Raw genomic sequence first — 57,671 nt, 5'->3', positions numbered from 1 at the left:
ATTCTAATAACAATGAAACTTACACACAATGTAAATATAGAAAATAGTAAGTATGCCCCTACGAAACTAAAACCAAATAGTTTTTCCCACATCTTCATAATATAAGTGTGTACTATGAAAACCCCCATAGTTTGATTAGAAAGAGAAACAATCCATTTACTCTTATCACCATTCAAATCAAGTGTGAATACTGTCAAGAAGATACCTAAAGTTACAATCTTTACAAATAAAATATCATAAAAATATTCAGCAAAAAGATTATGATAAATTGTTTTCGCTAGAAAAAACATTATTATTGGTGAAATCAATAACAAAAGTAGGCTAATTATTTTCATCCAATTCTTAAACCTTGATTTGAGACTACACACATTAAATTGCGCTACAAAACCACCTAAAATATAATAGAAAAACCAGGTCCATAATCTGAAAGTTTGTACAACATATGTTTGTATCGGCATTTGAAGTAGAATATTTGATAACTCAAAAATCACCCCAATAGCGACCAATAAAGAAATAAGGTATAAATAGTTTCTTTTGGAATTTAGAAATTTTTTCAAAATCGGCAAACATAGATAGATAAGTATTAGTGCACCGAAAAACCAAAACTGAAAGAAATAACCTTTTTGTAGCAAAGAACCTACAATTTTTTTGATTGGATTAGTTGTAAAATCTCGTTTAAAAAGCCATACGATAAATGTCCATGATGACACTGTTATTAGAATCCATTTTACTTTCTGGAGTATGTAGGGATAAGTTATCTCTCTCTTTCCTAACAATAAATAACCATTGACCATAAAAAATAGGGGAATAGAGTAGGTACCTAAATAATATAAATATGCCAAAAAATTCCATGAGCCTGTCTCTTTAAATCCGCCCATTGTTGTATGAAGTAAAACAACTCCAACACAGGCAAGCACTTTTATTAAATCTAGGTTGATATTTCTAATTTTTCTCATTCTAGTTTTTCCTAATAAGTTGTTTTAGTTCTTTCACATTTATCACTTTCAGAGATAAAATTGCAAAAAGATAGATGATTCCACCAAGAACTGCAAATATTATAACATTTAAGGTTGGTGAAAAATGTATAACTGTTTTTGAACCTAACAAAAGGCCATACATGATAGCCGATGCGAGTACAATTTTTGCCATTGATCCGATAATAGGAACTTCTTTTAGATGTCTGCGGGTAAAGTACAATTGAATTGCCCACACAAGTGCTTCTGTCAATACAGAGACAATCGCTGCTCCGATATAACCAAGTTTAGGAAGAAATAGCAAGTTCAAGCCTACACTGATTATTGCAGGAGCCGTTGTTGAAATCATGAATTCTTTATTTTGGTTATGAGGTATCAGTATCTGAATTCCCATTATATTAGTCCAACCGATGAAGAACATACGGAAGATCATAATAGCAATGGCATAACGTGCATCTTGAAAATCTTGACCAAGGAAAAATTGAACAAAATCATCATTTACAATTAACATCCCCGCCATAATTGGGAAAATGACTAAATTATAAATGAGGAAGGACATTTCATGCATCTTATTGACCGCTTTGCTTTCACCTGTCGCTAATAGATGCGAAACACGTGGCAACATAACACTTCCCAGAGATGTTACTAAGGTCAGAAGAATATTTACTAATTTTAAAGCCTGATCATAGATTCCTACATCTTTTGTAGATGCCAATGCTCCAAGCATGGTACGGTCTAGAGTAACATACAAAGAAATAGCTACTTGAGGAAGGAATAATAAAATAATTGGCTTCAAATGATGACTAGCATAATCTATATCAAAATGAGGTCTACCGATAAACTCTCGAGCTGGTAACCACATACTGAGTTGCCCCAATAGTTCAAAAATGGTTAGCAAAAAGACATAGAGATAAAGATCATTTGCCGACTTGACAAAGAGGAAGATGGAGGCGACTCCAACGAGTTTAACCGTGATATTTCGAACTGTAATCTTTCGAAAATCCTCTAAACCTTGAAAAAGCCAAGAAATGTCTAAGCCTTTAGAAACCAAACTCAATCCTAGAATATAGGCAACTGGATTTTGCATAAAGGGAAGTGTCAAACAAAGAACAACATACAATGACAAAGAAAGAAATGTTGCACCTAATTGCAGAGAATAAATTCCCCAAAAGTTTTTTCCAATTTCCTTGCGATTCCCCGAAATGACCTTGGTCCCATAGTTGGCAACCCCTAAAGTCGCTAAGAGGATAAAATAAGTAACAATGGAGTTAAAATAGCCATAAGTCCCTAGATCATCCGATGAAAAAACCCGTGTTACATAGGGAGTCGTAATAATCGGGAGAATAATCACCAACAATTGATAAGAAAGATTGTAGGCGTAGTTTTTTAAGATTTTCATTTCAAAGAGAGACTCCTACTTCGTTTTTATTAAATATATTCTATTTTACAAAATAAAAATAGATCATTAGAAATTTCAAACTACATATTTTAAAGTAGTCTCTAAAAATTCTTTTTTCTAAAGAAAAAAGAATTTTTTGGCTTTTAAATTTTTACATTTTGAGGTGTTTAGAAAAATCATCATGTTCCAAATTCTTGATGCAAAAACAGGTACACTTAAAAATGAAAATCTCTTATAATTTTTGCGATAATCAACGAAAAATCAACTTAAGTATCCTCAATAATATCTAATAATACAACCTCTGCCAAGAATAGAGATTCTTTGATCCCTTATAAGTGAATATAGAAAAAACATATATTGTTTTTAAAGCTGTTGATATACATAATTTTTTTCAATTATAATCCATAGGAATGACTTTTTTTATCTCATCTTCACTATATATAACATATCCTAAAAACAAAATCGCTGGATTATACATTATATCTATTAATTGAGGGTCAAACATAGAATGTAGTGACAAAAATACAATCATCATTGTATAATATGTATTTCTACTGAGATTCTTTGATCCAACAATATAATATCCAACCAATATTAAAAGTAAAATTATTATTCCAAATCTAAATAAAATATTTAGATATGAAGAATCTACATAATTATATGTTAATTCCGAAAACATATTTTGTTCAAAAATCCATCTTATTTTTTGTCCAAAAAACGTTATGTCAAAGTTATTGAAAGCAGCACTTCCAAGTCGTAATCTACCTGTTAATATTAAATTCATATGATCCAAAAGTGGTAGTCTATACCTATAACTCCATGACAAAACTCCAGCTATAATTGCTGAAAATAGCATACTGTACTTATTCAAAAAAAGACTATATGTTTTTATCTTCAATACCTTTAAAAACAAACAAACAATAATAGCAGCTGTAGAGTAATAGAATACTGCTCTCGTATCAGTTAAAGAATATAGATATAAATTTATGAGAAATAAAGCTATTAGTTCTACATATTTAATCATATGTTTTCTTAAATATAAATAGAAGATTGTCACATGGAAAAAGTAATTCGAGCTAAATGTTGAATATGTATACCCTAGAGCATATCGTATTTTCCCACCTGTTCTAACTCCTGAATTTATAACTTCCCCTACTATATTCAGTCTATAGCATATTGCTAGAAAAATCATCAATGCTATAATCTCTATAAGCCAAACTTTTATAACCTTATTTATATCTATATTATTCATGTTTAACATTAGTGCTACTATAGGCATTAAAATGAAAAAACTATCTGAATTATACGATACTACTACTACTATCGTCGAAATAACTATCGAAAAGATAATAAACTTTTTAATATGTGGTTCTAAAATATATTTTAATAATAAAAGGATACACGCTATAATTATTAAAATTTTTATCAATTCACTAAATAGAGGGTATTCATTTACAAAGGCCGTTTGCCCTAGATATTTTGAACCAACTATAATAATAAAAGATATGTAAAAAAGTAACTGATATATATTTACTTTTATACTCATGCTGGATGCTCCTATATCCCGTACTTGCTTAACCTATTTAATTTAAAACTAACTATTGGATATATTATAAATGAATATCTTCTATTATGTATTTCATTAAAATATAATAAGTAGCTTGTCTTCATACGAGAATCATAGGTGTATTCTAGTTTATATTTTCTAATATAATCTGTAGTTTCCTTTAATAATCGCTCTCTATCATCTGACAAGAACGCCAATAGATATCTCGTGTTCAGTAAACCTTTTAGAAGAGAGTGAACTAGATCTTTAAAATATACATCTCCCAATGTGCTATAGAATTCCAATATGCTTTCTGTAACTTTTCTACTATGTTCAATATTTTTCATTCTATTTTCTATGGCCATACTTTGATCAGGTCTACCTAAGAAATACTGATATACATCTAAATTCCAGTATTCCCAATCGTTAATATATTTCAAAGGAAAAACTATATACTGAATATCTACATAAAAGATTTTTTCTGTCAATTTGATATTATTTTCTTTTAGGATACATGTTTTATATGTAACACTATGCATTGGAAAAATTTTGGGAATTTTATTATTTTTATAATAATCTTCAACATTGATTACCTTTTCTAATTCCACTCTATTTTCATACGTAAATTGCTTGCTAAAATTCGTAACAACCATATCTACATCAGTTTTTTCTAATCTTTTTAAGTACTCTTCAAAATCTGATTTTTTTACCCAATCATCTCCATCTACTATCTTAAAATACTTTCCTTTAGCTTCCTCTATGCCTTTATTTACTGCTGAACCATGTCCACCATTACTCTTGTTTATTACTCTTATATTTAAACAGTCTATTTTTTCTATTAATTCTGTCACTACTTGTAGAGTATTATCTGTGCTTCCATCATTAATAATCAATACTTCAAACAAATTCTTCAACTTATCCTCTACATTGAGGAAAGACTCTATATTTCTCTCTATATATTTTTCTATATTATATGTTGGAACAACAATACTTAAAATCATTACTACCCTCCTTATTTTTTAATTATTTATTTGTTGGTTAGATATTTTTTTAAAACAAAAGCATATAATTTAGGGCTGATACTGAATAGTATATGCTTTATTTTATGGTTTTTTGTGATCTTACTATTAAAAATTACCATGAGTAAATCTCTTCTATATTCTAAAGATTTAGCTTTTACTTCTGTTGACATTGCAGATTCAATCATAGAGTTTACTACTTGAAAACCTCCAGTAAACATTCTTGTTCTCAAAGCAATAGATAATTCTCTATTATCTGGAAAATCTTCTTCCAAATATCTATAATTTTTTTCTATAGCTCTGTAAAAATCTTCTAATTTTGATGTGTATTTACTCTTCGTTGTACTTCCAATACGTTGATAATAATTATAATAATATTGATTTGACACAACTACCTTCTTAGCGTCCATTAAATGCTTATAAGCTATAGCTAGATCTTCAAAAAGTTGATCTGGGAAAGGCCACTTTTCTAATATTTCCCTTCGATATAATTTTCCACATGGTGTAGCCCCCAAGAGTCTTCCGTAATACATTTCTTCTATCAATCTCTCTTTATTCAAGATAACTATTTTTTCATCCTTGTTTGAATAGACATTTCTATCCTGAGTGTGATCTCTTACCACTCTTAATGGAGTTACTACTAAATCTGAATCATATCGTTCAGCTAATTCTACAAGATATTCTACCGCATTATTATCATAATAATCATCTGCATCTAAAAATAAAATCCAGTCAGAGGTTGAATGTTTTAATCCAATATTCCTAGCTCTTCCTTGTCCGCCATTCTCAACTGAAATTATTTTAATTCTATTATCTTTCTTAGAATATTCTTCACATATAGCAAGAGAATTATCTTCGGAGCCATCATTTACTAGAATAATTTCTAAATTTTTATAGCTTTGTTTTAGAATACCTCCTATACTATATTTTAAATATTTTTCAACATTATATACTGGAACTATTACTGAAACTTTTTCCATTATTCCTCCTGCTAATATTTCTACTAAAGTGATTGGGTAGCAATCTATATTGCATATATTCTATGATGTTCTTTTAATTTTACTTCTATCTAAAATTTTATATGTACTCTCTAATCCTTCCTTAGCTTCAAACATACCTACCCATCCTAACTTTTCCAATTTTGTACTATCTAAGCTAGAATTATCCATAGGATTTTTTTGTTTTTCTTCTAATTCATTTGGTAATTCAAATAGCAATTTTACTCCAGCTACTTCAGCTATTATAGATGCCATCTCTCTTATTGATATAATGGATTTTTTATTTGAAATATTGTATGCATCACCAGACTGACCTTGCAAAAGAACTGTCAATATTGCACTTGCACAGTCCAAACTATGACAATATGATCGTAGTTGTTCTCCTTTGCTTTTCATTACTAAGTTTTGTCCTCTGATTGCATCATACATAAAAGCAGATGAAATCCTTTTATCTGTTATTTTTAATCTAGGACCATAAATATGACCTGGACGAACAATTTTTATAGCTATGCCATATTGTTCAGAATAACTTTTACATAATGTCTCTGTTGCTCGTTTTGAACTTGAATAGGAAGATCTCACATCTAAAATATTTACATATCCATACTCATCTTCTTGATATGGGGTATGATTTTCTTTTTTTCCATACACTTCACTAGATGAAACATAAACTACAGACTTTACTGATTTTTTCAAGGCATAATCTAGTAAATTTTTCATACCTAGAAAATTACTAAGCATTGTATCTACAGGATTACTGATATATAAATCTGGGCTTGCATTACTGGCTCCGTGAATTATATAGTCAACAGAGAAATTAAAATCAATATCTTTATTAGCATCATAAGGAACATAAACAATATTTTCATTATCTACATAAGTTCCAAATCGTTTTTTTAGTCCTTCTTCATTCCTTGCACAAGCATAAATTTTAACTCCGAATTGGTGATTCTTATTCAGTATAATCAATTGATCAATAATAGTCGAACAAATAAGGCCTGTTGATCCCGTGATAAGAATTGATTTATCCTTTAAAGTCTCAACACCAACTATATTTTTTATAGATTTGTCTACATAATCCTTATATAGACTTATGTCAAATAAGTTCACAGTTTAATCCTTAATCCAATTTTCTTTTTTAGATTTGAGAAGGGCTTTAAAAATTTCTAGATCATCTAACGTGGTTATTTTTAAATTTTTTTCAGACCCCATAGAAAAATACGTCTCTTTTCCGAACATCTTCATTAATTCACAGGAAGCTGCAACCTCAGTTATTCCATTTTCTATAGCTCTGTTATGAAGTTCCAATATATCATCTAAATTATAAATATGAGGTGTCTGCGTTCTCCTCAATAACTCTCTTTTTAAAGAGCTAATAGAATGATTTTCAGACTCGTTATCTAATACAAAAGTAACCTCAACACAAGGAATTGCAGCCACTGCATTTCCATATCGACTATAGGTTGAAAACGCATCATCAATAATTTCGTTGCTTACCATCGGTCGATTACCATCATGAATTAAAACAGTCACTTGCCTATCTACATTTTTTTTCTTTATTTCATTAAGACCATTATAGATAGATAACTGACCGGTTTCTCCACCATTTACTATATATTTTAATTTCGTAATATTAAACTGTCTAGCATATGTTTTCAACATTTCTTCCCAACCTTTTAATACTACTACACAAATTTCATCAATGTTTGGATGATTTTGAAATTTTTCTAGCGTATGAATAATGAGAGGCCTATTATCAACATGTATAAATTGTTTCGGTATATCTTGTTTTATTCGGCTTCCTATTCCTGACGCTGTCAATAGTGCGATTTTCATAACAGCCCTCCTTAGTTAATTCCAATTTTTTCTAACAATCTTTTACTATTATTTCCATCTCTATATTTATTTACTTTTTCATTAAATTCCCTTCGTTCTTCTTTAAATTTATCCACATCATGTGTAATTTCATTTATGAAATTACACATATCATCTAAGGATTTTATTTTATTTCCCTTTAGGTAGTCTATAGGATTCTCTACTATAAATCCTCTATTTTTATTGTAATCATCAAAATCTCTTATACAAAAAGCTATTGGTTTATCTAGCAAATAATAATCGTAAAAAACTGAAGAATAATCTGTTATTAATGCGATACTATCTCTTAATAATTCATATAATTTTATGTTCTTTTCCTTACTATTTTCTTCTGACAGTATCTGAATATTACTATAGCTAGGCATATTAGCAGGAAGTGTTTGAAGTGGGTGAAGCTTCACTATCATATTTAGATTGTCTTCTTTTAGGAGGTTATTCACTTTTTTTAATTCTTCGAACGAATAATCTCCTATCAAAATTTCTTCCGAATTTGTATCACTATATCCTAATTTCTCAGATTGCCTAAATGTTGGCAACCAGACAATGTATTTAGAAGTAACTTTTTTTTCTTCATTGAAAAAAACATCTGTTCTACTTTGACCACAGACTTTAACAACTTCGATATCACAAGAATGAACTTTTGTAGCTAGTTCTTTAAACATCTCACTTGTAACAATTACGTCTGTGTAGTATTTTTCCTTTTTTACAATTTTTTTCTGATATTTATCAATATCTTTAAAAAACATACCATGCCACATCTGGACTACACGTTGATTAAAAGGAATAATAGGAATTTTCCCAAAAGAGTAAAATACGAAGCTACTTGTAAAGTATTTTAATACCCCATTAATTCCATTTATAAAATATACATTTTTTAGATTCTTGTATTTCGAATTTAAATTATGATAGTCTGTACAAGAACAGTATATCTTATACTTTGTATAATATTCATTGTCTATCAAGTATTCAAATAGAGATAATGAATTATCAGAGAGTTCTTTTGGGGAATATATAAGTATTTGCTTTTCTTTTTTTATATATTTATTAATAACAGAAAATACTTTAAATATTGTTTTCTGAGCAAATAAACGGAATGATTTCTTTAAATTCATCACAAGCTACCTATTCTTTCTTCCAATTTCCTACAAAACTCCTTATTATTACTATTAATTGTTACTTCTGATTTATCGTTTCTTAAATTTGTAAGTAGTTTTTTTATATCATTAATTACAATAATTGGATAATACTGCTTTACTTTATTACAGAATTCTAACTGATGGTCATTCACATGCTCTCCAAAGTTTTTTTGTCTTGGAACAACTATCGGAACTTTACCTTTAGCAATAACCCCCATAAACGTCGCTGGCCCACCATGAGTAATGATAATATCCGATTCCTCAATCATTTGATTCATTTTTTCATAAGAAATTATCTTTTCCCACTCACAATATTTCGGAATATAATTGGAATATCCTGTCTGAATAAATACCTCATCTTGAATAAGATTTTCTTTTTTTAGACGATCAACTTCTTTGATCAAGCGATCAAATTGTTGTTCGTGTGTACCTACAGTCACAAAAATCATTAGAATATTCCTCCTAGGTTAATTGCTTTTGGGTATACTTTTTTCATTTCTTCCCATTGGACAATGAACCTGTCAGTTACTGGATAAACGAGTTTCCCTGTCATTGTCGGAGCATCAATTCTATCAAATACTTCTATATAGACTGTCTTTGACCCAAACAACTTTCCAATGTAAAAGAAAGGAACAGCGACAGCAGCACCAGAGGAAATAATTACATCTGGTCGCTCTTTTTTTATTATTTTAAAAGCAAGAAATGTATTTTTTATTAAATTTTTGATATTACGATTGGTTGGATAATAACAGGGGTATAAAACCTCCTCAGAGAGTACACTCCTAGCGTCCTCCTTATCAAAAGTAACCCAAAATCTTTCTTTATCCTTCCAGAAAGGTTTCAATAGATACAAATGTGTCAAATGACCTCCACTGGATCCAACTAAACATACTTTCATTTCCTACTTCGCTCCATCTCTCATCAACACAACTTTTACAGTTTTTAGTAATATTTCAAAATCTTTCCAGATGGTCCAACCATCGATATAAGCCACGTCCAACTTTACAACATCATCGAAGTTGGTGATTGCACTGCGACCACTAATTTGCCACAAGCCTGTAATTCCAGGTTTGAAGCTAAGGCGACGTTTTTGCTCAGGTGTGTACTTTTCGTACTCATCTACCGTTGGCGGGCGAGTCCCGACTAGACTCATATCCCCGATCAACACGTTCCAAAATTGTGGCAATTCATCCAAGCTTGTCTTTCGAATAAAGTGCCCAATCTTAGTAATTCGAGGATCGTTATCCACCTTAAACATCCCACCTTGCATCGTGTTTTGCTCCATCAACTGTTCCTTGATAGCTTCTGCATCAATACGCATTGAGCGGAATTTATAGAAGGTAAAGTGACGACCATTTTTTCCGATACGAGTCTGAGAAAAGATTGCTGGTCCCCCATCTTTACGAATCATGGGAACTAGAAATAAACTAGCAATTCCACAAAGGATCAACCCAACGATAGCACCACAAATGTCAAGGATGCGTTTAGCAATCACATGGCTCGGATTGTAAAAATTTGTAGAAAATGTCACTACGTTCAAGCCCGCCATCTCATGGATTTGTTTATCACGACCTAAGTTTTTGTCGAAAGCATTGAGATTGACTGTGACAGCGATTCCCATGGTTTCAAACTGAGAAATAATAGCTCCAATGTCATAGTCTTCACTTGGAAGATTGACAAAGACTTCATCCACTACCTCATGCGTTGCATAAGAGATCAACTGTTCCCTCGGAACAACCGTCACCTTTTCATGAGTAAAGTCTGGCATGTCTAAAACACTGACTGCAACCAGTTTCCCTTGAACATCGTTAGCGGTCAACAAACGGTCCAACACTTTTTCAGTACGTGATGTCGCTGTGATCAACAAAATATTACGACTGCTCTTCAAATTATGATTAATGGTTTTCCAATAACGCTTCACAAAGAAACTAAGTAGATAATTCAAAACACCATACAAGGAAAGCAAATAGAGCATTCCTCGTCTAGAAATCACAAATTTTTCTTTTAGGAAGAAACTTGAAAAACTAATCAACAAGGCATAAAAGAGGACGTATTTGATCGTTTCTACTAACTCAACATACTGGCCTCGTTTGAAAAAATCTTTACCATAATCACTAATGTAGAAGGCTGCAAAGTGAAGAAAAAATAAGACGAATACTGTATTTGGAACAATATCAGTTTCTGAAATTGCAATCAGTATATAAGCTAATACACTAACAAGTATACTCTGTAAGAATGCCAGAGTTACATTGTAGAAACCCCTTCCTTCCATACTGGACTCCCTAACTTCATTTTATTTTTTCCCCATAATTGCCATAGCCACCATAAGAACCATATTTTTCACGTTGAATGTCGAATTTATTCAAAATCACACCCAAAAATGGTTTCCCAGTGTGTTCTAACTGACTTTTGGCTTTTTGCACTTCTCTTCGTTTTGCCACACCAGCTTCAGTAACTAAAATGGATGCATCACATTTTTGTACAATAATGGCTGCATCAATTACAACCCCTATAGGTGCAGTATCAACTATGATATAATCAAAATATTTGCGTAAAGTCTCAATCATTTTTTCAAAGTTGGCGCTTTGTAAGAGAGCTGTTGGATTCGGTGAAACTGCTCCTGATTGAACTACAAATAAATTTTCAACGTCTGTTTCACAGAGACCATGTGACAAATCCTGAGTCCCAGCTAGATAATCTGTCAAACCAGTGATTTTTTCTCTTGACTTGAATACTCCAGACATGACTGAATTTCGGATGTCGGCATCAATCAATAGCGTTTTGTAGCCTGCACGCGCAAAAGCCCAAGCGATATTTGTAGAAGTTGTAGATTTTCCTTCACTCGGATCGACCGATGTAACTGCAATAACCTTTAAGTTATTCCCACTCAGTTGTATATTTGTACGTAAAGCATTGTAATACTCTTCCGCCTTTTTTAAAGAGTTCAGTTTTTGTTGTGCTAATTCTAACTTTGCCATAAGTTCTCCCTTACTTTAATTTATCCATATCTGGAATGACTCCAAGGAGTGAGATTTTCATAACGTCTTCGATATCTTCTGGACGTTTAACACGGTCGTCTAGAAGTTCAACCAATAGAACCACGACAATCACCAAGCCTGCACCAGCACCGATTCCCATTAAGGTATTGCGTCGGATATTTGGTGATGATGGTCCAGTAGCTGGACGTGCTTCTTCAAGAGTTGTTACATCCGAAACTCGAGTAACTGCGATAATTTTCTGTGCTGCAACTTCTCGCAGTGCATTTGCAATACGACTTGCTTCGTCAGGTTTATGATCACTAACTGAAATAGATACGATACGTGTATCTGCAGGGACCGTTACTTGAACCTTTTTAGCCAATGCTTTTGCATTAACGTTCAAGCCAAGATCAGCAACTACTTTCTCTAGGACATCTTGAGATAGAATGATTTCACGATAGTCCTTGACCAAGTAGGCCCCTGCTTGTAAGTCCTGATTTGTTAGTCCTGCTTTATCGTTTTGATTTCGATTGACCACATAGATTCGCGTTGTACTTCTATACTCAGGTTTGACTACAAAACTACTATATGCAAAGGAAACAGCTCCTGCTACGATAGCTACAAGGAGAATTAGTAGCTTCTTTGCCCATAGTGCCTTTAACAACTGAATAACGTTGATTTCAATAGTTTCTTGTTCTTTCATTTTAACTCCTATATTATTTGATCTTTAATGACTTTTTCAGGATTTTCCACAAAGAGTTCCCTAGCCTTTTCTTGGCCATATTTTTTGCTCACTATCTCATAAGCCTCTCGCATATAAGGTGGACGACCCTCTAGATTATGCATATCACTAGCAACTATATGAACCAAGTCCCTCTCTAAGAAATAGCGAGCACGCTTTTTCATGAATTTATAGGTATCACCAAACAGTTTTGGTTTGAGGATACTCGAACTGTTGACCTGTGTATAACATCCCATGTTGATGAGGTCGTGCACCCTTTTTTCATTATTTTCCAAAGCATCATAACGTTCTATATGGGCAATAACAGGGGTTATTCCCAACATCAAAACATTGGTCAATGCGCTATGGATTTCACGATAAGGGGTATTCATGCTAAATTCTATCAAGGCATAGCGAGTGCCATTTAGTTGCGGAATCTGTTGGTTCTCTAATTTTTTTAAAGCATCACTGCTGTAATAAATCTCTGCTCCATACAAAATGGTTAAGTCGGGAGCAATCTCTTTAGCCAACTCCTTGACAACTTTAAAATTTCTTGCAATATCCTCCTCTGGTGTTTCAAACATCCCTTTCCGACGATGAGAAGTCGAAACGATGGTGCGAACTCCTTGAGCATAAGCTTCCTTTAGAAGGGCTATACTCTCTGCCTTATCCTTTGGGCCATCGTCTACATCAAAAACTATGTGCGAATGGATATCAATCATCTTATTTTCCTTCCATGATATCTTTGATTTCTGTTTTGAGTGCCTCTAAGCTATTTGGATCGACCTCTAGCATATAAAGGCTGCTGTCAGGCATGGCATAGGAAGGAAGATCCATACGACCAGTTCCCTTTAGATCTCGAGTGATGACAGTATATTTCCCTCCACTTGCTAGTTGGGCATTTACTAAGCTAACCATGGTTTCAGGAGGCATATTGGTTTGTACAGAATCTTGCAGACTTTGCATAATACCATCAAAATTCTTCAAGGCTTCTGCCGAAGTTAGTTTTTGAATAATGGCAGCAATGACTTTTTGTTGATTACGTCCACGGTCACCGTCTCCATTAGTTAAGGAATAACGTTCACGAACAAAACCTAGAGCCTGCTCAGAGTTTAGGTGCACATTCCCAACAGGGAAGTGATAGTTCCCATGAAGTGATGTAAAGTCTTGATCATTATAAACATCGACACCACCTAAGAGATCAATCAATTTCAAGAAGGAAGTGAAGTTGAGTCGTGCATAGTAATTCAGATCAATTCCATAGAGATTTTCTAATGTATGAATGGAAGCATCCACGCCGTAAATACCTGCATGGGTCAATTTATCATTTTGGTTATTACCGCCATCAGCTATGGGCACATAGGCATCACGAGGCGTTGTTGTCAGAAGAATTTTCTTGGTTTCTTGATTGACAGTCATGATGATATTGACATCCGAACGAGAAACGGAGCTAATCGGTCCGTATGTATCAATCCCACTAATATAGATATTAAAAGCCTTGTTTTGAGAAACCTTAGGTGCCTCAACAGTCTTGGTTAGTTCTTTGGTATAAATCTTCTTGATCTTTTTGGCATGATCTGGGTACTCTTGCTCGATCAGATTTTCAAAGACACTGTTCAAAACGATTGACTTGGTCTCTCCAGCAAGCAAACTCTTATAAGCAGCAAGATAGGAAGCACTCTCTTCAACCGTTAAGTCTTTACTCTGACTTGTCTTAATATCATCGAGCAGTTTTTTAATATTTTCTGCATCTGTTTTGGTCGGAGCCGTCACACTGGATAATTCCGAGACATTTCCAATCTCGCTATCCGCCAAAACTGCAACACTGATAGAGTAACTAGAATAGTTAGATGTCGCATTGAGTTGATTTGCTAGGCTGATAAATTGATGAACTCCAATCAAAGAAATGGAACTGACAAATACCGACACCAAGAGTAAAATCATGGTGAAAATCTTAGCTTTTCTCTTTAGAATCAAAAATAAAGCTATTAGCGCAAGCAAGATCATCACGATTGCTATAAGAATATTGGCATAGCTAATTGCTAAAATATGATATTTGAATATTAAAAACAGCAAAAAACAAGCAAGCACGGTATATACAAACAACAAAATAATATTGATGCTTTGTTGAATCTTGCTCGTTTTTCTTTCTTTTGAATGTCTACTCAACTTACACCTCTACAAAGTATTTTTTATTTTAATTATATCACAAAGTGGTACTGGATACCATCGACATACACTTGGTAATCGTTTTTATTTACCTTAAAAACAAGAATAGTAAACTCCAATGATAAAATAGCTAAAACTTTACTTAAAAGAGGCTGCTATGTTAAAAAGGTCGGGGCAAAAATCCCGACCTTTATGTTTATTGATCATGAAACTTTATCACGGTAGCTAAAGATTTTTTGTTCATCTTTTAAACTATGAGATCAAGTTTGGGCTTACCGATTTCTGTTCTACTATCACTCTTTATACTTATTTCACGTGACTTTCAAAGTCTTTTTGACTCTTTTCGACAGAATTTTTACGTTCTTGTTCCCATTTAGCCTTGGCGTCAGCAAATTGAGAGCTTGTAACAACATCTGTCTGCAATCTCATGTACTTGTAGTTGCTTCCAGTTCCTTTGATACCAACTAGTGAGTATGCACGTGTAAATGGTGTTACACGAGTCACTGAAGCCCCACCACCGTTTGACACAACTGGGATTAGAAGGGAACTATCAATCAACCAAGCTTGTGCATCTGCATAGTTTTCATAGCGTTTAGCTACGTCTGTATTTTCTGCATCTGCTGTTTTTAATTTTTGAGTATATTGGTCCAATCCGATACTTGTGATCTTATCAGCATCCTTGCTTGGATCAAGTCCCAAAATCTTGAGATAGAATCCATCTTCAGCATTGAAAGGATTGAGATAAGTTGATGGATCTTGGTAGTCAGCTGACCATCCATCCAAGTTCAAATCATAGTCATGATCAGCTGGAGTTGGTGCTTGAACTGTTGCATTTGTATAATCATCTGTCGACAATTGGATAACATCAACCACTACATTTTCAGAACCGAGCGTTGATTCGATTGATTGTTTGATTGAGTTTGTTCCAGAAAGCAAGGTCTTGTTAACCTGGTCTACAGGCAAGTCCAAATGAATTGGGAAGCTCACACCTTGGGATTCTAATTCTTTTTTAGCTTCTGCAAACTTGGCTTGTGCTTTTTCTTTATTGAAATAACCGTCTTGAGCATCTTCAAGATTCATAGTTGACCATTGTGTACCATAGTTGACCAATTTGGAAGCAACTGTTTCACCAAAAGTCTTGTCTCCAACTTGTACGAAAGTTGGTGGTACAAGCGAGTTACGAAGAGTGTTTTTAGCTGCTTCTTCACCGTTTGATTGAGCTGAGTAAGCTGTACGATCAATGGCAATGTTAACTGCCTGACGGAAGTTTTTATTCAAAACTGCAGCTTGAGTTGCTTGTTTTTGCTCATCGCTTGTTTTTGCAGTGTGGTTATAAGCACCACGGTTGACGTTAAAGTTATAGTACCAAGATGTTGCATCTTGCAAGCTATAAACGATATTGTCCTTGTATTTTTCCTTGGTCTTAGCGAAGTTTGAGCTGTTTGGATAAACACCTGCAGATGAGTAAGCACCACTTTCAAAGTTACGGATTGTCAAGTCTTGGTCTGAACCATCAAAGTAGGCCAATTTTACCTTTTCAATCGTTACTTTTTCTTGGTCATAGTAATGTGGGTTTTTCACATATTCGATAGAAGACTTAGATGTAAAATCTTTTAACAAATATGGTCCGCTATAAAGAATGCTGTCAGGTTTCAAAGTTCCGAAGTCTTTACCTTTAGAAGCAAGGAATTCTTCGTTTACAGGGAACAAGATACTGTTGGTTGTTTTTGAGTTCCAGAATGGTTCTGGTCGTGTCAAGGTATATTGGACAGTATAGTCATCTAAGGCTTTGACACCAACATTTGAGAAGTCCGTATTTGCACCTGTTATATAATCATCTAAGCCCTTGATAGAGTTCTGAATCAAGTCCAAGGCTTGTCCCTTGTTGTCAGCAGCATACTTGATACCAGTTACAAAGTCTTGTGCTTTAAGGGGAGCGTATTCTTCACCGTCAGCTGTAAACCACTTGGCATCTTGGCGAAGTTTGTAGGTATAAGTTAAACCATCCTTAGAAACACTCCAATCTTCTGCAAGGGCAGGAATTAGGTTTCCATAGTTATCATTTTCAAGCAAACCATCAACCAAGTTGGTTATAATAGCAGTGTTATCACCAGCGTAGTCCAAGAGATAGTTGAAGGTTGTTGGATCTGCACCAAAGGTAGACGAGTATGTTTTGCCGTCTGATGCTGACCGGCCACATGCTGTCAATAGGACCGCAGCAGCAAGTGTCAACCCCGCTCCAATCAAACGTTTTTTAAGTTTCATGTTTTATTTCTCCTCATATGTTAGGTTTTGTAACATGGTTATATTTTAACAAATTTTGTCCAAAAAGTAAAGTTATATACTGATTTGACCTCTCATTGAAAATTAAAAAATAAAGAAATCCCGCTTCAAAACAGGATTTCTTTATTCATTACAAAAGACTATTTAACGTGATTTGCTAGTTCTTTTTGGTATTTGGCATTTGTTTCAATTTTCTCTTTTTGCCATTTCTTGAGAGCTTCTTCGTATTCTTTAGCTGTTACAATATCGTTTTGCAATTCTAAACCTTTAAATACAAATGGATCTCCCTTGATACCAACTTGAGAGTAAGCTTTTGTGAATGGCACTGTACGGCTAACTGTCGGAGAACCACCTGAAGAAGCTACAGGGATAAGAAGTGAGCTATCTGAAACCCAAGCTTGTGCTTTGGCATATTTTTCATAGCGTTTGTTAAGATCGCTTGTTTCTGATGCTGCATCATCCAAGAGTTTCTTGTACTCATCAAGTCCAACTTGAGCCATAACTTCTGGATCTTTACCTTTTGTGATACCCAAGTGTTTAAGTGCAGAACCCTTCTTAGCATCTAAGATATTGAGGTAGGTTGCTGGGTCTTGATAGTCTGGTCCCCATCCAGTTCCGTTCAAGTCATAGTCTTTTTGAGAAGGAACTTTAGCTTGAGATGTAATGCTCATTTTCTCATTGTCAGTCATTTGAAGTACATCGATGACAACATTTTCACTTCCAAGTGCTGCTTCGACAGACTGTTTGAGAGAGTTGGTTTGCTGTACAGCAATGACATCAGTCTGCTCAACTGGAATATCCAAATGGATTGGGAAGGTTACACCTTTAGCTTGCAATTCTGATTTTGCTTTTTCAAATGCAGCTTTTGCTTTTGTTGGATTGTAAAGGGTATCTTTACCATCTGTCAAAGCTACATCCTTCCACTGGTCTCCGTATGTTACCAGTTGTTCCTGAGCCAATTCACCGAAGGTCTTTTCACCAACTTGAACATAGTCATAAGGCACAAGGCTGGTACGGATAATCTTGTCTGCACCTTCTTCACCATTCATCTGTGCAGAGTAAGCATGACGGTCAAGAGCGAAGTTGATGGCTTGACGGAAGTTTTTATTGAGAAGTGCTTCTTTAGTTGAAGTTTTTTGGGCTTCATCTGTCTTAGCTGTTTTATTGTAAGACTGACGATTTACGTTGAAAGTAAAGTAATAGCTTGTCGCTTCTTGCGGACTATAAACGATCTTATCGCCGTATTCTTTCTTAGTTGAATCAAAGCTTGAGCTAGTTGGGAAGAGACGAGCTGTTGTATAGGCACCTGATGAGAAACTACGAATCAATGATTCTTGGTCAGATCCATCGTAGAAAGTAAGTTTGACGTGGTCAATTTTAACATTGTCTTTGTCCCAATAATTTGGGTTCTTTTCGTACTCGATCACGGATTTTGAAGTGAAGTTTTTCAAAATATACGGACCATTGTAGAGAATACCTGAAGGGGCTGCCGCACCGTAATCTTTTCCTTGAGAATTTAAGAATTCTTCATTAACAGGGAGCATAGTCGCTGTTGTCACCTTAGAATTCCAGAAGCTTTCTGGTTTGTTTAAGGTATACTCGACTGTATAATCGTCAACTGCTTTGACACCGACTGTTGAGAAGTCATTTGTTTCACCGCTAACATACTCTGCCAAACCTTTGATAGAATCTTGGATAAGAGTTAGGCCATCTGATTTACCATCTGCAGCATGCTTCAAACCTGTCACAAAGTCTTGGGCCTTGACTTCAGCATACTCTTCTCCTTCTGAAGTATACCATTTGACACCTTTACGTAGCTTGTAAGTGTAGGTCAAACCGTCCTGTGAAACAGACCAGTCTTCAGCAAGCGATGGAATCAAGTTTCCATATTTGTCATTTTCCAAGAGTCCGTCGACCAAGTTGGCAATGACGTCTGATGTTGAACTTTTACTAGTAACGCTATAGTCCAATGTTGTTGGATCAATAGCATATACATACGAAAATGTTGTTGGAGCATCTGCTTTTTTCTCAGTCTTGCCACAAGCTGCCAAAAGAAGAGCTGCGCTCATCGTTATCCCTGCTACTGCGAGCCACTTTTTCGATTTCATCGGTATTCTCCTTTAAAATACTATTTTTCACCATTATACCCTATTTTTATATAAAAGCAAGGGTTTTAAGGGTATTTTTTAGAAAATTCAAACTAATATTTATTAAAGAAATTTCTACACTTATTTTAGAAAAAAACTCAAGCATCTTTGGATACTTAAGTTTTTAGGTTTAATGAGCTAATTCGACACAGAAGGCATCCCATGGAGCCAAGGTCTGTGTAGTCAAAACTGCTTCTACTGAGGTATTTTCAATCAAGATAGACTTAACTGACTCTTCTACTGCAAACTCTTGCTGCTGGTTGGACAAATTGGCCACCACTAGGAAACGACGTTCTCCATCCTTACGGATATAAGCAAAAACTTTTTCAGCCGTTTCGAGAAGTTCAAAGTCAGCACGAATCAACCAGCTATTTTCCTTACGAAGTTTTACCAATTTTTGATAAGTATAGAAGATAGAATCTGGATTTGCTAAAGCTTCTTCTACATTTATCTTCACATAGTTTGGATTAACAGCCAACCAAGGTTGTCCGTCCGAGAAACCAGCATTTTTTGTCTCATCCCACTGCATTGGAGTACGCGCATTGTCACGTCCAATCACACGAATGCTGTCCATGATTGTTTCCATTGAAACACCTTTTTCAAGAGCTTCACGCGCATAGTTGAGGGATTCAATATCTTCTACTTGCTCCAAGTTTTCAAATGGGAAATTGGTCATCCCGATTTCTTCACCTTGATAGATATAAGGCGTCCCTCTCATGAGATGAAGCAAAATTGCAAAGGCTTTGGCAGATTTTTCGCGGTATTCTTGGTCATTTCCCCAGATAGAGACGATTCGAGGGAGGTCATGGTTGTTCCAGAAGAGGGAATTCCAGCCATCCTCAACTCCTAATTCTGTCTGCCATTTGTTGAAAATCTCTTTTAATTTCCCAACATTTAACTCTTTTTGGTACTGCCACTTAGGTTGTCCTTCCTGATACTGAAGACAGATATGTTCAAACTGAAAGACCATAGACAGTTCTTGTCCTTTTGGATCTGAATAGAGTTTTGCGATTTCTGGTGTCGCTCCCCATGTCTCCCCTACTGTCAAGAGCTCTTTGTCGCCGAAAGTAGCCTGATTCATTTCCTTGAGATAGGGATGGAGCATAGGACCATTGTTGACAATCTTCTGATCAGGAATTTTCCCAATCATGTCAATAACGTCCATACGAAATCCACCAATCCCTTTATCAATCCAGAAATTCATCATTTCATAGATTTTTTGGCGTAGTTCTTCATTTTCCCAGTTAAGGTCTGGTTGTTTCTTACTGAAAAAGTGCAGGTAATATTGACCAGCCTTTTCATCATATTCCCATGCAGAACCACTAAAAATTGACTCCAATTCGTTAGGTTCATCACGCCAGATATAGTAGTCTCGCTCAGGACTATCAGGATTTTCACAAGCTTCGATAAACCAAGCATGCTCATCTGATGTATGATTGACCACCAAATCCATAATGATTCGGATATCTCGTTTTTTAGCCTCAGCAATGAGCTCATCCATATCTTCCATGGTTCCAAAGATAGCCGCGATATCTTGATAATTGGCAATATCATAACCATTATCATCCATGGGGCTATCATAGACTGGAGAAAGCCAGATCGCTGTGATCCCTAACTTAGCTAGATAGTCTAGCTTACTGGTAATCCCAGGTAAATCACCAATCCCATCTCCATTGCTATCCTTAAAACTTTTTGGATAGACCTGATAAACAACGGCATTGTGCCACCATTTTTCTTGCATCTTTTTACCTCTATTTAAAATTGACTTTACTCCATCATAGACTTTTTTCATCATTTGTGCAAGCGTTTGCTTTTATCTTTTTCCTTATTTCGAACCTCCACGGTTTCTAATCTTCCATTTTTTTTATATAATAGAGCTCAGAGGTAAAAAAATGAAAAAACAAGCTTTTAGTTCTGAACAATATTTGAATCTACAACGCGACCATATCTTGGAGCGCATCAACCAATTTGACGGCAAACTCTATTTGGAGTTTGGGGGCAAGATGTTGGAAGACTTCCACGCTGCCCGTGTCCTTCCTGGATATGAACCAGATAACAAAATCAAACTCTTGCAAGAGTTGAAGGAGCAAGTTGAGGTTGTTATCGCTATTAACGCTAGCAATATCGAGCACTCAAAAGCTCGTGGAGACTTGGGCATTTCTTATGACCAAGAAGTGCTTCGTTTGATCGATAAATTCAATGAACTTGGTATCTTTGTTGGTTCAGTTGTCATTACTCAATATGCAGGCCAACCGGCAGCGGATGCCTTCCGTAATCAATTAGAGAAAAATGGTATTGACTCTTATCTTCACTACCCTATCAAGGGGTATCCGACAGATATGGATCACATCATTTCTCCTGAAGGTATGGGGAAAAACGACTATATCAAAACTAGCCGTAACTTGATTGTCGTGACTGCTCCTGGGCCTGGTTCAGGTAAGTTGGCAACTTGTATGTCTAACATGTACCACGACCAAATCAATGGTATCAAGTCTGGTTATGCCAAATTTGAAACCTTCCCAGTTTGGAATCTCCCACTTCATCATCCAGTAAACTTAGCTTATGAAGCTGCTACAGCAGACCTAGATGATGTCAACATGATTGACCCATTCCATCTCCAAACTTATGGAGAAACCACAGTCAACTACAACCGCGACATTGAAATTTTCCCTGTCCTTAAGCGTATGCTGGAACGTATTCTCGGTGAGTCTCCATATGCGTCTCCAACTGACATGGGTGTCAATATGGTTGGTTTTGCAATCACTGATAACGACGCTGCCATTGAAGCATCTAAACAGGAAATTATCCGTCGCTATTACCAGACAGTTCTTGACTTCAAAGCTGAGAAGGTTGGAGAAACTGCTGTGAAGAAGATTGAGCTTCTCATGAATGATCTGGGTATCACACCAGCTGACCGTAAGGTTGCTGTTGCCGCACGTCAAAAAGCAGAAGAAACAGGTGGACCTGCTCTAGCACTTGAATTACCTTCTGGTGAAATCGTTACTGGTAAGAACTCAGAACTCTTTGGTCCAACAGCCGCTGCTTTGATCAATGCAATCAAGAAATCAGCTAACATTGATGCTGAAACAAAATTAATTGAACCAGAAGTGGTGAAACCAATTCAAGGTTTGAAAATCAATCACTTGGGTAGCCGTAACCCTCGACTCCACTCAAATGAAATCCTCATCGCTCTTGCAATCACAGCAATGCAGAATCCTGATGCAGATCGTGCCATGAAAGAACTCGGAAATCTCAAAGGAAGCGAAGCTCACTCTACGATTATCCTAACAGACGAAGACAAAAATGTTCTTCGCAAACTAGGTATCAATGTAACCTTTGATCCTTACTACCAATACGATCGTTTGTATCGCAAGTAAAATATGACACTCACTCCTCTAAGAGTTGGATCCTTATCGTCCAGCTCTTAGAGTTTTTTTATAGCTTGCAAGTCTTCCACAAGCATATCTTTCAAAAATAATTCTCATTTTAATAGAAACTGGGATAACACTTAATTTTAGATTTATTTCTAATAAATCCTTAAAAGGAGTGATACTCAATGAAAATCAAAGAGCAAACTAGGAAACTAGCCGCAGGTTGCTCAAAGCACTGCTTTGAGGTTGTAGATGAAACTGACGAAGTCAGCTCAAAACACTGTTTTGAGGTTGTGGATAGAACTGACGAAGTCAGCTCAAAGCACTGTTTTGAAGTTGTGGATAGAACTGACGAAGTCAGTAACCATACCTACGGCAAGGCGACGTTGACGCGGTTTGAAGAGATTTTCGAAGAGTATGAATCAATCCTCTTCAATCTTGACTTGAACTACCTTGGCTGAGATCTTGATCCGTTTTCTCTACAATATCAAATTGGTGTAACGAGACTGACTGCGTCACTCTTATCTAAAACCTCAAAGCTATTCTGTGAGACATCTACCTAAGCACCTAAGTTTGGTCATTGATTTTCATTAAGTATACAAAAAAAAGTGAACAAGACAGCATTCTGTTTTTCAGAAAACTATCTAGTTCACTTTGAGTTTATTCTACTGTTACTGACTTGGCAAGGTTACGTGGTTTGTCCACATCGAGTCCACGGTGTAGGGTTGCAAAGTAAGCGACTAATTGCGTTGGTACGACCATTGAGATTGGTGAGAGGTAAGGGTGTACGGTCGTAAGAACGATATCATCTGTATCTTTGGCAACATTTTCTTCTGCGATAGTAAGAACCTTAGCGCCACGAGCTGCGACCTCTTGGATATTCCCACGAGTATGGTTTGCACGAACCGGATCTGACAAGAGGGCCAATACAGGTGTTCCTTCTTCAATCAAGGCAATCGTTCCGTGCTTGAGCTCTCCAGCCGCAAAACCTTCACATTGGATGTACGAAATCTCTTTGAGCTTGAGACTGGCTTCCATGGCTACATAGTAGTCTTGACCACGTCCGATGTAAAAGGCATTGCGTGTTGTTTCAAGAAGATCACGGACTTTTGCGTCGATCGTTTCTTTCTCTGAAAGAGTTGATTCGATAGACTGAGCCACGATAGACAATTCATGAACCAAGTCAAAGGCTTTGGCTTTTTCATTGCCATTTGCTTCACCAACCGCTTTTGCAAGGAAGGCAAGGGCTGCGATTTGGGCTGTATAGGCCTTAGTTGACGCTACGGCAATTTCAGGACCTGCATGAAGCAACATAGTATGGTTGGCTTCACGTGACAGAGTTGATCCTGGAACGTTTGTCACTGTCAAGCTTGGAATCCCCATTTCATTGGCCTTGACCAAAACCTGACGGCTGTCAGCTGTTTCACCAGATTGACTGATAAAGATGAAGAGTGGTTTCTTGCTGAGAAGCGGCATACCATACCCCCATTCAGAGGAGATACCAAGTTCAACTGGCGTATCTGTCAATTCTTCCAACATCTTCTTAGAAGCAAATCCTGCATGGTAAGAAGTCCCAGCTGCGAGAATGTAGATGCGGTCTGCGTCTTGAACAGCCTTGATGATAGCTGGATCTACGACAACTTGACCAGCCTCATCTGTGTAGGCTTGGATCAACTTACGCATCACCGTTGGTTGCTCATCAATTTCCTTGAGCATGTAGTAAGGATAAGTTCCCTTACCGATATCAGACAAGTCAAGCTCCGCAGTGTAGCTAGCACGCTCACGGCTGTTACCATCATAGTCTTGAACTTCAACGCTATCAGCTTTTACGATAACCAACTCTTGGTCATGGATTTCCATGTATTGATTGGTCTCACGAATCATAGCCATGGCATCTGAGCAAACCATATTGTAGCCATCTCCAAGACCGATCAAGAGAGGTGATTTGTTCTTGGCCACGTAGATAACATCTGGATTTTCAGAGTCGATTAAGGCAAAGGCATAAGAACCACGGATGATGTGAAGAGCTTTTTTGAAGGCTTCAAGTACTGACAATCCGTCTTCTTCCGCAAATTTACCAATCAAGTGAACGGCGATTTCAGTATCTGTTTGTCCCTTGAAGTGGTGACCTGCAAGGTATTCTTCCTTGATTTCAAGGTAGTTTTCAATCACCCCGTTGTGCACCAAGACAAAACGTCCTGTCTCAGAGCGGTGTGGGTGAGCATTGTCCTCTGTTGGTTTCCCGTGAGTCGCCCAACGAGTATGTCCGATACCAGTTGTTCCCTCAACGCCAGCAGTTTTAGCAGACAATTCTGCAATACGACCAACAGCCTTCACCAAATGGTTTTCAGCACCACCTAGGACAAAAATTCCCGCAGAATCATAACCACGGTATTCGAGCTTTTCAAGCCCTTGAATCAAAATATCAGTTGCATTTGTGTTTCCAACAACACCAACAATTCCACACATAGTATATACGACACAGACAAGCTGTGCTTTCCCCTTAAATTGGTATAGTCTAATTCTCGCTTTGCAGAATCAGCAAAAACAGTATATACTTGTTTCTTTTACTTGTCAAGAATAAAAATTGGTATAGCGTGATTCTGCCCATTCTATCTACTAAAAATCTATCATATTTCGCCTAATACTCAATGAAAATCAAAGAGCAAACTAGAAAGCTAGCCGCAGGTTGCTCAAAGCACTGCTTTGAGGTTGTAGATAAAACTGACGAAGTCAGTAACCACACATACGGCAAGGCGAAGCTGACGTGGTTTGAAGAGATTTTTGAAGAGTATAAAGCAAGTATTTAAAAAGGGCTCTACTGCCCTTAATAACTACTATTTTGTAGCAACCTTTTCTGCTTCCACTACTTCTTGAAAGGTTTTTTGATAATTTACTTTAATCGTCATTGTCATGTGAGAGTCCTCGTTTCTTTTTGATGAACCCAGTATAAAATCTCTTCCTAAAACATAGCTTACATTTTCCTTAGAAAAAACTAAAAGTAACTTCTGACTCAACGAAAACGAAAGAGCAAACTAGAAAGCTAGTCACAGGTTTCTCAAAGCACTGCTTTTAGATTGGCTGTTAAGACTAAGGTGTTGTTAGAAGTGATGTTGAAATTTATACATTCAGTAAATCAAATGAACATAAGCATTTTTCTAAATCCCTTACCTGAGAATCCCATACAAAAAGAGCGTTCGTTACCGCTCTTTTACTTAGTATTTAGGAGAAAGTGTTTGTTCCTGTTGAAACGTTTTTTGGTAATTTACTTTAATTGTCATTGTCATGTGAGAGTCCTCGTTTCTTTTTGATGACCCTAGTATAGGCAATAACCCTAAAAGCAAACTTAAGATTTTATTAGAGAAAGCTTAATCTAAATGTTCTTTCTTTTCTAGATTTAGGGCAATCATATGCCACTCTGGATCCTCCTGCCAGTTAGGAAGGGAGCTGATATAACTAGCCACCTTACGTGCTTCCTCAAGAATCGGAAAATCTTCGATAATATCAGCCACTTGAAACTCTGGTAGACCTGACTGTCTGGTTCCAAAAATCTCACCAGAGCCACGCATTTTCAAATCTTCTTCTGCAAGGACAAAGCCATTTGTTGTCTCTGTCATGATGCGCATGCGGTCCTTACCTGAGTCCGTTTTAGGATTAGCCACAAGAACTGCATAAGACTGCTTATCCCCACGACCTACACGACCCCGAAGCTGATGGAGTTGACTAAGCCCAAAACGATCAGCATCCATGATAATCATGACTGTCGCATTTGGCACATTGACCCCGACTTCGATAACCGTTGTCGAAACCAGAATATCTGTATTTCTCTCTTTGAAATCCTGCATAATCTGGTCTTTTTCATCACTCTTCATCTTACCGTGTAAGAGAGCAACTTTTGCTTTTTCTGCAAAATGAGCCGTCAATTCTTCCGATAAAGCAATAGCATTTTTAAGATCCAGGGCTTCAGATTCTTCAATCAAGGGGGAAATGACATAGGCTTGGGAGCCTTTCTGAATCTCACTCTCTAACCAAGTCAAGACCTGGGGCAACTGTTCATGTTTAATCCAGCGTGTTACGATCGGTTTTCGTCCCGCTGGCATCTGGTCAATAATGGAAACATCCATATCTCCAAAAGCTGTGATGGCTAAGGTCCGTGGAATCGGAGTTGCCGTCATCATAAGGACATCTGGATTTTCTCCTTTTTCCCGTAAAATACGCCTTTGTCCCACACCAAATCGGTGTTGTTCATCGATGATAATCAAACCAAGTCGAGCGTATTCCACCCCATCCTGTATAAGGGCATGGGTACCGACGATCACATCAACCTCGCCCTTAGCAATGGTCTCTAAAACCGTGCGTTTTTCTGCAGCTTTCAATGAACCTGTTAGAAGTGCTAGTTTCAAATCAGGAAAGAGACTTTCTAGACTTTCAAAATGTTGCTCTGCAAGAATCTCTGTTGGAACCATGAGAGCGGCCTGATAACCAGCCGTTACGGCTGCGTACATCGCTAGACCTGCCACCACTGTTTTCCCACTACCAACATCCCCTTGCAAGAGTCGATTCATGTGATGGTCCGACTTCATATCGGTCAGGATTTCTTGCAGGCTCTTTTCTTGTGCTTGGGTCAAAGCAAAAGGCAAATTTTCTTTAACCGCCCTTAGTTTTTCTTGGGACCAATTCAGGACCAGACCACTTCCGTGAATCTTATTCTCAGACTTGAGGGTCTGTAATTGCATTTGGAAATAGAAAAGTTCCTCAAACTTGATTCGACGGAGAGCCTGCTTGTATTCTGCCAAATCCTTAGGAAAATGCATAGCACGAACAGCCTGACAGCGAGACATGAGTTTGTATTTATCTAGCAAGGACTGAGGGAGATTTTCCTCTATCAAGAGATCTAGCCCCTGATCAAAGGCGGTTTTAATGACCTTAACAAGGCTTGCTTGACTAACTCCTTGTGCGAGACGATAGACAGGTTGGAGATCATCCTCCACTTGGGCTAAAACCTTCATGCCTGTGAGACTAGCTTTAGCACGATCCCACTTTCCAAAGACAGCCAAGGTTGCTCCTAGTTCAATCTTGTCAGCCAGGTAGGGTTGGTTAAAGAAGTTCACTGAAAACACAACTTCTCCCTGCTTGAGACTAAAGCGTAGGCGATTGCGCTTAAAACCATAATACTGAACACTGGCTGGTGTCACTACCTGACCAGATAGGACAGCCTTTTCACCATCTTCTAGTTCTAGTACCTGCTTGGTCTTAAAATCTTCATAACGGAAAGGAAAGTAGAGCAAGAGATCTTGCAGGTTTTCAATTCCTAGTTTGGCATATTTTTCTGCTGATTTGGGTCCCACGCCAGGCAAGACATGCAAGGGTTGGTGTAAATTCATGCTACTCTCCTTTCCTTCTTTCTTTTAATGATATTCTCTCGGAACTCGATCACTGAGGAGGCAAACCACCTCATAATTGATGGTTCCTCGATAAACCGCTACATCTGTTGCAGTAATCTCCTTATCCCCGTTTGAGCCAATCAAGGTTACCTTGGTACCCAATGGATAAAGCTTAGGCAAACGAACCGTGATTTGGTCCATGGATACACGTCCTACGATGGGGCACAATTGTCCATCCACCAGAACTGAGAAATTCTGCATATCTCGTGTCCAACCATCTGCATAACCTATCGGTACCGTTGCAATGACTTGCTCACCGTTTGCTTGATAAGTTGCTCCGTAACCCATACAAGCCCCAGCTGGGACTGTTTTAACATGAACAATAGCTGACTCCAAAGTTAAGGCTGGTTTTAGTTCATAAGGCAATTCCAAAACTTGTCCACTTGGATTGAGACCATACATGGAATCTCCCATGCGAACAGCACTGAAAATAGTTTCTGCATGCCATAGAGTCGTTGCGGAGTTACTAGCATGAACCAATTCTGGTACTTCTTGCAAGCCATCAAGTATTTCCTTGAAACACTCTAACTGTTCCTTAAAATAGCTATCCGACTCTTCATCAGCAGTTGCAAAGTGTGTAAAGATTCCCTCAACATTTGCTCCATGCTCCTTGAGTAAAGTTTGAGCTTGTGCCACCTCGCTTGCACTTCTAAAACCAATTCGTCCCATGCCTGAGTCAATTTTAAGGTGAACAGTTAAACCTGATAAGTCTGACTCTGTGGCTATGAGTTTCTGGATCCATTCCAACCCAGCCACTGTCAAGGTAATATCAAAGTCTTTAGCCAATGAAAGAGATTCAACCTCAGATACTCCTAAAATAAGAATCTTCTTAGAAATTCCTGCCTGACGAAGCTCGATGGCTTCATCGATATTAGAAACGCAAAAACCATCGACATCATCCTGGATAGCTGTCGCGACAGCTACTGCACCGTGTCCATAGGCATTGGCTTTCACAACCGCCCATTTAAGAGCATCTTTAGGAATATGCGCACCCATTTGTTGGATATTATAGCGAATAGCACCTAGGTCAATGAGGGCCTTAGTTGGTCTATGTGGACTAGTTTTCATAATCTTCCTCCAAAATAACACTAGCTGTCACAAACTGATCTGTATGGCTGATCGATAGCCACACTTTTCCTGAAAACGGGGATTTGCTGAAGTAGGGAGCTCCTCTCTCATTGTTCAAGACTTCCAAATCCTGAAAGCCTAGCTTTCCAATACCCGTTCCCATAGCCTTTGAAAAAGCCTCTTTAGCTGACCAACGACCAGCCAAATACTCCATCTGTCTACGACCTTTGAGACTAGCAAAGCGCTCCATTTCCTTGTCCGTCAAGACACGCTGCGCAAAGCCTTCTCTTTTTTCAACTGCATTTTGTATGGAAGCTAATTCTTCGATATCGATTCCGTGTCCAACTATCATTTTCATCAAAAGGAGTTGAGATACCCCCAACTCCATCCTTTTCACTTATTTTGTTAAGGTAGTATAGATTTCTTCTACCAGGGCTACTGTGTTTTCCCATCCTAGACATGGGTCTGTAATAGAGCAACCAAAGATTTCTGGTTGATTTTGTCGACCATCTGCCAAGTAGGATTCAATCATAAAACCTCGAACTGTCTTCTTGATCTTTTCATTCCAGTCACGGTTGAGCAGAGCCTGACGAACAATTCGAACTTGCTCCATATATTGCTTCCCTGAATTATCATGGTTAGTATCAATCATGATAAAGGGATTTTCAAGCCCCATAGACTCGTAACGGCCGATAGCATCTAAGAGAGTTTCATAGTAGAAGTTTGGTTCATTCTTCCCATATTCATTCATAGCTCCACGAAGAATAACGTGGGCCAGGGGATTACCTGAAGTCTCAACTTCTTGTCCATGGTAAAGAAATGTTTGCTTATTTTGTGCAGCATAGATGGCATTAAACATAACAGATAGATTTCCTGAGGTTGGATTTTTCATCCCCACTGGTGCATCAATCCCTGAAGCTACAAAACGGTGTTCTTGGTCTTCGACTGAACGCGCACCCACAGCATGATAACTGACTAAATCGTCAACTAAGACAAGATTGGATGGATAAAGCATTTCATCCGCTGTGGTCAATCCAGTTTCTGTAATAACTCGATAATGAAGCTGACGAACAGCCTGCAAACCATTAATCAAACTTGGCGCTTTAGAAGTATCTGGCTGATGAACCAAACCCTTGTAGCCATCTCCATTGGTGCGTGGCTTGGCTGTGTAAACACGCATGACCATGAAAATCTTATCCGCAACTTTCCTCTGCAAGTCTGCCAAACGGCGAGCATACTCAAGAACTGCTTCTTCATTGTCAGACGAACAAGGTCCAATGACCAACAAGATTCGGTCATCCTTTCCTGAAAGGATGTCTGCTAGTTCCTGGTCACGGCTTTCCTTATGTTGCAAGGCTTTTGCAGACAGCTGTGTTTCCGCCTTAATCGCTTCAATATCGATTTCTTGACCTTTTTCAATAAATGCCATATTATTCTCCTAGTCTTTGGTAGATTTCGCGCACAAGAGCCTCAGTATTTTCCCATCCTAGACATGGATCGGTGATAGATTTCCCAAAGACCTCTGGTTCATTTTGACGACCGTCTTCTAGATAAGACTCAATCATGAAACCACGAACATATTTTTTAATCTTTTCATTCCAATCGCGGTTAATCAAGGTCTGACGAACGATGCGAATCTGATCCATATACTGCTTGCCTGAGTTATCATGGTTGGTATCAATGATGATAAATGGATTTTCAAGGCCCATCTTTTCATACTGGGCAATAGTATCCATCAAATTATCATAGTAGTAGTTAGGAATGTTTTTCCCGTATTCGTTAAGGGCACCACGGAGAATGGCATGGGATAGAGGATTTCCAGTAGTTTCGACTTCTTTTCCTAGGAAAAGAAAACTCTGCTTGTTTTGCGCTGCATAAATACCGTTGAACATGACATTGAGATTTCCAGACGTTGGATTTTTAAAACCTGTCGCAAAATCTGCTCCACTAGCTACAAAACGGTGTTGTTGGTCTTCAACCGAACGAGCTCCAACTGCCATGTAAGAAATCAAGTCATCTACCAAAGGAAGGTTTTCTGGGTACAACATTTCATCCGCTGTCGTCATTCCTGTTTCAGAAATAACACGGTAATGCAGGTGACGAACCGCCTTGATCCCATTGATGAGACTAGGTGCTTCTTTGGCATTTGGTTGGTGAATCAAGCCCTTATAACCATCACCATTAGTACGTGGTTTAGCAGTGTAGACACGCATCACCATAAAGACGCGGTCTTTTACTTCTTCTTGCAGTTTTGCCAAACGCTTGGCATACTCAAGAACTGCTTCTTCATTGTCAGACGAACACGGACCAATCACTAACAAAATGCGTTGATCTTCACCACGAATAATCGCTTCAAGTTCCTGATCGCGTTGTTGTTTATTGGCAAGTGCTTGTCCTTCTAATTTAGACAAACTACGAACTTCTTCAATATTAATTTTAGGGCTTTTGGCTGTAAATACCATGATTCATCCTCCTTATAAAGCAAACGGACGCCAAGCGAAAATTCACTTTTCACTAGGCATCCGCCTGAAAATTAGTCATTCTTAATGTCGTTTACCGTGACAGTTTTTAAATTTCTTACCAGAACCACATGGGCACAAGTCGTTACGCTTAACTTGGCTAAGATCCAAATCTGCAGGAAGATCAGTCTGTTGTGCAGCAATATTACGAGTAGCTGTCGTACTGATATGACGCTCTGCTTGTGGACGCTCTTGTTCATGAATTTGTGCTTTCATCATCAAACGAGTCACATCAAACTCAATGGAACCAATCATATCATTAAACATACGGAAACCTTCTGCTTGATACTCAACGACTGGGTTATTCTGAGCATAACCACGGAGACCAACAGCATTACGCAACTGATCAAGAGCATCGATATGATCTGTCCACTTGTTGTCTACAACACGTAGGATCAAGACTTTTTGGAATTCTTTAACAGCTTCCTCATCACGAAGCTTAGCAACTTGGCTATCGTAGACTTTCAAGGCACGTTGGTAAAGTTCATCTTTGATCGCTTGGTCTGACAAACCTTCTAGGTCTGAAAGTGAAATTGAATCTTCTGGAAGCAAGTTATATCTTGCAAAATTCAAGATAGCTTCTAGTTTTTCATCTTGTTTAGCACGCGCATGATTATCAACAACACGACCAATTGTGCGTCTAATCATGGCATGAATCTCAGGAGCTAAGTCGCGATCAGCAGTGATGACATCGTAACGTTGTGAGTAGATAATCTCACGTTGCTCACGCATGACATCATCGTATTGAAGGACTTGTTTACGGGTGTCGTAGTTGTTTCCCTCAACACGTTTTTGAGCTGCTTCTACTTGACGGGTCAACATACGAGATTTGATCGCTTCGTCTGACATATTGAGACGTTCAAAGACACCCTTCAAACGCTCTGAACCGAAACGTTTCATCAAATCATCTTCCAGAGAAAGGTAGAATTGTGACTCCCCTGGGTCCCCTTGACGTCCTGAACGTCCACGAAGCTGGTTATCGATACGACGACTTTCATGGCGTTCTGTACCAATGACACAAAGTCCACCAAGTTCACGAACACCTTCACCAAGCTTAATATCAGTACCACGACCGGCCATGTTGGTCGCGATGGTAACGGCACCACGTTGGCCAGCATTCATGATGATTTGAGCTTCTTTGTAGTGGTTCTTGGCATTCAATACTTCGTGAGGAACACCTGCAGCTACCAATTTTTTAGAAATATAATCACTGGTTTCAACTGCAACCGTACCAACCAAGACAGGTTGACCTTTTTGGTAGCGAGCTTTTACATCTTCGACAACAGCCTTAAACTTAGCTTCGATACTTGCATAGAGTAGGTCTGAGTGGTCGATACGTTGAACCGGACGGTTTGTTGGGATAGGAATAACACGAATATTGTAAATTTCGCGGAATTCTTCTTCCTCAGTCTTACCAGTACCTGTCATCCCTGACAATTTCTTATACATACGGAAAAGGTTTTGGTAGGTAATAGAAGCTGAAGTCTTGGTTTCATCTTGGATTGGCACACCTTCTTTGGCTTCAATCGCTTGGTGCAAACCATCAGAATAACGACGACCTTCCATGGTACGACCGGTAAATTGGTCGACAATCAAGATTTCCTGCTCTTCGCTGACCACATAGTCAATATCAAGAATCATGATGTAGTTAGCACGAAGGGCATTGTCGATAAAGTGAGTCAAGGCTACGTTTTCGATATCGTAGAGATTTTCTAGTTTGAAGTAGCTTTCAGCCTTGTCAATACCAGAATCAGATAGACCAATGGTCTTAGACTGAATATCAATGATATAGTCATCCTTATCCAAAGACTTCACAAAATGGTCTGCCATATGGTAGAGTTGGCTAGTTTCAACTGCATTGGCTCCTGAAACGATCAAAGGAGTACGAGCTTCGTCAATCAAGATAGAGTCAACCTCATCGACCAAGGCATAGTTGAGTGGACGTTGAACCATATTCTCCGCACGAACAACCATGTTATCACGGAGGTAGTCAAATCCAATCTCTGAGTTTGTTGAATAAGTGATATCACACTCATAAGCTTCTTTTTTCTCCATTGGAGATTTGGCTGCCAAGTTAATCCCTACTGACAAACCAAGCCATGAGTACAACTCACCCATCTCAGTCGCGTCACGTTCTGATAGATACTCATTGACCGTAACTACGTGTACACCTTTACCTGAAAGGGCGTTAAGGTATACTGGCATAGTCGCTGTCAAGGTTTTCCCCTCACCAGTACGCATCTCAGGAACGTCACCATGGTGAAGAACGATTCCTCCCATAACCTGAACCTTATAAGGGAAAAGACCAAGAACACGCTTAGCTCCCTCGCGTACAACAGCAAACGCCTCATACAAAAGTTGGTCAAGAGTCTCACCATTTTGATAGCGTTGTTTGAATTCTTCTGTTTTTGCTTTCAATTGCTCGTCTGTTAACGCAGCCATTTCATCTTCATATTTGAGGACTTTATCAGCCATCTTTTCTAGGCGGCGGAGTTCCCCTTTATCATTTTCGATGATTGTTTTTAGTAAATTTGCCATTTTTTTCCTTACTTTAAATTCTGAATATTTTAGAATGTTCTTTTTATTGTAGCATATTTGCCCAATTTTTTCAAGAAATATTCCGTTTTCCCTTAGGGCAAAAAAGGGCTAATCATCGAGATTAGTTCCTCTTAAAATTCCTACCCTTAGCTTCATTTTCCCCTAATTTAAACTTCTACTTAACTCAGCATTGAGAAACCAAGCATCCTTCAGTTATTAGGTACTAATTTCCTCAGTTCTCTCAAGGAAGATTAACCTTATTCTTTTCCAACTTCAGTTTTTTCATAAATTTTAGACAAGCATAGATTTTCCAGTCATTGACTAAAGATAAAAAGACTAAAACTATCCATATCAACCACCTAGCTAAATCCTTGGGTTCTAGTAAAATAAAATTAAATAAGATTAGCGAAAAAAGAGTGAAAGCTAGACTAAACAAGGTCATGAGAGGTAAATAAATCCAGTAAAAATAGTAAAGGAAGGAAAAGTGCTTACTTCCTGGTCGTACCTTCCTTTGCCAACGAAAAAAGAAAAAATAGGGCACTAAAATCAACAATTGTAGCAACTTCTCCATCTCATCACCTCCAGAACTGTTTCCTATTTTTATTATAGCAAAAAGACCTGGAAAGTAGTTTCCAGATCTTGCAATTCTTAGAAATAATCGACCAGTCTACTGTTTTGATGTAGAAGTACTAAAGTCAACCTTTGGAGCTATCTTGGCTTCTTCGCTTTCTTTGAAGGTTTCTGCTTCTTTAAAGTTCATCATATTAGCAAAGAGAACAGTTGGGAAGCTTCTTAATTTTTGATTGTAGTCAGTTGCTGCCTGGTTGTAATCCTTGCGGGCTACAAAAATACGATTTTCGCTTCCAGCCAACTCCGTCATGAGTTGTTCCACATTTTGATTGCTCTTAAGCTCAGGATAGTTCTCTGTCAACACAAGCAGGCGTGAAATAGCTGAACTCAACTCACCTTGAGCCTCTTGGTTTTCCTTTGAAGTAACAGAGCCATTCCCAATTTTTGCACGTGCTTCTGCAATCTGGGTGAAGACCTCTGTCTCATGGTTCATTTGTCCCTTTACAGACTCTACCAAATTTCCAATCAAGTCTGAACGACGTTGAAGAGCTGTCGCTACATTTGCTTGAGCTTGTTCTACCTTGGTCTGTTCGGAGACAAGACCGTTATAAGTACCTACAACCGAGCAACCTCCCAGCAAGATAATGGCTAGTAAAATGCTCAATACATAAATGATTCCTTTATTTTTCATATCTAAACCTACTCATTTCTTTAAATTTTATACTGACATTACCAATCATCAGATGAACCTCCACCATCAAAGCCTCCGCCGTCCCAGCCACCAGAAGAATCTGAACCTGAGTCTGACCAAGATGAATCCGAATCGGATGAGTCACTAAACCACCATCCTCCGTCAGAGGAATCTCCTCCTCGGCCACCGCCGCCTCCTCTAATAATGGCTATAAATACGATAATGAAATAAATGATTATCCCTACTCCAAACACATTGTCCATAGGGTCACTGTTCTTACGATGACTAGACGAGCTACTATTGCGACTCGATTTTTTCCCACTGATGCTATCAGAATAACGTTTGATTTTAGAGGATTCATCAGATGGAAATGTTCCACTTCCTCTATAAAACTGATTGTCCAAGCCTTTGGCAATCGCTAGAATTCCTTTACCATAGTCACCAGTTTTGAAATCTGTACGGCTGGCTGCCAAAATCTGCTTGGTTTGATAGTCCGTTATTCTAATGGCGGTGTTATTACTGGTTTCAATTCTCGATTTACGGTCTTGAACAGCTACTACAATGAGACTTCCAAAATTATCTCCTGAATAGCCAATCTTCCAAGCCCTGGCAGTTTCATTAGCCACCGTTTCAATGCTTTCTCCTTCCAGACTATCTACGATATAGACACCTATTTGGAGCTTTTCTGCCTTTTTACTATTAGCTTCATTCAAATCACGAATTTGTGTGATAGTGTCCTCTGTCAAATAGTGATTTGGATCGTAGATACCATAGTCTGGTTTTTCAGGTGCTGTGAATGCTGATAAGAAGAGAAATACCATCAGCAATCCAAGGATACGCGCCAAGAAACTTTTCTTTAACAATCTATATTTTTTCATAATAACCTCCTTGTGCAAGGAAAATTGTTTAGAGAATTATAGCATTTTGATTTTTACAAAGAAAGTACATTTTCATTACAAATCTATGACAAGAACTAAGAAAATGATGTTTTTTTGATGACAAATCGGACTCTCTATTCTGCATTAAATGGTCTAAATTTCCACCATATTGACTGCAATCTCTAGAAGGAATAAGCAGAAGCACTCGGAACCAATCTTAGATAAATTTTGGATCTGTTGACAAGCCTTATTTCTTGGCATTATAGTTCATAAGATTTGCATTTCTTGATATCCAATAACTCATGACAAAAGAGAGGCTTTGAGAGGGAGGAATTCCTCTGTACTACACCCCAAAAAAATTTAACTTTCGGGGTCTATACATTCTTAAATCTACTAGTCTTTGTATTCTTGTGGAGAAAAATTTCAGATCCATAAAAAATTTTCAGAAATTTTTATTTTACAATATGATAAAAAATATAGTCATCGATATATTTATCTACTGATCAAACATTTTTAACGTTTTTTCCGTTATTCTCAAAAATTTCGAAATCACTTGATGAATTTATGATGTTTTAGCACTCTCTGTTAGGGGTGCTAATTCACTGGATAATTTATTTTCAAAATAAATATAGGCTTCATCTGTCGTAGCGTTCAAATTATCTATTCACATGCTTTTTATAGTGAAAACTTCTACATCCTACGCGACAATCTATCTCAAAATAATAATAATGATCTCTGCCATCTTTGGCATTTTCCTTATTTAAAACAAAGTAGTTCTTTTGGTTGATGGCCATGGTCCGTAGGATATCATCAATGAGAAAGGTCAGGGGTACATTCATGGTAGAGTATTTTTGAAAATCTTCCTCAAAACGAATGTAGTCATCTGAAAAATAGTCCATCTGTAGTTTGTTTTCATATAACTCTTTTCTAGTCATCAACTTCCTCCTGACAAAGTTGGATTGTGAGAATATCATCTACCCTTATTAATCGATAGCCTTCATCCGTTCTAACAGAGATTTCTTGAGGAGATAATTCTCTTACTTCACCCAATATGGTGCTTTTATGATTTTTCTCCTTGACCACAAAAGAGCCTTTTAGTTGATTTATATAGAGTTGAGAGAGCAAGAGCAACTTCTCAACTGGATTCAAATCTGTTGATAAATCGACACGATTTTTTTCTGCACTGAGTGAACTCGTATGCTCCGATAGAAAAAAGCCCATCCACTTCTGCATGCCTGGATCCTGATAATCCCTCGCGGATTGAAAGGGCAAATAAGAACGATCAATCATTTTAATCCATCTAATCCTCCAGCGGAATGCCCTCCGATCAGCTTACTTCTGACAATACTTCTCGATGCGTCTTCTAAGGCAGTCGCCTTCAAGAGAGAAGTAAATCCGAATCGTTCTCGAATGGAATCAATGGCAGTCTGGAGCCTTTCTTCTTTTTCTAGCTTGTCAACATCATCAAAAAGAGAAATTAAAGCAAAGGACTCGTCCACAAATCCTGAATAACTAACGGCAACACTTCTGACAGCCCCAGAAGTATATTTGCTATGGAATAATTTCAGTACATAACTGACTAAAAGACTGGTATTATTGGTCGGCTCAATCTTCATCTGGGTATGGATGGAACGTTTTTGTTCCCGCTTAGAAAATCCAAGATGAATAGACACAACTGTCGTCTTCTTTCTGGCCCGTCGAAGCCTGATAGCCACCTGCTCAGCCATCTCTCGGAGGATAATTTCGATGTCTCGCTGCTTGACATAGTCTCTCGGTAAAATTTGCGAATTTCCTAGACCGTGAGATTTGGCTTTATAGGGCTTATGAACATTACTCTCATCAATCCCATTAGCATGAAACCACAAGCGAAGTCCAGCTTGGCCAAGCTCCTTCTTCAGGACATCAGGATTGCTATTGGCTAATTCCTTAATCGAATAAATACCTAAGCTATTTAAACGCTTCTCCATCCGATGCCCAATCCCCCAAAAATCGGTCATCTTTGGAATAGACCAGACCTTATCCTCCACGTCCTGGTAAGACCAATTGGCTCGCATGGTCGGTGTGTGCTTGGCTTCATTATCCAAGGCCAACTTAGCAAGCAGAGGATTGGCATTCGACATACCGACTGTCGAGTAAATCCCGGTCTGTCGCCAGATATCTCTCTGGATACAAGCCGAAAGCATGTCCAGCTTATCTTTGCGAGAAATCTGCTGATCTGGGACAAAATAATTGAGCGAACTGGTTAGATCAATAAAGCCTTCATCAATTGAATAAGGATAAATATCATTAGGACTGCCATAATTCTGGAAAATGCGCTGAATTTCCATGTTGACTGCGATATACTTATCCATCCGAGGAGGGACAATGACGGTCACCCGAGCCCAATCTTCGATAAATTTCACATAGTCCGGGTCTGTCCGTAAGCCTTGTTTTTTGGCATTATAGTAGGAAAATTTACGTGTCTTAATATCAAAGGGCAGGTCATAGGCACGGCCTACATTTGCTTTCCCAAAAACCTTTTTAAACATAGGCGAGGAGGCAAGAATAAGCCCAACAGAATTATCCGCCCGGCTCATGACACAAAGGGAGGTTTTGAGGGGATGGAGTCCTCTTTCTACACACTCAACACTAGCATAAAAGGACTTCATATCGACAAAGGCAATATCACTTTGGGGCTCTCTGGAATAATCAAAGTAGCCCATAGATTATCCCTCCATGGGTACGAAATTGCCCACGATAATACCCACAATCCGCGGATCTTCTTCGTAAGAAATGAAAATATCCTTGTATTTAGGATTGATGGAGACCAAACGTAAGCCATCTTCTTCTCGGTAGACTCGTTTGATATAGGTCTGGTTATTGCAAACCACTGCATAGACAGCACCGTCATAATCAAATCCGGTCTCTCGAATCAGAGCCACGGAACCATTTTGATATTTAGGCTCCATGGAATCTCCAGACACCCAGGAAGCAAAATCGTGAGCTAGTTCTTCATTAAAGTAAACCGTATCAAAGTTTTGATTATCATAAACCGAAGCCCCAATCCCAGCCGACATGCGTTCATAAACATGATACTCGAAAAGTTTTTCTGAAATAGCAGTCACCTTCTTGGCTTGTTCTTCTTGAGCTAGGTTGCGAGCATAGACTACCACCTTTTCTTTTCCTTGATTGGAAAGGCTGTTATAAAGGCGAATAATTTCGATTTGGGTGAAATAACCTTTTGGTACTTTTAAAATATCTTCTAGTTGAGCAACCTTCTCTTTAGAAGGCTCCTTGACTCCACGTTCCCAAGCTGAATAAGCCTGAAAACTAATCCCAAGCTGCTCTGCAATCTCTTTTTGTGTTAACTTTAACTCTTTTCTCCGAGCCTTGAGTTTTTCTGGTTGGTACATGTTTTACCTCCTAGCGTGATGCTTTCATCGTAGGTTGACTTTGTTTTAAAAATTCAACCACTTTGGTTTAGTTTTATTATATAAAAAAAGTAGACGAATGTCTACTAGAAATATTAAGTTTTGGCAAACGACTGGTAATGATGATGATGCTATAGATTCCTTATCTCAAATACTGCCGTATGAATCCACTCGTTATTCATTTGAAAGTCATTTTCTATGATTTTACTAAAGGTGAAACCATTTTTTAAAAGCACTCTCTGAGAGGCCTGATTGTCCCTTGCCGTCCCTGCGATAATCTTATGTAAACCATAAGTAGTAAAGGCCTTTTCTAAAACGAGTTTAACCGCTTCACTTGCATAACCTAAATTAGTAACATTTTCTCCGATCCTATATCCAAGTTCTGCTGTTTTTCGATCATCCTCTAAGACACTTAAATTGATTCTTCCGACCATAGTACCTTGTGCATCTCTAATAAGATGCATGTAGACATCATGATTCTCTTGTTCCCTTAACAATTCCCTTGTAATTTCTTTAAAACCTTCTGAATCAAAATAGGTAGCTGGTCTAGGAGGTAAATTCCGCTCAAAATACTCCCGATTTTCTTTTTCAAAAGAATAAACATCTATGCTATTTTCTTCAGACATCAGCTCTAAACTTATCATTGTAAAACATTTCCTATCGTTCTCTAGATTCAAATTTACTCATATTTACACAAAGTGACATTTACAGAATTTAAAGACATATCTTTATCTTTTCATATCGTATATACATTATAACACAACATACTCTGAACAAAAATAATACCCGTCAAGGTCCTCATAAATTCCAACATCTTGCTAAACAGGTTGGAACGCCTATGGAAGCTATTTTTGAAGCATACTTGATTAACCTTCATAAAATGATCACAACTCACAAATAAAGAAGAAAACCACCTCAAATTTGATGAGATGGTTAATCATTTAGTCTACTTTATAAAAAACTTGTTCTGAGCTAGTTGGAGCAGCTTGACCAGCAGTAAGTCTGTTTTTACTTAAGTCAGAATCTAACCCATCTATAATAAGTCCAGCAGGGTAAACACTCATTCCATACCCTGTAAAACCAGATCTAACACTGAATTCAATAGTTCCATGGTTACCCATGCTCACTTTTTCAATATTTCCACTGTCTACTAGTCCATTTTTATCGAATGTAAACTCTTGGCCAAGCCCATTTCTCCACGTTCCAACTAGAGTAGAGAAATCTCCATTGAGAATAGCTTGCTCATCTATTTTTTGTGATTCAGCATTCGTTTGCTCTTCTTGTGTCGAAGGTTTTTCCTCCGTAGTCGTAACACTATCTTGAGTAGTCGTTGAACTAGTGATTGTTGTACTAGTCGCTGTCGTACTAGTAGTAGAAACCTGTTCTGTTGTAGCATTTACTGCTTCTGTATCTTTCTTATTATGATTAGAGAAGAACAAAGAACTTATCAGTACTATAGCAATCAAGCAACTTAACAGAATCAAAATCCATTTGATACCTTTTCCTATTTTCATTTATAACTCCTTAATATTATTCGTATTTAATTATATCATACTAAACTCATACTAGGAAGAAATTGTATAAGACAAAGACTATTGGTGTGAATTTTGCTTAAAATCATTAAAAAAACACCCCATGGTGTGAACCATGAAGTGTTTTGAAACGTTGATATAGTAGTGTTGATTAACGTTTTGAGAATTGTGAAGCTTTACGAGCTTTCTTAAGACCTGGTTGGGGCACCACTTATTTCATCTAATTTCAAAGTGCTTTAAAATCAACGCTTTCATAAGTTTTCAAAACATAAAATTTCAACTAATTTCAATCAATTTCATCAAAATAAGGTAAACTTTCATAAAAAATAAGCAAAAATCGAACCAGAATATCAAAAGTTTCCCTTATATAAAATTTTTACATATCAGAACAACACAATAGAAAAGAGAGCATAGCGCTCTCTTTTAAGTTATCACTATCCATGTTTGATGAATAACTTTTTCCTATCCCAGCAATGTATACTCTCCACTTTCCAACAAATCTATTACTTTTTGTACAAATTGTTTTGAAAGTAAATCTACAATATCTGCTCCACGAGTTTGAAAGTCTTCATCTATCTCTTTGATTTCTAATTGAGAATTTTTTGCTCTTTTTTCATCAATTGGAGAATGAAAACTATATTCACCTATTTCATAGTACAAAAAATAAAGATATTCTTTCTTACCTAAACTATAATCAAAAAATTCAATTTCCTTGTTCGTGCCATAGTCATAGTAACTATTTTCCCAAACTATAGCATTTCTTTTTTCGTTATATAGCTTTTCATAATTTTTTTCATAACTATAGACTCGTTGTTTTTTCTCTCCTATAAATTGCTTATGAATCATTGTTGGTTTATATTTACTCAATAGTTTTTCTTTCATATCATAGTATTTTTCCATATTTTCTTCAGCATTTTCAATGTTATTTTGTTGATGTAAATAATATCTTGCGTTTTTATATTCTTTTATCTTGTCACGATAGTTTTTAGCTCGCTTATTTACAGAGTATATACATTCTGCAATAATAGCACTAGTGAGTTCTTTTCGTTTAAGTAAATCTGAGTATTTTTTAGGAGTTCTCATATCATAGATCCTTTCATTTATTAAAAAGAGGGGGAACCCCTCTTTCTTGCTATCTAAATTTTCGTTTCCCTACCAAAGCAAGTAGTCCAACACTTGCTCCAAGCAATGCTAAAAGTCCTGAATCCTTTGTTCCTGTATTTGGAAGTTGTTTCTTAGGTTCTGCTTTTGCATTTGTAGCTTGTGCAGGAGCTTGATATGTTTTATCGTCTTTAGTTCCTACGGTTACTTTTTCTGCTGTGTAATCCACCACGTTACCTTTACCATCTACCACTGGTACTGGTTTATACCCCAAGTGTTCAAGCTCTTTACGTTTTTCTTCTGCAAGTGCAGCCAAGCGTTTTGCTTCTGCTTCTTCAAACTTAGCTTTGGCAGTTTCGTAAGCAGTTTGAGCTTGACCTGCTGCAAGGCTCTTAGTTTCATAATCTACTTTGGCTTCGTTTTGTGCTTTATAAGCCTCTTTAAGCTCTGCTTCTGCTTTTTCAAGCTCTGCTTTTACTTCTGCCAAACGAGTGTGCGCACCGTTAAGGTCTGCAAGTTCTTTTTCAGCTTGTTTAACTTCTTTTTGTGCATCTTGAAGTGCTTTCTTAGCAAGAGATACCGCTTGGGCTTTGCTTGTAGCAATCGCTTCAAGCTCTTTCATCTTGTCTTCTTCTGCTTTAAGCGCTTCTTGTGCAGTTTTAAGAACTTGTTCAGCGTCTTTCAATTTTGCTTGTGCATCTTTAAGAGCTTCTTCTTTAACAGACTGTGTAACAGTCAAATTGTTCACAAGAGCATTAGCATTAGAAAGAGTAACTACTGCCATATCATGACGTTCTTTTGCGTTATCAAAAGCTTTTTGTGCGTTGGCAAGTGGGCTTTCACCATTTTTCAAAGCAGTCAAATTAGCTTCAGCGTTTGTAAGAGCAAGTTTAGCATCTGATTCTGCTTTTGTTTTCGCTTCAAATGTAGCTTGTGTGTTATCACGAGCAGTCATAGCATCAGCAAGTGCTTGACGAGCTTCGCTCAATTTACGCTCAATCACTTCATCGCTAAGTGGGTTTGCAATAGGTGTTTTATCCCATTTAGAACCGTCTACATAGTCACTACGAATAGCAGTCAAGAAGTGGGTAGTATAGAAGTCGTCTGTTTTACTTTGTGCTACACCACCGAAGTAGATAGTTTCGTGAGCATGGTCGAACTGAAGGATACCCTCTGTGTGAGCGTAGTCGCCCTTAGTAGACACCAACATCACAAGGTCATCATACAACTTAGCTTTCATTTCGCCAAGAGTTTTACGGTAAACCCCATCAGCATCGTCAAAGTTATGGAAAGAATAAGTCGTTACAGTGTTTTCATAATACTGTTCACCCTTGCTTTCTTCCTCGGCATCTGTTGTAGGCAGACCATATTCTTTGGCAACCTTGTTGATACCGATAGCATAGTGTCCGACACCACCTTTAGCACGGTAGTCATCTTTCATTGCTTTAGAGAAGTTTGCTTTCAAATACTCTTTTGCAACCTTATCGGCAAATTCAAGAGAAGTTTTTGAAAGAACTACATCAGACAAACCAAGTTGACGGCGCATTTGGTTGATAAGGTCTACTACATAGTAGTTCAACTCATCTTTAATCTCTTGTGGGAGATTGTTAATGTCATAACGAGTTTTATCAGTTTGATCAGCTTTGGTTGGAACGTATTTATTCAGTTTCTTGTGTTCTACTTGAGCATTCACAATCTTATTGTAAAGTTCCATAGTACGTTTATCACGGTCTTCTAAACTCCAAGAACTTGTATCTTGGTCGTTATAAGCCATATTTTCTTTCACTGCTTGAATGAAAGCTGGTGAAAGAGTGATGGTTTGTTTCTTAGAGCTATCTTGAAGAACATCAAGAGTAGATACCGCTTGGTTGTAAGTAGCAAGAGCATTATCACGGTTAGCTTTCGCTTCTTTAGCTTCTGCTTCTTTAGCTTCTACATCTTGTGTAGCAGTTTTAACAGTGGTTTCTGCTTTTTTGAGTTGGTCAGCAAGTTCACCATCCAATTTCTTAGCAGCATCAAGAGCTTCTTGTGCATCAGCTTGAGCTTGTTTGCTTGTAGCTTCTTCTTTAATCGCTGCGTCTTGTTTCTCTTTAGCGTCAGCAAGACCAACACCATTTAAAGCATCCTCCGCAGTTTTCACTTCTGCTTTAGCATCAGTAACTCCATTTTGCGCTTGTGTGACTTCTGCTTGCTTAGTACCAACTGTTTTACCTTGAATAGCAACATTACGGTCTGCATCATCTTGTTCAGTTTGCGCAGAAGATACCCCTTGTTCAGCAGTTGGAACTTTTGCTTTAGCAGTTTCCACTTTCTTCTCAGCATCTTTGATAACTTCAGGTGTTGCTTTGTCAGCAATCTTTTGAGCATCTGCTTGGTCTTGTTTCAAGTCTGTTACTGTCTTTTCTGCCTTATCAGAATTTTCATTCGCTTGATCCAAGACTTCTTTTGCCTTATCTGCATCTTCTTGAGTTTGTTTAGCAGTAGCACCAAGTTCAGCGACTTCTTCCTTAGTAGGAGTTTTCACTTCCACTTTCTTAGGTGCTTCTTTCTCTACCAAAGCTGGTTCGGTTTGAGCAGTTGTAGGCAATGGAAGCTCTACTGTATCTGCGTGAGCAGTTCCGATTGTGCCGACAAGACCAGTTGCTGCGATGGCAGAAATAACTGTACCCGTATACAATTTTTTAGCAGTACCATGACTATTTTTCGTAGTTTTTGACATTTATAAACTCCTTTTGTACAATGCCCTATGCATTTTATTAAATTATAGTACTATTTTACCATACTTTTCTTGTTTTTGGATAGTTTATTATACTTATTTTTAGCGAAAACAGATAGTAAAATGGTAGATAACATGGAATACAATAAATTACAAAAGCATATCGCATTTCGCATACGTGAGTGCAGAAAAGCACAGGGATTAAGTCAAGAAAAATTATCTGAAATCGCTGGACTAGGTGTTAAAGCGATTCAAAATATAGAAAACATGAAGTATGATTTTAAGATAAAAACTCTTGAGTCCGTAATCAAAGCCCTAAATCTAACAGTAGAAGAGTTCTTTAATCTACAATCATATGAATCAGAAAGAGAAGACTCCCCAGAAATACTTTTTGAAAATTTAACAAAGTTACCAAAAGAAAAACAAGGAAAAATTGTATCTTCATTTAATGAAATTGTAAAAAATATAAAGTAGAAAATTATTTTATAAATATCAACAAAAATTCCTCCACGAGATAATATTGTGGAGGAATTTTTATCGAAACATTAATAGATACTTCTTATTTACATAAAATTAGCATTATTTATTAAATAAGTCCAAAATAATAATCGGATAATCGTTTATATTTGAGTAGTTAATTTTTTGTCAATTATAAATAGATATTATCATAATGATTAGCTTCTTTAATTCTATCAAAAAAGGTTCTACTATTTTGATTTAGTAACTTCTCATAAGTTCCTAAAACTTTAAAATGATTATGATCTTTTTGAAGTTTTGATAGAGATTTAACCTTAATTTTAATAGTTCTATCCTTAATTGTTACATTTACATTATAAAAGTAATTAATTATATGAAACCATTGATTATATTCAACATCCATCAACGCTTTACGATCCTTCGATATACTTTTACCTTTTCTTATAGTATTATTACTAAACTTGGGTAACTGACGAAATGCTAAATTTATATTTTTATTTGACCTATAAATTAAATTTATACAAATTTTTTGTTTAACAATAGCAACATTACTAGATATGCTAGTTTTTTTAATTGTTTGTATCACTTCTTTAGATACTTTTTTCTTGCCCTTTCCATCTAAAACAAGCTTTTTATCTTTAAATATATTCTTTCTAGGCAGTTCAGTTTTCAAATACTTACTATTACTATTTGGAGATTTGCAATAAAATCTATGATTCGTTAATCCCTTGAATTTATTCTTATGAATAATGTAACCTGATGCTTTATTTGGTTTTAAATCATCCCATTCCATTGAAAATTCCTGTTCTTTCGTAATATTAAGAAATTTATCAATAAGTTCAACTTCAGAAGGATAATTTAGATCGAAAACATACCCCTTTGAACTTAATAAGGATAAAAATTTCTCGAATTGTTTTCTACTCAATCTTAAATTATCACCCGATACTTCTTTAAGAATATTGTTAATTATACTCATTTCTTTTTTATAAGAATTTTTATTCAACCTAGTTCCTAAGTTTCTTTCCACCTCTCTCTTTATTTGTTGATTTAAATCACTATCTACACTGTTAGCCAATATCTTTAAAGAAGGTAATAAGAAATGAGTTAAATTATAAATATCGCATAGCATAGCTACTTCAAGTGAGTCTTCTTTACTATTTTTGTCCTTCATTAAGTACTTTGAAAACTGTTCTTCTAAAACTTTTTTTAAAAAATAATCATTGAACATCTCATGAGCAACAGGCATTTTATCAAATGCAAATAATAATTTTAATCTACTTGATTCTTTTTTAGGCTCATCTTTACACCATTTTGCTAAGGTATCTTCTGATTCTGGGGCTAATCCTTCAAAATATTTATCTAAAAAAGCTCTTCTCGAATAAGATTTACTTTTTTTATCTCTCTTTCGTTGAGCATCTATAATTCTGTTAAAGTTTTCTAATAAAAAATCTTTTTTAACATCTGGAAATCTTTTTTTATTTATAAACTTCGCCAATTCATTCATAGAAATTTCTTTTTCAGAAATATCATTATATTGTATTTTTTGTAATAACTCATCAGAAGATATTTCTTGATCTGGGCTAATCTGATTTTTTAAAAAATCTACTATATCTCTAACACTAATTTTTCCAGGATAAAATTCGGAATTAAAATAATCATATTGATTCATAACACACCTACTATCTAAAATAAAAATGAGATGTACGTTGCTTTTCAAGCTCACATACTTAAGTTTTAAATATCAGACAACTTTATCTCACTACAATAGTATACCATTTTATAAGACTTTGTATTTTATAAAATTAGAACTGCGGAATTTATTTCAAACCCGCATCTCAAGGAGAATTAAAAAGAGATATACTATAGGTGTAGTCTAAGTTATAACTTTTTACTCGTCAGCATTCGCGATAGTCTGACCATGAATTTTTTGACAAGGAGAATTAGTATGTCAAAAGAAAACAAATTAACCGTGGGCAACCACACTAGCTCAAAAGCATTTTTAGATGCTTTGTTAACTTCTGTTACAGTGCCAGCAACAATAAAAGTTGTTGACAAAAACTATGGTATTATAAACGAAGGTCAAGAAAATCAACGCCCTTGGGCATCTCTAACATGCGTAGATGTCAAACTCTATGAACAGTTCGCTAGCATTAATCAAGAATCTTACTGTCCAACTTTTAAAGTCAAGTTGAAAAACTATCAAAACGAGAGCTTAGATGGTTTGATCAATACTGATATCATACTTAACAAGTATGACTTGTCATTTATTCTTGACAAGTTGAAGCAACCGGTCGGACTCGCTCTTGTAGCTGAGCTTGCTGATATTTCATTAAAATAAGTGATAAAAATAGTGAGTTATCATCTGCATTGTGTAGATGATAACTACTCACTATATGACGAGGTAACATATATGTTGATAAAAATATCCTTCTATCTTATCCTTGCATCGCTTGTGTGGCAAGGTTTGAATGTTGTATACATTTATCTAAAGAGACAGTTTCTTCTACTATCAAATGAAGTTGTTGATAACAACGGAAATATATGGGAGCAATGTCTCTTGCTATCGGGAAATCAAGTTAGGATTTTAAAAAATTTGATTCAAGAGTTAATTTATTGGCAACTAAACAAGACAATTGACAAGCAATTACAAGCTCGAAAGGCTACTGTCTTACAAAAAGTAGTTAATCATCTCAATCAAAACTTATATCAGGATTTACAGTTAAAAACTATAAATCCTGCTACTACTGGTGGTGTAGATATTTGGGTTTATCTGGCAAACAACTTAAATGATGATGAACAATTGTCATTAGAAAACTACTTTGTAGGTGTTATTGCTCTATACACTAATGAGTTTGCATTAGATGTACTAACTGTTGAACTGACCGCAGGTTCTGGCTGGGTTGCTAAATTCGATGTCAAAACGAGTGGAGAGGCAGTATACAATCGAATGACAAGACAGACGAAAGTCAGTTACGAAGAGGACTTCTAGCATGATCAAAAACGTTTTTGACGTCAACAACAGGGGACACCCATCCCCTGCAACCGTTGACATTAACCGATTTTTCGCATGGATTATTGCAGGCCCGTCTGGTTCGGGAAAATCCACTTTTTTGAGAAGACTTTTAGGACTCATTTCATTTCATGATACAGATGCTGAAGCTTACTTTCTCGATTTTAAAGCAGATGAAGAGATGTTTCCAATGACTAGCAATCATGTTGCAAGAGGCTTTGACTGTCTAGAACTATTTGAAACAGTCTGCCAACGCTTTGAAAATAGACTTAATAAACAAGAAGAAAACTCCCATAATCTTTACTTGATTTTTGATGAGTGGCAGGCTTTCCTTGCTTATTTAGAACAAACAGATAAGAAGAAACATAAAGATGTTTTATCAAAAATGTTGATGATGAATAGCATGGGTAGAAGTTTAGGTTTACGAATTATTTTGTCTAGTCAGCGTTTCTTGATGTCTGATTTACCAGGTCGTTATAACTTCAACTGTATAATTTCATTGTCTACTAGTTTTCTCATGTCTACCAACAACAGGCAACTCCTTTTTCCTGATATGGAAAAAGATGAAGTTGTGGTAAAACCACGAGGATATGGCTATTTCCAACTTGAGGGAGAATCTGTCAAGATGTTTCGTACTATTCAAGTAAGAGACAAGGAACGGTTAAATCAACGGATGCAAGAGCTATTTTCAAGGTATAGCTAGCGTTTTTTCTGCTACACTTGTTAGGTGCGACAGTAAGTTTATTTTGAAGTTTCATCATCGGTTTAGTGTCGGCACGACCTTATTAGCAGGAAAATGCCTATTCGCAAGGGCTTGAGGGGTGGAGATTTTTTAAGCGCAACGATGCCGAAGGCAAGGAGTGAAGCGACAAAAAATACTACCCCATCCCTTGCTGAATTGGCAAGCGTTCTCGGGTCGATGATTTATCATCGGGCAGGAGAGGCTGGGGTTTGGGGCAAAGCCCCAAGAGTATCTGAATTTAATTTTAATTATTTCTAACGCGTGTTAGACTGGGCTTGTCGATAGTCTAACACTGAAATAATTTAAAAAATAATTAGAAAAGAGGTTTAATTATTATGACAAATACAAAAAAGGAAGCCCTTTTAACATCAGTGCTATTAACGCAACAATTCTCAAATGGCTTCTGGGATAATGACTGGAATAAAGAACTACTTGAATCAGCGGATATTGAAAAAATTCTTGAGGAAATTGTCAGAAGAGTTAGTAAAGTTGCAACAGTTTCTGAAGCATATGCAATTAAGCATGATAAGGACACATCTGTAGAATTCGACAAAGAACTTCAAGAAACAACTACTGAACTTGCCGAACCACATATTCATGCTTTGCTCAAGTTTGATAAAGGCAAAGGTGCAACACTATCTACTTTAGCGAAAAAAATCGGATTAGCAAAACAGTATCTCGAAAAATCAAAGTCTGGAAGATATGGCTACGATAACTTGTTAGCATACTTAATTCATGCAAAAGATAAAGATAAATATCAATATAGCCCTGATGAAGTAGTTACTCTAGCAGGTAAAGACTACTTAGAAGTATATCACAAAAGGAAAGAAATCTGGCTTAAAGGAAAAGCCAAAAAAGAGGTAAACCAAACCTACGAAGATATTGACTTGCTTATCGATAACATTCTAAACGAGTATATCACCAAAAATGAAATACTTCTTGAACAGAAATATCGCACACTGTATGCAGTACACAAAGCTAGAATAAACGATACATTTCGTACTGTCGGAGAAATCAAAGGAACTCGTACTAAATATGAGTTAGATAACGGAGAATTTAAAAAAACCATTCTCTTCATTCATGGTAGTACTGGTCTTGGAAAGTCAACCTTTGCAAAAGAGTTATCCAAAGCCATCATTCAGTTGGCAAAACTAAATACTCAAAACTGGCAATCAGTAGTGACTGCTGCCACAAACATCTTTGACGAGGTAAACGGAGAAGAGATCCTTTTTCTTGACGACGTTCGAGGAGATAGTTTAACCGCGTCAGATTGGCTAAAACTATTAGACCCCTTCAACATAAGCCCAATTTCTGCACGCTATCAAAATAAGATGGGAGCAGCAAAAGTTATCATTATCACCAGTTCGAAATACCCACTAGATTTCTTTTACAACACAAAAGGGAACGATAGAGAAGACCTATCACAGTATGTTAGAAGAATTGAGTGTCTGGCTACAATAAGAGGAAATGATAAAAATCCTAAGTTTTATGTATCATATCCTCAACGAATGGAAGAACCTGTAAAAACTATCTTAGAAAATGAGCAGGAAGTTTCCTTATCTTATGACTTTGCAAATGATTCGTTACTTAATAGTAGACAGGATTTATTATCAACATTGCTTTCTAAAATAGCGATTAATAATCAGTGGGATATCTTAGAATTAGGCAAATCAAAAACCCCATCCGAAACTTTGGCGAGCGAGGACGAGGTTGCAGATAATCAAGAAAAGTAAGTAGGGTATCTCTTGATACCTCTATTATATCATACATTGGAGGAACAGATGCAAGTAATTCTACCAGATGAACAAGTTCAACAAATTCAGCTCCTACTTGCTGAACTTATCAAGAAAGAAATTGAAAACAGATTGAACAATAGTAACCTTGAAAGTCCGTTTTTAAACAAACAACAGGCTTGCCACTACTTGGGTATCTCAAACAACACTCTAGACAGTTGGATCAAACGAGGACTGCCTGCAATAAAAATTGGTAAGACTATACGATTTAATAAAGAAGCCATTAACTCATGGCTCTACTCACAAAACTAGAAATATCTATATTTTTGTTTTATAATAGTCATGATATTTTCTGGTTCGATATACAAGGAGAATATCATGACTATCAGTAAGACAAAAAATGGAACTTATCGCTTAAAAGTCTATATCCCAATTGAAGCACGAATGCCTCTTGGAATTGTCAATAGCAACTATTACGATAAGCGATTTAAAACTAGAAAGGAGGCAAGGCAAGCTGAGATAGACTTGCTTACCAAGTTAAATCAAATAGAAGATAATGAATTTTCAGGACTTGCAAAAGGAGATATTCTTTTCTCAGACTTCTATAACAATATCTGGTGGGACTCTTATAAAGCAGGACAAACTACATCTACTTCTAAGCCACCAAGCAGGTCAACAGTTGCAAATACCAAAACCTGTTTTGAAAAACATATACTACCACTTCTTGGAAACTATACGATACAGTTTCTAAATCAAAATAAGCAAGTTATCCTAAATCTAATGACATCTAAAGCTGATGAATATGCGAACTTCAAATCTTTACGTAGCTATGTGATTTCCATTTTTGATTGGGCAGAAGAACTTGAATATATAGAAGCTAATAAAGTTGCAAAAATATTAAGAAGAATAAAAGCCACTAAAAAGATTCAACTTGCAGAGTCAAAGAGAGAGGAAGATTTATATCTAACTCATGAACAACTCCAAGAATGGTTCTCAGCATTTCAAGAAGATTTAGACAATGATAAAATAACCCTTAAAGATTATGTCCTATTTTATCTTACTTTTTTCTTAGGCGATAGAAAATCTGAAACCTATGCTCTTCAATGGAAACATATCGATTTTTCAAAATCACAGATTCAGCTAATTCAAGCTTTAGATAGATATGGAAAAGTAAAATCTACTAAGGGAAATAAGAAAACTATTTTCTCTATTTCTAATGACTTACTTCAACTTCTTACCTCTTGGAAAGAGCAACAAAAATATGAACTAGCAAAGTTTGGCATCATCAGTAATCCAGAACAATTTGTTTTTACATATATCGACACAAGAGGAAACATCAACAAGCCTTTACATGCTGACTATCTAAACAATAAAATGAAAAGCATCAGAAAGCGACATAAAGAGCTGGCACATGCTACACCTCATAAACTGCGACATACAGGAGCCACGCTTGCTAAACAAGCAGGAATGAGCTTAGAAGCTATCTCTGAGGCTCTAACACACAGTGACACAGGAACAACTCAGATTTATGTCAATACTTCTAATGTAGTTCCTATAGCAGTTGGTGAATTTGCTTTAAAGTCTCTAAAACAATAAGGTGAAAATAAGGTAAACTTTGAGGTAAACTTTTCAAAAAATACGAAAAAAGCACCCATAAGGTAAACTTTTGAGTGCTTTGAAACGTTGATATAATCGTATTGATTAACGTTTTGAGAATTGTGATGCTTTACGAGCTTTCTTAAGACCTGGTTTGGAAAGTATGGATTTCAGTTGGACTAAAAACAGCGTAATATAACGGCTTTTCAGAACTATATCTACTAATTAATTTCATAAAATATGAATCATTATTTTTTAAATAGGGGAATAGTTTAGGTCTGTAAGAATTAACTTATACACTTACAAGGTTTATTCTGATCGACTTTATAACTGTCTACGAAAAAAAGACAGAAATGAGAGATTGAGTGTGGGGAAAAAACTATTAGGTGTAGTTTCAATACTTCTACTAATGCTTTTGCTTATATTTAATGCAAGTAAATAGTCAATTCGTCCGAGCATTTCCTTCTCCATCTCCGTAGCAGAAAGTTGAGTTTATTTAACAAACTGATAAAATAATAGAGAAACTAGTTATTTCGAGGCCCAATCATGAACCTATCAAACGTATTTCAAAAATTATCCCCAAATACTCCCATCTTACAAGCTACCTTTGGTCTGGAGCGCGAATCTCTACGAATCAATACTGAAGGCCGTGTCGCTCAAACGCCACACCCTGAAAAATTGGGTTCTCGCAGTTTCCATCCCTATATCCAGACAGATTATAGCGAACCTCAACTAGAGCTCATTACACCGGTAGCACAGTCGACCACGGAAGCTCGTCGCTTCCTCGGGGCCATCACCGATGTGGCTATTCGCTCAATGGATAAGTCAGAATATCTTTGGCCTTTATCCATGCCACCTGTGATTGTAGAAGAAGAGATTCAGATTGCCCAGTTGGAAAGTGACTACGAGTATCAATACCGAGTTGGTTTGGCAGAACGCTACGGCAAATTGCTCCAGTCCATATCTGGAATTCACTATAATTTTGAACTCGGCAAAGATCTGACCCAACAGCTCTTTGAAGTCAGTGACTATGACGATTTACTGACCTTCAAGAATGCCCTCTATCTCAAGTTAGCTCAGAACTTCTTGTGTTATCGCTGGCTCTTGACCTACCTTTACGGAGCAAGCCCGCTAGCAGAAAAAGGGTTTTTGACAGATGAAATTGGTTGCGTGCGGTCGATTCGTAACTCCAACTACGGCTATGTCAATGCCCCCGATGTTCACATTTCCTTCTCTTCACTGGAGCAATACGTGACCGACATCGAAAACGCTGTTGGATCTGGGCAACTGTCCGCCGAAAAAGAATTTTACTCTGCCATCCGTTTACGCGGTGCTAAGACTAGCCGGGACTTTTTGACTAAGGGCATCTCCTATCTAGAGTTCCGCAACTTTGACCTCAACCCCTTTGAGCCACTGGCAATCAGCCAAGAAACACTAGACACCACCCACCTCTTTGCACTCGCACTCTTGTGGCTAGACGATATGGAGCAAGTCGACGAAGAATTGGCAGTAGCTGCTACTCTCAACAACCAAATCGCTCTCAGCCATCCCCACACACCACTTCCTAAAGAGGCTGACCCTAAACCTATCGTGACAGCCATGAAGGACATCGTCGCTCACTTTGGACTGGATGACTATTATAGCCAGCTTATCACTAAGGTGGAGGCCTCTCTTCTTGATCCACGTTTGACCCTTTCTGGAAAAATAGCAGAGCAGGTTGAAGAAGGGTCCCTTGAAAAATTTGGCCAACAACAAGGACAAGCCTTTCATGACTATGCTTGGACAGCACCTTATGCCCTCAAAGGCTATGAAAACATGGAACTCTCCACCCAAATGATTCTCTTTGACGCCATTCAGCTGGGCTTGAACGTAGAAATTTTAGATGAGGAAGACCAATTTCTCAAACTCTGGCATGGTGACCATGTGGAGTACATTAAAAATGGCAACATGACATCCAAAGATAACTACGTAATTCCACTGGCCATGGCTAATAAGGTTGTGACCAAAAAGATTTTGGACAAGGCTGGTTTTCCAGTACCTGCGGGAGCAGAATTTGCTAACAAGGACGATGCCTTGCGGTACTACGGACAAATAGCCAACTCTGCTATTGTTGTCAAACCCAAATCCACCAACTTCGGTCTGGGCATTTCCATCTTCCAAGAGCCAACAAGCCTTTCTGGCTATGAAAAAGCCCTAGACATCGCCTTTTCGGAAGATAGCCATGTGCTAGTCGAGGAGTTTGTGGCAGGGACCGAGTACCGTTTCTTTATCTTGGATGGAAAATGCGAGGCTGTCCTGCTCCGCGTCGCGGCCAATGTCGTAGGCGACGGAAGCTCAAGCATCCGAGAATTAGTCGAAAAGAAAAACCAAGACCCTCTGCGTGGTCGCGACCATCGCTCACCTCTTGAAATCATCAATCTGGGTGATATTGAATTACTCATGTTGGAACAGCAGGGTTACACACCTGATACAGTCTTGCCTAAAGGTAGCCAAACCTTTCTGCGTGGTAATTCTAATATCTCAACTGGAGGCGACTCCATTGACATGACTGACCAGATGGGCGAGAGTTACAAACAACTAGCTGCCGATATGGCGACTGCTATGGGGGCTTGGGCCTGTGGAGTCGATTTGATTATCCCAGACTACACCAAGCCTGCTAGTAAGGAGCTACCAAATTGCACCTGTATCGAACTCAACTTCAATCCTGCCATGTACCTGCACACCTATACTTACGTAGGGCCAGGACAACGTATCACACCGAAAATTTTACGGAAGTTGTTTGGAGAGATATGAGAATAAGATCAGAGATTTTCTGAGCTTACTTTTTTATATTTGATAAATGGTAAAATATAGTGCAACAAAAAACTCATAGAGCCCAATCTCGTGTAAACTGTAAGTAACCACACTAAACAGAACACGGGAGAAATCTATGAGCTACCATCATATTACCATAATTGAGCGAATTAAGATAGAGACTTACCTAGAATTAGGTCTCAAACTCTGCCAAATAGCTAGAAAATTAGGCGTTCACAAATCAACCTTCTCAAGAGAATTAAGTGTTGTAATGACACTTACTCTGCACAAGCAGTACAAACACACAATGAACAATTGGCTAAGCAGATGAGAAGAAAATCGAGTTAGACTCCTGTGAATTGAAGTAGGAAATTAAAGAGCGATTACAATCTTCATGGTCTCCAGAACAAATTTGTAGTCGTTATCAACTTGAAAATAGGTCCATGGTGTCCTTCAAAACCCAATTTGTAAAATTAAGCTAGAAAAAAAGCATCTCGTATTTTTGATACGAAATGCTTTTAATAAATGTAAATAAGTTTTAACGTTTACTAAATTGTGACGCTTTACGGGCCTTTTTCAAGCCTGGTTTGGAAAGTATGGATTTCAGTTGGACTAAAAACAGCGTAATATCAAGGATTTTCTGAACAATATCTACTTTTTAATTTCATAAAATCTGAATCAATATTTTTAAAATAGGGAATAGTTTAGGTCTCTAAGCATTAAAATAATACACCTAACTTTGGTCACCGTTTTTTAGTTATTCACTCTTTTTTCGGATAGTGTTTTTAAAGTTATGATGTAAAATGCCGCAATTAAAACACTATACATCATAATCGGAGGATAGAGAATTAAGGACAGAATCAATCCCACTCCTTTAATTATTAGGTCAGGTATCAATAACTTCCTATATTGTGCGGTAGCTTCAAGTAATTCTTTCTGATCTATATTGGGTTTATCAATTACTTTATGTAAAAACCAGTTTGCTACCGTTGAAACAATAACGATCAGTCCATAAAAGAGCTGTGCCGTATGATTCATGAAATGACTACTAACTATTCCAGTAGCATAGGGCATAAATGAAACAAAAAATAAAAGATACAAATTCTTTCAAATTTCTTCCTTTTCAACTTGGCTAACTTGACCTGCATTACCTAGGTCGCTTTGCTTTAAATTATACTTTTTTCTTAAACATTTGATACGAGTAGGTATTTCTTGTGAGTAATTTTCATCAAAAAATTTCATATATAATCTCCCTATAATCATGGAAAAGTAGTAAAAATAGTTGTTATCCTAGTTGATTAAAAAAATCTCTGATTTCCTCATCCTTTATAAAATAATATATAATTTTCCCCTCTCTTCTAGTGTCCAAGATGTTTTGATTGGCTAGTTTACGAAGATGGTGGGAGGCAGATGCCATACTGAGATTTAGTAAACAGGCTATATCACAGACACAGAGTTCTTCAACAGCAAGGAGATAAAAGATGATATTTATCTGTTTATTATCGGTAAATTTTGATAAAATGCGAAGTGATTTTTGGACTTTTTCCTTTCCAAGGTAGTTCGTTGCGGTTGTAACATTTTGTTGATTAATAACATCCACTTGACAGATACTATCTTTTTTCATAATTTTTTCTCCTAGCCTAACACAGCCCATAGCATGTCAAAGCTGTTGTTTTCAATCAGGATATACATCCCCAATCCTAAATAGACAACGGCAATAAACCATCTGCTATATTTTTCCAAAGTTTCTCCAACAGAAGGGACTTGTGCTAATTTTTGGGCAGAAAAAACCAAGAGATAAATCATGACTAGAAAAGTAAGTAAAGTAACTATCAAATTCGCTAAATTTAAGGTGGTAAAATATGGGACAAAGACACCAATATTGTCAGCGCCACAACTTGCAAAAGTAATCATAGCGACTAGAAAAATCAGGTTTTTATTGTCTTTTCGCAAACCATCTTTTGCAATAGCTTCTCCATCAGAATCTCCTAAAAGCAAAACTTTGAGGCCTAGGAAAATTGGAATCAAACCGAGTAAACCTAAAATCTCTTTACTAGGAATATAATTTAAGACAAATGCAAAAAGCAAACTTAGGAATATTAGACTAACAGAGCCTAGAAATTGTCCTAAATAGATGTTAATGATGTCCTTTCTGCTTTTTCTTTTGGCAAAAAATAACATTAGGATAATAAGTAAGTCTACGGCTGTCCCAGAATACAGGATTATTGAAGTAACAA

50 protein-coding genes and 1 pseudogene (1 of these 51 running past the window's edge) are annotated in these 57,671 nt (G+C 37.0%); 11 read left to right on the top strand and 40 right to left on the bottom strand.

The features are described from left to right. The 18 genes from ADH81_RS10260 to ADH81_RS10175 all read right to left on the bottom strand — a co-directional run. Window positions 1-956, bottom strand: partial view of an acyltransferase gene (locus tag ADH81_RS10260; protein WP_049528893.1) — the 5' portion only. 43 nt of this gene lie to the left of the window's left edge; 956 of the gene's 999 nt are visible here — the first part of the coding sequence; it begins with the start codon at window positions 954-956; the stop codon falls past the left edge of the window. 1 nt (window position 957) lies between these two features. Continuing rightward, a complete protein-coding gene (locus ADH81_RS10255; RefSeq protein WP_049528890.1) occupies window positions 958-2,373 on the bottom strand; it encodes a flippase in 1,416 nt (471 codons plus the stop codon). Between the two features lie 391 nt (window positions 2,374-2,764). Further along, complete coding sequence (locus ADH81_RS10250; RefSeq protein ID WP_049510374.1) at window positions 2,765-3,919, bottom strand: hypothetical protein; 1,155 nt, start codon at window positions 3,917-3,919, stop codon at window positions 2,765-2,767. A gap of 11 nt (window positions 3,920-3,930) precedes the next feature. Next, window positions 3,931-4,920 (bottom strand): glycosyltransferase family 2 protein, encoded by a 990-nt coding sequence (locus tag ADH81_RS10245; protein WP_049510372.1) that lies wholly within the window; start codon window positions 4,918-4,920, stop codon window positions 3,931-3,933. Between the two features lie 26 nt (window positions 4,921-4,946). Then, complete coding sequence (locus ADH81_RS10240) at window positions 4,947-5,918, bottom strand: glycosyltransferase family 2 protein (RefSeq protein WP_049510370.1); 972 nt, start codon at window positions 5,916-5,918, stop codon at window positions 4,947-4,949. 60 nt (window positions 5,919-5,978) lie between these two features. Continuing rightward, window positions 5,979-7,046, bottom strand: a complete 1,068-nt coding sequence (locus ADH81_RS10235) for an NAD-dependent epimerase/dehydratase family protein (RefSeq protein ID WP_053092342.1) — start codon at window positions 7,044-7,046, stop codon at window positions 5,979-5,981. Window positions 7,047-7,049: 3 nt separating this feature from the next. Next, window positions 7,050-7,772: an IspD/TarI family cytidylyltransferase gene (locus tag ADH81_RS10230; RefSeq protein ID WP_049528887.1), complete on the bottom strand. Its 723-nt coding sequence runs from the start codon at window positions 7,770-7,772 to the stop codon at window positions 7,050-7,052. Window positions 7,773-7,783: 11 nt separating this feature from the next. Beyond that, window positions 7,784-8,923 carry a CDP-glycerol glycerophosphotransferase family protein gene (locus ADH81_RS10225; protein ID WP_049528886.1) on the bottom strand — a complete coding sequence of 380 codons (1,140 nt, stop codon included), beginning with the start codon at window positions 8,921-8,923 and terminating at the stop codon, window positions 7,784-7,786. Then, complete coding sequence (locus tag ADH81_RS10220; RefSeq protein WP_049528883.1) at window positions 8,923-9,396, bottom strand: glycosyltransferase; 474 nt, start codon at window positions 9,394-9,396, stop codon at window positions 8,923-8,925. The genes ADH81_RS10225 and ADH81_RS10220 overlap by 1 nt, the downstream gene beginning before the upstream one ends. Then, window positions 9,396-9,845, bottom strand: coding sequence for a PssD/Cps14F family polysaccharide biosynthesis glycosyltransferase (gene pssD, locus ADH81_RS10215; RefSeq protein WP_049528880.1), 450 nt, complete (start codon window positions 9,843-9,845; stop codon window positions 9,396-9,398). The genes ADH81_RS10220 and pssD overlap by 1 nt, the downstream gene beginning before the upstream one ends. A 3-nt stretch (window positions 9,846-9,848) precedes the next feature. Beyond that, window positions 9,849-11,219, bottom strand: a complete 1,371-nt coding sequence (locus ADH81_RS10210; protein WP_049528878.1) for a sugar transferase — start codon at window positions 11,217-11,219, stop codon at window positions 9,849-9,851. Between the two features lie 16 nt (window positions 11,220-11,235). Next, window positions 11,236-11,925, bottom strand: a complete 690-nt coding sequence (locus ADH81_RS10205; protein WP_049528875.1) for a tyrosine-protein kinase — start codon at window positions 11,923-11,925, stop codon at window positions 11,236-11,238. 10 nt (window positions 11,926-11,935) lie between these two features. Continuing rightward, on the bottom strand, window positions 11,936-12,628 hold the full coding sequence (locus ADH81_RS10200; RefSeq protein ID WP_049528873.1) for a CspC family polysaccharide chain length determinant protein: 693 nt from the start codon (window positions 12,626-12,628) through the stop codon (window positions 11,936-11,938). 8 nt (window positions 12,629-12,636) lie between these two features. After that, window positions 12,637-13,368 carry a capsular polysaccharide biosynthesis protein Cps4B gene (gene cps4B, locus ADH81_RS10195; protein ID WP_049528871.1) on the bottom strand — a complete coding sequence of 244 codons (732 nt, stop codon included), beginning with the start codon at window positions 13,366-13,368 and terminating at the stop codon, window positions 12,637-12,639. Between the two features lies 1 nt (window position 13,369). After that, window positions 13,370-14,815 carry an LCP family protein gene (locus ADH81_RS10190; protein WP_049528869.1) on the bottom strand — a complete coding sequence of 482 codons (1,446 nt, stop codon included), beginning with the start codon at window positions 14,813-14,815 and terminating at the stop codon, window positions 13,370-13,372. A gap of 306 nt (window positions 14,816-15,121) precedes the next feature. Continuing rightward, window positions 15,122-17,080, bottom strand: coding sequence for a peptide ABC transporter substrate-binding protein (locus tag ADH81_RS10185; protein ID WP_049528867.1), 1,959 nt, complete (start codon window positions 17,078-17,080; stop codon window positions 15,122-15,124). Between the two features lie 158 nt (window positions 17,081-17,238). Beyond that, window positions 17,239-19,206, bottom strand: coding sequence for a peptide ABC transporter substrate-binding protein (locus ADH81_RS10180; RefSeq protein WP_049528864.1), 1,968 nt, complete (start codon window positions 19,204-19,206; stop codon window positions 17,239-17,241). Between the two features lie 169 nt (window positions 19,207-19,375). Next, on the bottom strand, window positions 19,376-20,986 hold the full coding sequence (locus ADH81_RS10175; RefSeq protein WP_049528933.1) for a glycoside hydrolase family 13 protein: 1,611 nt from the start codon (window positions 20,984-20,986) through the stop codon (window positions 19,376-19,378). 151 nt (window positions 20,987-21,137) lie between these two features. Here ADH81_RS10175 and ADH81_RS10170 point away from each other — a divergent pair, with 151 nt between their 5' ends. Continuing rightward, complete coding sequence (locus ADH81_RS10170; protein ID WP_045762827.1) at window positions 21,138-22,622, top strand: DUF1846 domain-containing protein; 1,485 nt, start codon at window positions 21,138-21,140, stop codon at window positions 22,620-22,622. 179 nt (window positions 22,623-22,801) lie between these two features. Continuing rightward, window positions 22,802-23,077 (top strand): hypothetical protein, encoded by a 276-nt coding sequence (locus tag ADH81_RS11500; protein WP_045762826.1) that lies wholly within the window; start codon window positions 22,802-22,804, stop codon window positions 23,075-23,077. A gap of 199 nt (window positions 23,078-23,276) precedes the next feature. On the opposite strand, the gene glmS is transcribed toward ADH81_RS11500, so the two are convergent. The 17 genes from glmS to ADH81_RS10070 all read right to left on the bottom strand — a co-directional run bounded on the left by glmS (window position 23,277) and on the right by ADH81_RS10070 (window position 45,086). Then, on the bottom strand, window positions 23,277-25,085 hold the full coding sequence (gene glmS, locus ADH81_RS10160) for a glutamine--fructose-6-phosphate transaminase (isomerizing) (protein WP_049528862.1): 1,809 nt from the start codon (window positions 25,083-25,085) through the stop codon (window positions 23,277-23,279). Between the two features lie 899 nt (window positions 25,086-25,984). Continuing rightward, window positions 25,985-28,000, bottom strand: a complete 2,016-nt coding sequence (gene recG / locus ADH81_RS10150) for an ATP-dependent DNA helicase RecG (RefSeq protein ID WP_049528856.1) — start codon at window positions 27,998-28,000, stop codon at window positions 25,985-25,987. Between the two features lie 24 nt (window positions 28,001-28,024). Further along, the gene (gene alr / locus ADH81_RS10145; RefSeq protein ID WP_049528853.1) at window positions 28,025-29,128 is read right to left on the bottom strand and encodes an alanine racemase; all 1,104 of its coding nucleotides are present in this window, start codon (window positions 29,126-29,128) and stop codon (window positions 28,025-28,027) included. Next, window positions 29,118-29,480 carry a holo-ACP synthase gene (gene acpS, locus ADH81_RS10140; RefSeq protein ID WP_049528930.1) on the bottom strand — a complete coding sequence of 121 codons (363 nt, stop codon included), beginning with the start codon at window positions 29,478-29,480 and terminating at the stop codon, window positions 29,118-29,120. Before acpS ends, alr begins: the two co-directional genes overlap by 11 nt. A gap of 45 nt (window positions 29,481-29,525) precedes the next feature. After that, window positions 29,526-30,557, bottom strand: a complete 1,032-nt coding sequence (locus tag ADH81_RS10135; protein WP_049528850.1) for a 3-deoxy-7-phosphoheptulonate synthase — start codon at window positions 30,555-30,557, stop codon at window positions 29,526-29,528. Between the two features lies 1 nt (window position 30,558). Then, complete coding sequence (locus tag ADH81_RS10130) at window positions 30,559-31,590, bottom strand: 3-deoxy-7-phosphoheptulonate synthase (protein WP_000232201.1); 1,032 nt, start codon at window positions 31,588-31,590, stop codon at window positions 30,559-30,561. 81 nt (window positions 31,591-31,671) lie between these two features. After that, window positions 31,672-34,185: a preprotein translocase subunit SecA gene (secA, locus tag ADH81_RS10125; RefSeq protein WP_049528847.1), complete on the bottom strand. Its 2,514-nt coding sequence runs from the start codon at window positions 34,183-34,185 to the stop codon at window positions 31,672-31,674. A gap of 667 nt (window positions 34,186-34,852) precedes the next feature. Beyond that, window positions 34,853-35,446, bottom strand: a complete 594-nt coding sequence (locus tag ADH81_RS10115; protein ID WP_049528841.1) for a LemA family protein — start codon at window positions 35,444-35,446, stop codon at window positions 34,853-34,855. A gap of 38 nt (window positions 35,447-35,484) precedes the next feature. Continuing rightward, on the bottom strand, window positions 35,485-36,324 hold the full coding sequence (locus ADH81_RS10110) for a TPM domain-containing protein (RefSeq protein WP_049528840.1): 840 nt from the start codon (window positions 36,322-36,324) through the stop codon (window positions 35,485-35,487). Window positions 36,325-36,980: 656 nt separating this feature from the next. After that, window positions 36,981-37,259 (bottom strand): DUF5960 family protein, encoded by a 279-nt coding sequence (locus ADH81_RS10105; protein WP_049528839.1) that lies wholly within the window; start codon window positions 37,257-37,259, stop codon window positions 36,981-36,983. Next, complete coding sequence (locus tag ADH81_RS10100; protein ID WP_049528837.1) at window positions 37,252-37,614, bottom strand: hypothetical protein; 363 nt, start codon at window positions 37,612-37,614, stop codon at window positions 37,252-37,254. The genes ADH81_RS10105 and ADH81_RS10100 overlap by 8 nt, the downstream gene beginning before the upstream one ends. Further along, window positions 37,611-39,026, bottom strand: a complete 1,416-nt coding sequence (locus tag ADH81_RS10095) for a Y-family DNA polymerase (RefSeq protein WP_049528833.1) — start codon at window positions 39,024-39,026, stop codon at window positions 37,611-37,613. The genes ADH81_RS10100 and ADH81_RS10095 overlap by 4 nt, the downstream gene beginning before the upstream one ends. 3 nt (window positions 39,027-39,029) lie before the next feature. Beyond that, on the bottom strand, window positions 39,030-39,716 hold the full coding sequence (locus ADH81_RS10090) for a helix-turn-helix domain-containing protein (protein WP_049528830.1): 687 nt from the start codon (window positions 39,714-39,716) through the stop codon (window positions 39,030-39,032). Between the two features lie 149 nt (window positions 39,717-39,865). Beyond that, window positions 39,866-40,378: a GNAT family N-acetyltransferase gene (locus tag ADH81_RS10085; RefSeq protein WP_049528827.1), complete on the bottom strand. Its 513-nt coding sequence runs from the start codon at window positions 40,376-40,378 to the stop codon at window positions 39,866-39,868. Window positions 40,379-40,675: 297 nt separating this feature from the next. Beyond that, window positions 40,676-41,248, bottom strand: a complete 573-nt coding sequence (locus ADH81_RS10080) for a DUF6287 domain-containing protein (RefSeq protein WP_049528824.1) — start codon at window positions 41,246-41,248, stop codon at window positions 40,676-40,678. A 480-nt stretch (window positions 41,249-41,728) separates the two neighbouring features. Further along, entirely contained in the window at window positions 41,729-42,349 is a 621-nt protein-coding gene (locus tag ADH81_RS10075; protein WP_049528823.1) for a hypothetical protein, read from the bottom strand. Window positions 42,350-42,398: 49 nt separating this feature from the next. Further along, complete coding sequence (locus tag ADH81_RS10070) at window positions 42,399-45,086, bottom strand: SEC10/PgrA surface exclusion domain-containing protein (RefSeq protein ID WP_049528821.1); 2,688 nt, start codon at window positions 45,084-45,086, stop codon at window positions 42,399-42,401. Between the two features lie 132 nt (window positions 45,087-45,218). Between ADH81_RS10070 and ADH81_RS10065 the strand changes: the two genes are divergently transcribed. Continuing rightward, complete coding sequence (locus ADH81_RS10065) at window positions 45,219-45,557, top strand: helix-turn-helix domain-containing protein (RefSeq protein ID WP_049528818.1); 339 nt, start codon at window positions 45,219-45,221, stop codon at window positions 45,555-45,557. A 175-nt stretch (window positions 45,558-45,732) separates the two neighbouring features. Here ADH81_RS10065 and ADH81_RS10060 read toward each other — a convergent pair whose 3' ends face one another. Beyond that, window positions 45,733-47,229, bottom strand: a complete 1,497-nt coding sequence (locus ADH81_RS10060; protein WP_049528814.1) for a hypothetical protein — start codon at window positions 47,227-47,229, stop codon at window positions 45,733-45,735. Between the two features lie 276 nt (window positions 47,230-47,505). On the opposite strand from ADH81_RS10060, the gene ADH81_RS10055 reads away from it, so the two are divergent. From ADH81_RS10055 to ADH81_RS11595, 8 genes and pseudogenes are all read left to right on the top strand, one after another. Continuing rightward, a complete protein-coding gene (locus ADH81_RS10055; RefSeq protein WP_049528813.1) occupies window positions 47,506-47,898 on the top strand; it encodes a hypothetical protein in 393 nt (130 codons plus the stop codon). Between the two features lie 72 nt (window positions 47,899-47,970). Next, complete coding sequence (locus ADH81_RS10050; RefSeq protein WP_239682098.1) at window positions 47,971-48,549, top strand: hypothetical protein; 579 nt, start codon at window positions 47,971-47,973, stop codon at window positions 48,547-48,549. 1 nt (window position 48,550) lies between these two features. Continuing rightward, window positions 48,551-49,273 (top strand): ATP-binding protein, encoded by a 723-nt coding sequence (locus ADH81_RS10045; protein ID WP_049528811.1) that lies wholly within the window; start codon window positions 48,551-48,553, stop codon window positions 49,271-49,273. 374 nt (window positions 49,274-49,647) lie between these two features. Then, the gene (locus tag ADH81_RS10035; RefSeq protein ID WP_049528807.1) at window positions 49,648-51,045 is read left to right on the top strand and encodes a Rep family protein; all 1,398 of its coding nucleotides are present in this window, start codon (window positions 49,648-49,650) and stop codon (window positions 51,043-51,045) included. Window positions 51,046-51,093: 48 nt separating this feature from the next. Beyond that, window positions 51,094-51,357 (top strand): helix-turn-helix domain-containing protein, encoded by a 264-nt coding sequence (locus tag ADH81_RS10030; protein ID WP_020900056.1) that lies wholly within the window; start codon window positions 51,094-51,096, stop codon window positions 51,355-51,357. 66 nt (window positions 51,358-51,423) lie between these two features. After that, window positions 51,424-52,641, top strand: a complete 1,218-nt coding sequence (locus ADH81_RS10025) for a site-specific integrase (protein WP_049528804.1) — start codon at window positions 51,424-51,426, stop codon at window positions 52,639-52,641. 546 nt (window positions 52,642-53,187) lie between these two features. After that, complete coding sequence (gshAB, locus tag ADH81_RS10020; protein ID WP_049528802.1) at window positions 53,188-55,434, top strand: bifunctional glutamate--cysteine ligase GshA/glutathione synthetase GshB; 2,247 nt, start codon at window positions 53,188-53,190, stop codon at window positions 55,432-55,434. A 136-nt stretch (window positions 55,435-55,570) separates the two neighbouring features. Next, window positions 55,571-55,895, top strand: a pseudogene (locus tag ADH81_RS11595) (transposase); the annotation flags it as partial. 292 nt (window positions 55,896-56,187) lie between these two features. Here ADH81_RS11595 and ADH81_RS10015 read toward each other — a convergent pair. The 4 genes from ADH81_RS10015 to ADH81_RS10005 form a co-directional block, all read right to left on the bottom strand. Further along, the gene (locus tag ADH81_RS10015) at window positions 56,188-56,472 is read right to left on the bottom strand and encodes a hypothetical protein (protein ID WP_014334291.1); all 285 of its coding nucleotides are present in this window, start codon (window positions 56,470-56,472) and stop codon (window positions 56,188-56,190) included. A gap of 69 nt (window positions 56,473-56,541) precedes the next feature. Further along, a complete protein-coding gene (locus tag ADH81_RS11560) occupies window positions 56,542-56,676 on the bottom strand; it encodes a hypothetical protein (RefSeq protein WP_000667627.1) in 135 nt (44 codons plus the stop codon). A 43-nt stretch (window positions 56,677-56,719) separates the two neighbouring features. Beyond that, window positions 56,720-57,058, bottom strand: coding sequence for a Cd(II)/Zn(II)-sensing metalloregulatory transcriptional regulator CadX (gene cadX / locus ADH81_RS10010; RefSeq protein WP_049528799.1), 339 nt, complete (start codon window positions 57,056-57,058; stop codon window positions 56,720-56,722). Window positions 57,059-57,069: 11 nt separating this feature from the next. Further along, window positions 57,070-57,671: CadD family cadmium resistance transporter (locus tag ADH81_RS10005; protein WP_065427779.1), on the bottom strand; the 602-nt coding region annotated here is incomplete at its 5' end.

Origin of the sequence: Streptococcus pseudopneumoniae (genome assembly GCF_001072925.1) — a bacterium.
In the GTDB taxonomy this organism is placed as follows: Bacteria; Bacillota; Bacilli; order Lactobacillales; family Streptococcaceae; genus Streptococcus; species Streptococcus pseudopneumoniae_Q.
Note: the sequence above shows the minus strand (reverse complement) of the source record. Positions and strands in the feature narration are given on the sequence as shown.

What these genes read in the sequence shown, in the direction of transcription:
- ADH81_RS10255 (WP_049528890.1), bottom strand. Translation starts at nt 2,373, where the DNA reads ATGAAAATCTTAAAAAACTACGCCTACAATCTTTCTTATCAATTGTTG.
- ADH81_RS10250 (WP_049510374.1), bottom strand. Translation starts at nt 3,919, where the DNA reads ATGAGTATAAAAGTAAATATATATCAGTTACTTTTTTACATATCTTTT.
- ADH81_RS10245 (WP_049510372.1), bottom strand. Translation starts at nt 4,920, where the DNA reads ATGATTTTAAGTATTGTTGTTCCAACATATAATATAGAAAAATATATA.
- ADH81_RS10240 (WP_049510370.1), bottom strand. Translation starts at nt 5,918, where the DNA reads ATGGAAAAAGTTTCAGTAATAGTTCCAGTATATAATGTTGAAAAATAT.
- ADH81_RS10230 (WP_049528887.1), bottom strand. Translation starts at nt 7,772, where the DNA reads ATGAAAATCGCACTATTGACAGCGTCAGGAATAGGAAGCCGAATAAAA.
- ADH81_RS10225 (WP_049528886.1), bottom strand. Translation starts at nt 8,923, where the DNA reads ATGAATTTAAAGAAATCATTCCGTTTATTTGCTCAGAAAACAATATTT.
- ADH81_RS10220 (WP_049528883.1), bottom strand. Translation starts at nt 9,396, where the DNA reads ATGATTTTTGTGACTGTAGGTACACACGAACAACAATTTGATCGCTTG.
- pssD (WP_049528880.1), bottom strand. Translation starts at nt 9,845, where the DNA reads ATGAAAGTATGTTTAGTTGGATCCAGTGGAGGTCATTTGACACATTTG.
- ADH81_RS10210 (WP_049528878.1), bottom strand. Translation starts at nt 11,219, where the DNA reads ATGGAAGGAAGGGGTTTCTACAATGTAACTCTGGCATTCTTACAGAGT.
- ADH81_RS10205 (WP_049528875.1), bottom strand. Translation starts at nt 11,925, where the DNA reads ATGGCAAAGTTAGAATTAGCACAACAAAAACTGAACTCTTTAAAAAAG.
- ADH81_RS10200 (WP_049528873.1), bottom strand. Translation starts at nt 12,628, where the DNA reads ATGAAAGAACAAGAAACTATTGAAATCAACGTTATTCAGTTGTTAAAG.
- cps4B (WP_049528871.1), bottom strand. Translation starts at nt 13,368, where the DNA reads ATGATTGATATCCATTCGCACATAGTTTTTGATGTAGACGATGGCCCA.
- ADH81_RS10185 (WP_049528867.1), bottom strand. Translation starts at nt 17,080, where the DNA reads ATGAAACTTAAAAAACGTTTGATTGGAGCGGGGTTGACACTTGCTGCT.
- ADH81_RS10180 (WP_049528864.1), bottom strand. Translation starts at nt 19,206, where the DNA reads ATGAAATCGAAAAAGTGGCTCGCAGTAGCAGGGATAACGATGAGCGCA.
- ADH81_RS10175 (WP_049528933.1), bottom strand. Translation starts at nt 20,986, where the DNA reads ATGCAAGAAAAATGGTGGCACAATGCCGTTGTTTATCAGGTCTATCCA.
- ADH81_RS10170 (WP_045762827.1), top strand. Translation starts at nt 21,138, where the DNA reads ATGAAAAAACAAGCTTTTAGTTCTGAACAATATTTGAATCTACAACGC.
- ADH81_RS11500 (WP_045762826.1), top strand. Translation starts at nt 22,802, where the DNA reads ATGAAAATCAAAGAGCAAACTAGGAAACTAGCCGCAGGTTGCTCAAAG.
- glmS (WP_049528862.1), bottom strand. Translation starts at nt 25,085, where the DNA reads ATGTGTGGAATTGTTGGTGTTGTTGGAAACACAAATGCAACTGATATT.
- recG (WP_049528856.1), bottom strand. Translation starts at nt 28,000, where the DNA reads ATGAATTTACACCAACCCTTGCATGTCTTGCCTGGCGTGGGACCCAAA.
- alr (WP_049528853.1), bottom strand. Translation starts at nt 29,128, where the DNA reads ATGAAAACTAGTCCACATAGACCAACTAAGGCCCTCATTGACCTAGGT.
- acpS (WP_049528930.1), bottom strand. Translation starts at nt 29,480, where the DNA reads ATGATAGTTGGACACGGAATCGATATCGAAGAATTAGCTTCCATACAA.
- ADH81_RS10135 (WP_049528850.1), bottom strand. Translation starts at nt 30,557, where the DNA reads ATGGCATTTATTGAAAAAGGTCAAGAAATCGATATTGAAGCGATTAAG.
- ADH81_RS10130 (WP_000232201.1), bottom strand. Translation starts at nt 31,590, where the DNA reads ATGGTATTTACAGCCAAAAGCCCTAAAATTAATATTGAAGAAGTTCGT.
- secA (WP_049528847.1), bottom strand. Translation starts at nt 34,185, where the DNA reads ATGGCAAATTTACTAAAAACAATCATCGAAAATGATAAAGGGGAACTC.
- ADH81_RS10115 (WP_049528841.1), bottom strand. Translation starts at nt 35,446, where the DNA reads ATGAAAAATAAAGGAATCATTTATGTATTGAGCATTTTACTAGCCATT.
- ADH81_RS10110 (WP_049528840.1), bottom strand. Translation starts at nt 36,324, where the DNA reads ATGAAAAAATATAGATTGTTAAAGAAAAGTTTCTTGGCGCGTATCCTT.
- ADH81_RS10105 (WP_049528839.1), bottom strand. Translation starts at nt 37,259, where the DNA reads ATGACTAGAAAAGAGTTATATGAAAACAAACTACAGATGGACTATTTT.
- ADH81_RS10100 (WP_049528837.1), bottom strand. Translation starts at nt 37,614, where the DNA reads ATGATTGATCGTTCTTATTTGCCCTTTCAATCCGCGAGGGATTATCAG.
- ADH81_RS10095 (WP_049528833.1), bottom strand. Translation starts at nt 39,026, where the DNA reads ATGGGCTACTTTGATTATTCCAGAGAGCCCCAAAGTGATATTGCCTTT.
- ADH81_RS10090 (WP_049528830.1), bottom strand. Translation starts at nt 39,716, where the DNA reads ATGTACCAACCAGAAAAACTCAAGGCTCGGAGAAAAGAGTTAAAGTTA.
- ADH81_RS10085 (WP_049528827.1), bottom strand. Translation starts at nt 40,378, where the DNA reads ATGATAAGTTTAGAGCTGATGTCTGAAGAAAATAGCATAGATGTTTAT.
- ADH81_RS10080 (WP_049528824.1), bottom strand. Translation starts at nt 41,248, where the DNA reads ATGAAAATAGGAAAAGGTATCAAATGGATTTTGATTCTGTTAAGTTGC.
- ADH81_RS10075 (WP_049528823.1), bottom strand. Translation starts at nt 42,349, where the DNA reads ATGAGAACTCCTAAAAAATACTCAGATTTACTTAAACGAAAAGAACTC.
- ADH81_RS10070 (WP_049528821.1), bottom strand. Translation starts at nt 45,086, where the DNA reads ATGTCAAAAACTACGAAAAATAGTCATGGTACTGCTAAAAAATTGTAT.
- ADH81_RS10065 (WP_049528818.1), top strand. Translation starts at nt 45,219, where the DNA reads ATGGAATACAATAAATTACAAAAGCATATCGCATTTCGCATACGTGAG.
- ADH81_RS10060 (WP_049528814.1), bottom strand. Translation starts at nt 47,229, where the DNA reads ATGAATCAATATGATTATTTTAATTCCGAATTTTATCCTGGAAAAATT.
- ADH81_RS10055 (WP_049528813.1), top strand. Translation starts at nt 47,506, where the DNA reads ATGTCAAAAGAAAACAAATTAACCGTGGGCAACCACACTAGCTCAAAA.
- ADH81_RS10050 (WP_239682098.1), top strand. Translation starts at nt 47,971, where the DNA reads ATGTTGATAAAAATATCCTTCTATCTTATCCTTGCATCGCTTGTGTGG.
- ADH81_RS10045 (WP_049528811.1), top strand. Translation starts at nt 48,551, where the DNA reads ATGATCAAAAACGTTTTTGACGTCAACAACAGGGGACACCCATCCCCT.
- ADH81_RS10035 (WP_049528807.1), top strand. Translation starts at nt 49,648, where the DNA reads ATGACAAATACAAAAAAGGAAGCCCTTTTAACATCAGTGCTATTAACG.
- ADH81_RS10030 (WP_020900056.1), top strand. Translation starts at nt 51,094, where the DNA reads ATGCAAGTAATTCTACCAGATGAACAAGTTCAACAAATTCAGCTCCTA.
- ADH81_RS10025 (WP_049528804.1), top strand. Translation starts at nt 51,424, where the DNA reads ATGACTATCAGTAAGACAAAAAATGGAACTTATCGCTTAAAAGTCTAT.
- gshAB (WP_049528802.1), top strand. Translation starts at nt 53,188, where the DNA reads ATGAACCTATCAAACGTATTTCAAAAATTATCCCCAAATACTCCCATC.
- ADH81_RS10015 (WP_014334291.1), bottom strand. Translation starts at nt 56,472, where the DNA reads ATGAATCATACGGCACAGCTCTTTTATGGACTGATCGTTATTGTTTCA.
- ADH81_RS11560 (WP_000667627.1), bottom strand. Translation starts at nt 56,676, where the DNA reads ATGAAATTTTTTGATGAAAATTACTCACAAGAAATACCTACTCGTATC.
- cadX (WP_049528799.1), bottom strand. Translation starts at nt 57,058, where the DNA reads ATGAAAAAAGATAGTATCTGTCAAGTGGATGTTATTAATCAACAAAAT.